A 57,025-nucleotide genomic window follows, 5' to 3' on the forward strand; every position below is an offset into this window, starting at 1 on the left:
TTTCACGTCCACTTGGACAATTGCGTATGCGGCCATTGGTGAGTCTCCAGATCAAAAATCAGTTATAATTGCCTGCATCTTAGGCGTCAGCCCGCCAACGTCTATCAAAACTTAAGCAAAACCAAAGAGCTGCGCTGATAAAAATTTTACCGTTTGATAAAAAAATAAACTGTGCCAAAGTGAACGTGTTATAGACCACGGAGCCGCCATGAATTCGCCTTTCACAAATGGAATTGCCGCGCAGCGTCTTGATGCAGATGCGTTGACGGAAAACTTCTCTGATTTGCACGCCCCACTGGATGGGCATGAGGCCGCAGTCGCAGCTGATCGTTGTTATTTCTGCCATGATGCGCCTTGCACCACGGCTTGCCCGACAGATATCGACATTCCGCTGTTCATTCGCCAAATCGCAACGGGCACGCCGGATGCCGCTGCAAAAACCATCTTCGATATGAACATTCTCGGCGGCATGTGCGCACGTGTTTGCCCAACCGAAGATCTGTGCGAACAAGCCTGCGTGCGAGAAATAGCAGAGGGCAAACCGGTTGAGATTGGCCGTTTGCAACGGTTTGCCACCGATACAGTGATGGCAAAAGGCGTGATGCCGTTTGTGCGTGCTGACGCCACGGGTAAGAAAGTGGCGGTTGTCGGAGCGGGGCCAGCAGGACTTTCCTGCGCGCACCGCCTCGCAATGTTGGGCCATGGCGTGACCGTTTACGACGCGATGCAAAAGGCAGGCGGGCTGAATGAATTTGGCATCGCCGCGTATAAATCCACAGATGACTTTGCAGCTCGTGAAGTCGATTGGCTTTGTTCCATCGGCGGCATCGAGATCAAGACCGGAATGACATTGGGTACAGACCTCAACATCGACGGCCTTGCGAAAGATTTCGACGCGGTGTTCTTGTCTGTCGGCTTAGGTGGCGTCAATGCGCTTTCCATTTATGGGGACGACAAAAACGGCGTTGACGATGCTGTGTCGTTCATTCGCGACCTGCGCCAAACAAGTGATCTGGCAGCCCTCCCCGTTGGCCGCAATGTTGTGGTGATTGGTGGCGGCATGACGGCGGTGGACGCTGCTGTACAGTCCAAGCTCCTCGGTGCGCAAAATGTGACGATTGCTTATCGTCGCGACCGCGATGCAATGTCCGCTAGCCGATATGAGCAGGATCTGGCGTCATCTTTTGGGGTTAACTTGATGTTTAATGCACAGCCCAAAGCGATCCACGGGAACGGCGCAGTTGCCGAGATTGAACTGGAATACACCAGCAGCGAGAACGGCAAGCTTTCCGGCACAGGTGAGACCGTTCGCCTGCCCGCCGACCAAGTGTTTAGCGCGATTGGGCAAACTCTTACGACTGACTGTGGACTTAAGTTAGAGGGCCGCAAGATCGCTGTGACTGATACTGGTCGCACCAGCCGCGATGGTGTTTGGGCTGGTGGCGACTGTGCCTCTGGCGGCGATGACTTGACAGTGACCGCCGTTGCCGAAGGGCGCGACGCGGCGACGGATATTCATGAAACACTGATGGGGAGCAAATAGTATGGCCGACCTGACAACAGATTTCCTTGGGATCAAATCCCCTAATCCGTTTTGGTTGGCCTCCGCGCCACCAACAGACAAAGAATACAACGTCCGCCGGGCATTCGAAGCAGGCTGGGGCGGCGTCGTTTGGAAGACACTTGGGTCCGAAGGGCCGCCTGTGGTGAACGTAAATGGCCCACGCTACGGTGTGATTTACGGTGCGGATCGCCGCGTTTTGGGTATCAACAATATCGAATTGATCACCGACCGCGACTTGTTCACGAACCTCGAAGAAATCAAACGCGTGAAAGCTGATTATCCTGATCGCGCGATTATCGTATCCTTAATGGTGCCTTGTGAAGAGGATGCGTGGAAAGCGATCCTTCCGCTCGTCGAAGACACTGGTGCGGACGGGATTGAGCTGAACTTTGGCTGCCCCCACGGAATGGCAGAGCGCGGCATGGGTAGCGCCGTTGGGCAGGTGCCGGAATACATCGAAATGGTCACGCGCTGGTGCAAGCAATACTACAGCAAGCCTGTGATCGTGAAGCTGACCCCCAACATCACAGACATTCGTAAACCCGCAGCTGCGGCGATGCGCGGTGGCGCGGACGCGGTTTCATTGATCAACACGATCAATTCGATCACGTCCGTGAACCTTGATACGATGTCACCTGAGCCTAGCATCGATGGCAAAGGCACCCACGGTGGCTACTGCGGTCCAGCGGTGAAACCCATTGCCATGTCGATGGTCAGCGAAATTGCCCGCGACCCTGTGACAAGCGAATTGCCAATTTCTGGCATCGGCGGTGTCACAACGTGGCGCGACGCGGCAGAGTATATCACGCTTGGGTGCGGCAACGTGCAGGTCTGTACCGCCGCGATGACCTACGGCTTTAAGATCGTTCAGGAAATGATTTCCGGTCTGTCCCAATGGATGGACGAAAAAGGCCACACCAGTATTCAGGATTTCAAAGGCGCAGCCGTTCCGAACACAACAGATTGGCAGTACCTGAACCTGAACTACGTGGCCAAGGCCGTTATTAACCAAGACGACTGTATTTCATGTGGGCGCTGCTATGCCGCTTGCGAGGACACATCACACCAAGCCATAGCCATGTCCGAGGATCGCACGTTTTCCGTGATCGACGAGGAATGCGTTGCCTGCAATCTGTGCGTCGACGTTTGCCCCGTCGAAAACTGCATCACGATGGTCGCGCTGGAGCCTGGAACGACCGACCCGCGCACTGGAAAAGTTGTTCAAAAAGAGTACGCGAACTGGACAACCCACCCCAACAACCCGTCAGCAACCGCTGCGGAATAGACGAGTTTCCCCCTGAGAACTGGCCGGTGTTTTGACACCGGCCTTTTTTATGATGTTGGTGCCAACATCCGACGAAGCATCATTTCAAGATGGTGCTCAGCCCCGTCAAAAGGATCAACCTCACCTAAGATTGCACGGACTTGCACATCGAAATCTGCATAGTGTTGTGTCTGCGCCCAAATCGAAAAAATCAAGTGGTAGGGATCAACTGAGTTGATCCGACCGGACGCGATCCAACCATTGATGATTTCTGCGATTTCATCGACGAGTTCACGCAACTCACCGCGTATAACGTCGCGAATACGCGGCGCACCTTGGATAATTTCATTCGCAAACAGGCGGCTTTCGCGTGGAAAGTTCTGGCTCATGGTTAGTTTGCGTTTCGCATACCCCAATAGTTCTTCAACAGGGTCTCCGTCTGGATCAATTTTGCGCAAGGGTTCCAGCCAGTTTTCGAGCAACTTAGCGAGCAGCGCAGAATAAATCGCATCTTTTGATGGGAAATAATAAAGCAGGTTTGGCTTCGATAAGCCTGCCTCATCCGCCACCTGATCCAACGTTGATCCGCGAAAGCCAAACTGTGAAAACACAACTAAGCCAGCAGCTAGAATCGCCGACTGGTTTTTCTTCTGAATACGTGTGTCTGACTTTTGGGCAGCTTTGGGCATTTGGTAACTTTTCACTCAGGCTAAAATTTGGGCATGACGCCCATGCATCCGGTATGGTGTACCTGCTTGCTGTCAATTGGTTAAGCAAAATCCTTGACTGGTGTTGGACCTCTGCTAGCCTACCTTTGACCAGTTGGTCAAAAAAATATTTTGAACGTCGGGGGATATGCCATGCCAGCGGATACGCCAGCTATGGGTGAAAATCTGAAAATCAACGGCGCCCGTCTTTGGGACAGCCTGATGGAGATGGCCAAGATTGGCCCCGGCGTTGCAGGTGGTAACAACCGCCAAACACTGACGGATGAAGACAGCGAAGGGCGCCACCTTTTCCAGAAATGGTGCGAAGACGCTGGAATGAGCATGGGTGTCGATGAGATCGGCAATATGTTTGCCCGTCGCGAAGGCACCGATCTTGACGCCCTACCCGTTTACGTGGGTTCGCATTTGGACACACAGCCAACGGGCGGAAAATACGACGGCGTTTTGGGCGTGCTGGGTGGTCTCGAAGTCATCCGCACGATGAATGACCTCGACATCAAGACCAAGCACCCGATTGTGGTGACGAACTGGACCAACGAAGAAGGCACGCGCTATGCGCCGGCAATGCTGGCGTCTGGTGTTTTTGCAGGCAAACACACGCTTGAGTGGGCCAACGACCGCGTGGATGCCGATGGCAAAAAGTTCGGAGACGAGCTGGAGCGCATTGGTTGGAAAGGTCCTGAGAAAGTCGGTGATCGCAAAATGCACGCCATGTTTGAGCTACACATCGAACAAGGCCCGATTTTGGAAGCTGAGGGCAAAGACATTGGTGTCGTAACCCACGGCCAAGGACTGCGTTGGATCGAATGCACTGTGACGGGCAAGGAAAGCCACACGGGGTCTACGCCAATGCACATGCGCAAGAACGCAGGGCGTGGCCTGGCACTGGTGACCGAACTGGTGCATGAAATTGCCATGGCGAACCAACCCAATGCAGTCGGTGCGATTGGTCACATAAACGTCTACCCGAACTCGCGCAACGTGATCCCCGGTAAGGTCGTGTTCACGGTCGATATGCGGACCCACTTGCTGGATAAACTGAATGCAATGGTGGCTGAGTTCAATGAACGCGCACCTAAGCTCTGCGAAGAAATTGGGGTTGAGTTTAGCTGTGAGATCGTCGGCCAATTTGACCCGCCCGCCTTTGATGAAGGTTGCGTTGGCGCAGTTCGCAATGCGGCTGAACGACTGGGCTATTCACATATGGATATCATTTCTGGCGCGGGCCATGATGCCTGCTGGATCAATGATTTATACCCAACTGCGATGATTATGTGCCCATGTGTGGATGGGCTATCGCATCACGAAGCGGAAGAAATTTCACCAGAATGGGCGACGGCCGGAACTGATGTGCTGATGCACGCTGTACTGGAAACGGCACAGATAGTTTCTTAGCGTTGAATTGGGGGCCAGCCCCCAAGCCCCCGAGGTTTATTGAACAAAAGAAGATGAGGGAAACCCGATGTCTAAAGTGATCAAGAACGGAACAATCGTTACCCATGATCTGACCAATAAGGCAGATGTGATGATTGAGGACGGTTCGATTGTTGAGATCGGGCCGAACCTGAAAGGTGACGAGGAGCTCGACGCGACGGGGTGCTACGTGATGCCCGGCGGGATCGACCCCCATGTGCATTTGGAAATGCCGTTCATGGGCACCTATTCGACCGATGACTTCGAGTCAGGCACCCGCGCGGGGCTGGCGGGTGGCACAACGATGGTTGTGGATTTCTGTCTACCCAACCAAGGCGAAAGCCTGATGGATGCGATCAAGCGTTGGGACAATAAATCGACCCGCGCCAATTGCGACTATTCCTTCCACATGGCCGTGACATGGTGGGGCGAGCAAGTATTCAACGACATGAAGACCGTCATCGAAGAACGCGGCATCAACACGTTCAAGCACTTCCTCGCCTACAAAGGCGCGCTGATGGTCAATGACGACGAGTTGTTTTCAAGCTTCAACCGTCTGGCCGAACTCGGCGGCATCGCCATGGTCCACGCCGAGAACGGCGATGTGGTGGCCGAGCTTAGCGCGAAACTATTGGCAGAGGGCAACACCGGCCCCGAAGCGCACGCCTATTCCCGCCCGCCACAGGTTGAGGGCGAGGCGACAAACCGCGCGATTATGATCGCGGATATGGCGGGCGTTCCATTGTATGTTGTGCATACATCTTGTGAGGAATCCCACGAAGCGATCCGCCGAGCGCGCCAGCAAGGGAAACGCGTTTGGGGTGAGCCGTTGATCCAGCACCTAACGCTGGACGAGTCTGAATACTTTAACAAAGATTGGGACCACGCCGCACGGCGCGTCATGTCACCACCTTTCAGAAATAAACAGCATCAAGACAGCCTTTGGGCGGGTCTACAATCAGGGTCGTTGTCCGTTGTAGCAACAGACCACTGTGCGTTCTCAACGGAACAAAAACGGTTTGGCGTGGGAGACTTTACGAAGATCCCCAACGGCACCGGCGGGTTGGAAGACCGGATGCCGATGTTGTGGACGCAGGGCGTGGCCACCGGCCGCCTAACAATGAACGAGTTCGTCGCGGTAACATCCACCAACATCGCCAAGATCCTGAACTGCTACCCTAAGAAGGGCGCGGTTCTGGTCGGCGCGGATGCGGACTTGGTCGTTTGGGATCCTGAAAAGGAAAAGACCATTCAGGCCAGCAACCAACAATCCGCGATTGATTACAACGTGTTCGAAGGAAAGCACGTAAAAGGCCTGCCACGCTTTACACTCACACGCGGGCATGTCGCCGTTCATGACGGTGAAATCCGTACGCAAGAAGGCCACGGAAAATTTGTGAAACGCGAGGGCAATGGTGTGACAAACAAGGCGCTGTCGTCATGGAAAGACCTCACCGCACCGCGTCCTGTGCAACGCAGTGGTATTCCGGCGTCGGGGGTTTAATGAAACGACTGTTGGCAATGATTGCGGTTAGCGCGTTACCTTTAGTCGCCAATGCGCAGGCGCTTGGTAATCAGGCAGGGTGCGAGCGTGCGGCGGGACTCGAGGAATCTACAGACAACCTATTCGTTCTTTGGCCCAACCGGATTGAACGTTGGGAAAGCAGCTGCAAGATCGAAAGCGTCGAAGGTGATATCAACGTGCGATCGATCATTACCACGCAGTGCAGCGGCGAAGGGGATACGTGGAAACAGGTCTACGGCATGACGCCCTTAGGTGAGGATGCCTTTTCAATTTGGCCAGTAGAAAGCCCCGAAATGATATTTGAATTGCGGTCCTGCGAATGAGTTCTAATCCAGTGATTACCGCCCGTAACCTCGATCTGACGTTCGAAACGAACGATGGGCCTGTTCATGCGCTTAAGGACGTGACCCTCGACATCAATAAGGGCGATTTCGTCAGTTTTATCGGACCGTCTGGCTGCGGCAAGACAACCTTTCTTCGCTGTATCGCCGGATTGGAAACGCCGACGGCGGGCGACATTTCGGTCAATGGAATGACACCAGACGAAGCGCGGCGCGCGCGTGCCTATGGTTATGTGTTTCAGGCAGCGGGCCTATATCCGTGGCGCACTATCGGCGGCAATATCCGCCTTCCGCTTGAGATCATGGGCTTTGACAAGGCTGAACAGGCGGAACGCGTTGGCCGAGTGTTGGAGCTGGTCGACCTTACAGGGTTCGATAGAAAATTCCCGTGGCAACTGTCTGGTGGCATGCAGCAACGCGCCAGCATCGCCCGCGCCTTGGCGTTTGATGCTGATATTTTGCTGATGGATGAACCGTTTGGCGCATTGGATGAAATCGTGCGCGACCACCTGAATGAACAGCTTTTGCAGCTCTGGGCGCGGACGGAAAAGACCATTGGTTTTGTCACCCACTCGATCCCAGAGGCCGTTTACCTCAGCACGAAGATCGTCGTGATGTCCCCACGACCCGGGCGGATCAGCGACGTGATCGACAGCCCCCTTCCACGAGAGCGCCCGTTGGATATTCGCGACACGCCCGAGTTTATCGAAATCGCGCATCGTGTCCGTGACGGGCTACGCGCAGGGCATTTGGATGAGTAAAGTATGAGCATCAAGGGCATCATTCCAGCGCTGACGGTTGTGGGGTTCATCCTCCTGATCTGGACGGTTGCTGTGGTGCCAATGAATGCGCATCTGACCGCGGATCAGGCGCAGCGCGACGGGCTTGCCATGTCGCCCGAAGCACCGCGGGATCGGCAGGAGTATGCGGGCCTTACCCTCGCGATGAAGAATCCTGCAATCATTCCGCTGGCCTATACGTTAGAACGCCCGCGTTTGCCGTCACCGCATCAAGTTGCGTCTGAGCTTTACACTACTATCTTCACGAAGGCCCCGACGTCGCGGCGGTCATTGGTGTATCATGCATGGGTTACACTTTCAGCGACGCTGCTGGGCTTTGTCATTGGGACGACGCTTGGAATCTTGTTGGCGGTTGGGATTGTTTACAACCGCACGATGGATAAATCGGTGATGCCTTGGGCGATCACGTCCCAGACCATCCCGATCTTGGCGCTCGCACCGATGATCATCGTGATGCTTGGCGCCATCGGTATTCAGGGGCTTTTGCCGAAGTCCATCATCTCGGCCTACCTTAGCTTTTTCCCTGTCGTGGTGGGCATGGTCAAAGGGCTGCGCAGCCCTGACGGGATGCAGCTGGACCTGCTGCGGACCTATAGCGCGAGTTCAAGCCAAGGGTTCTGGAAGCTGCGGTTGCCCGCCTCGATGCCCTATCTGTTTACCTCGTTGAAGATCGGGATTTCAGCTGCGCTTGTCGGGGCGATTGTGGGCGAGCTGCCGACAGGTGCCCGCGCTGGGTTTGGGGCGCGGATGCTTGTTGGGGATCAATACGGCCAGCCGATTGTGACTTGGGCCGCCCTGTTTGGCGCTGCGATCACCGCCGCCCTTCTTGTGGCGATCCTGAGCCTCATTGAAAAGCGCACGTTGCGGCGCATGGGCATGGGGGCGGTTTGATGGTGTATCTTATTGCACTGGCGATCTGGGCTGCGGGTTGGTTCATCAACTCAAAACTCGCTAATGGGCCGCACTCAGACACCCGCGCGATTAGCTTGCTGATCCCGATCATTTTCGGTGTCACGATAATCGCGATGTGGGAAGTTCTGGTCACAATGCTGGATGTCAGCGCGGTTATCCTGCCGCCACCGTCCATGATTGCAGCACGGTTTGTCACCTCACTCCCGATGCTTTGGGCGGATTTTGAACAAACCATTCTGAAGGGCGCTCTGACTGGTTATATTGCGGGAATGGTCGCGGCGTTTGGCGTCGCTCTCCTCGCGGACCGCAGTGATTTCCTGACAAAAGGCATCCTGCCCGTTGGCGCATTCATGGCCGCGCTGCCCATCGTTGGCACGGCTCCGATATTCGTCAAATGGCTGGGCAGCGACTGGGAATCTAAAGCCGCTGTGGTTGCGGTGATGGTGTTCTTCCCGATCCTTGTGAACATGGTTGCGGGGCTGAAAGACACCAGCGCCATGCAGCGCGATTTAATGCGGACCTATGGCGCGGGCTATTGGCCGACGTTGTTAAAGCTTCGCCTGCCCGCCGCCCTACCCTTCATTTTCAACGGACTTAAAATCGCGACAACACTTGCCCTCATCGGCGCCATTGTCGCTGAGTTTTTCGGCTCTCCGACGGTTGGTATGGGCTTTCGGATATCAACGTCCGTCGGCCAACTTGCGCTGGATATGGTCTGGGCTGAAATTGTGGTCGCCGCCCTTGCTGGGTCCGCATTCTATGGCGCCATGGCATTTTTCGAAAAACGGGTAACCTTCTGGCACCCGTCACAACGATAAGACCCTGATCAATCGGGGCATTCCTGAAACTGACTTAGGAGGTCAACATGAAGACGACATTCACAACGGCAGCTTTGGCTGCATTAATTGGTTCCACCGCGCTGGCGGACGACGATGTGACGCTGCAATTACAGTGGGTCACCCAAGCGCAATTCGCGGGCTACTACGTGGCGCTTGAAAAAGGGTTCTACGATGAAGAAGGTCTGAACGTAACGATCCTTCCTGGTGGTCCTGACATTGCGCCGCCACAGGTTCTAGCGGGTGGTGGTGCCGACATCATGTTGAACTGGATGCCATCTGCACTGGCTGCCCGTGAAAAGGGTCTGCCAGTGGTGAACATCGCGCAGCCTTTCACTTCCTCCGGCCTGATGCTGACATGCTGGAAAGACACAGGGATTGAGTCCGTCGAAGACTTCCGCGGTAAGACCATCGGCGTTTGGTTCTTCGGCAACGAATACCCGTTCCTCAGCTGGATGAGCCAAGTCGGCATCGGCACTGAAGGCGGCGAAGACGGTGTGACGGTTCTGAAACAGGGCTTTAACGTTGACCCGCTACTGAACCGCGAGGCCGACTGTATTTCGACAATGACCTACAACGAATACGGTCAGGTTCTGGATGCCGGCGTGAACCCTGATGAGCTGGTGACGTTCAAGTACGAAGACCAAGGTGTTGCGACCCTAGAGGACGGCATCTACGCGCTGGAAGAGAACCTTGATGATCCAGAGTTCGTGGACAAAATGGTTCGCTTCGTACGCGCGTCCATGGCTGGATGGCGCTACGCCGAGGAAAACGTCGATGAGGCGGCTGCGATCATCATCGAATACGATGAAACAGGTGCACAATCCGAAGCAGCGCAGGCCCGCATGATGGGCGAAATCGCCAAGCTGACCGCAGGCAGCACCGGTGCCTTGGACGTCGAAGCCTATGAGCGCACAGTTGCGACTTTGCTGGCTGGCGGGTCTGATCCTGTTATCTCAATGGCGCCGGAAGGTGCTTATACAACAGTGATTACTGACCAAGCTGTCGAGTAATTCGTTAATGTGAGACGACAAAGCCCGCCTGTAGAAATGCAGGCGGGCTTTTTGTTGCGCCAATCAACGGGTCAAACCGAAAGGTTGCTGCCATCAAGGGTGGTATCAAAGGCGGATTTTGGCAGCAGGTTGAACCCGGAACCTGTGCTGAGTGCGGATTGTACCCGGTCACATCGAAAGACCCGCGGCGCTTCCCTCAGATGGTCGATCGCGACCACATACCAAACCGGATAATTCAGCAGCAGAAAATGGGGCTCGATCACGCGCTGGGAAACCTCGCGGTCTTCGCGTTGATAGCTAATTTCAATCGTTTGTTGGTCGATGAAGGCTTGGTGCACCGCTTGCACTACGCGTTTGGGCGGGGCGTTCATACTGGTCTGCACGTAGGTTGATGCGGTGTCACCAATCAGAATGCGCGACTTCAATCGTTCGACTTTGCTGCGTTTTTCCGGCGAAAAAGACGCCACCAGTTGACGACGGACGGACCCGAGGTTCGCAAGGAACATGGGCGAGTTCATCTGCTCGGCGACCTCGATACTTATCAGCAGATCAACGGCTTCGGGGTAGCTGAGATTTAGCCGCCCAACGCCCCAATTGCGATCAAGACGCACGCCACCGCCACGGCCACGATCTGCATCAATTGGCAGCCCTTGCTCGCGCATTAGTGACAGGTCGCGGGTGATTGTACGTTCGCTTACGCCGTGTTGCCGCGCGAGGTTCTGAACGGTGCAATGCTCATTCTGCTTAAGCTGCGCAGCGAGCAACTCCAGCCTTCGCAGTCGACCGTTTGAGTCCGTACGTCCCATAAAACAAATAGGACGTAAAATGTCTTATTTGTCAATTATACCCCACAGACACACTACTGAATTCTAAAGGTACGAGAATGAAAATGAATTACTTCGTCGTTGGTACAAACAACATGAAAGCGGCCACTGCGTTTTATGACGGGCTTTTCGATGGGCTTGGGGTGAACAAGATGGTCGCGTCTGAACGCATGACTTACTGGCTTGCCGATGACTTCGCGTTCGCGGTCGCTCTTCCGTTTGATGAGAAACCTGCAACCAATGGCAACGGCACTATGGTTGGGTTTAATGTCGGGTCCCCTGATGCGGTGGACCGGGTACACCAGTTGGCGCTCGACCTCGGGGCCGCCGACGAGGGCGCACCCTGCCCAAAGGGCCCAAAATACTCCGGATATGTGCGTGACTTAGATGGAAATAAGATTTGCCTGTCGGACTAAATCACCGGGCCCTTTTACAAACAATAAGGCCGGAACAATTTGCTCCGGCCTTATTGGCTTTTTGAATAGCTAGATATCTTAAGCCTTGCCCTTCCAAGGGACCAGTCGACGTTCGGCCATACGCATCAACATATCGATACCAAAGCCGACAACGCCGATGATAATCACACCCATCAAGATAATGTCTGTGCTTTGGAACTTGGACGCAGTGGTGATCATCTTACCGATGCCTTCCTCAGCAGCGACCAATTCAGCGGCCACAACAGTACCCCAACATACACCCATCGCAACACGCGCACCGGTGAATATTTCCGGCAAGCTGTTCGGGATGATGACATGCCGCAGGATTTGCCACTTGGACGCGCCAAGCGAGTACGCGGCATGTACTTTAGTGATACGCACACCGGACACGCCCGAACGCGCAGCGATTGCCATGATCCACAATGCAGCGAGGTACAGCAGGAAAATCTTACCAACTTCGCCAATACCGAACCAAATGATCACAAGCGGGATCAATGCAAGTGGTGGCACAGGGCGCATGAATTCCACGATCGGATCGAACCAACCACGGAACCAATTGGACAGACCCATTGCGTAGCCCAATGGGATACCGATTGCTGCGCCTAGCAAGAAACCCACGATCACGCGGAACAATGAAAACCCGAGGTGTACGGTCAGATAGACGTTCTGATAGCCGTACTTCGCGATTTCAATAAAGCTACCCCACACGACTTCCGGTGCTGGTAGATATAGCGGCTGCATCTGCCAACCTTGGTCTGGGTTGATATTGATTGTGCCGCGATCCGTGATCGCTACACGCGCAAAATCGAGATCAAACGCTGGTGGCTGGGATGTAAGGTTGCCCGCATCGTCGCGATCATTGGCGTCAAATTCGACTGGGTTGTCGTTGATCGCCACGATGCGCGCACCGTTGTCTCGGCGGTTAACGTCATCATTGCGATCCCATGCTACGATTTCACTGCGGTAAACCGTGATGTTAACACTGTCATTCTTTGCAAAACCGTCGCCAGCCTCAACCTGAGCATCTTCACCTTCCACGCCTGCCGCGAGAACGTTGACGAAGATTTCAGCCTGATCCTGGTTTCCTTCAGCATCTTCAACTGTGTAAGTGAAACTTGCTTCACCGGTGTAGGGCCCTGGCAAATGCAGAAAGGATGGCAACAATTTCGACCCTGTGAAGGCGCCCCAGATGATGAAGATAAAGATAATCGAGACAATGGATGCCGCCAGCATGGAACGCACAGCGCTTTCATCACCAAACGTCACAGTCTTCAAAGACGTGTAGTCCTGTGTAGGTGTGAAGAACGATTTGATCGCGCCCCGTGCAAACATGCTGGCAAGAATTATAATGGTATAAAGTGCAATCGCCGGAATAGCGCTTGCCGCGGAAGAAAACACATTGACTGTTTCCGTCCATAATTCAGAACCGAGCGTACTGAACTGATAAGAGAAAACCTCCCAACCGGATGCGACCTCGCAGCCCGCCGAGGGGGTGAAGTTTTCGCCGATGACCTGACCCTCAGGTACAGGTGTTGCTTTGAGTTCTGTGACCGTTTCGCCTAGGCGTTCGCGAGTACAGACGAGATTGACAGTTCCAGCCATGATTATTCTCCCCCCTCTGTTCGGCCCATGATTTCCTCTTCCATGTCCCAAATCATCGTGAGGATTTCTTCACGGGTCGGGCCATAGTCGGGGTGCTCTTTGACTTCGCGCAAATCCTGCGTGACGCCCATCTCTGCAAATGGCAGGCGATATTCTTTGTGGATGCGGCCAGGGCGTGGAGCCATGACCAATACACGTTCGCCCAACAGCAGGGCTTCATCAATGGAGTGGGTGATCAGGATGATCGTCTTGCCCGTCTCTTTCCAGAGTTTCAGTACAAGGCTTTGCATCTTTTCACGGGTCAGCGCGTCAAGCGCGCCGAGCGGTTCGTCCATCAAAATAACGTCTGGGTCATTTGCAAGGCAACGGGCCAATGCCACACGCTGCTGCATGCCGCCGGACAATTCATAGACCATCTTTTCTTTGAAATCTTGCAGACCAACGATGTCGAGCAAATGATCGACGTTGCCCATATAGTCGGCCTTTTTCTTGCGGGCCATGCGCGGGCCAAAACTCACGTTGGCGCGCACCGACATCCATTCAAAGAGTGCGCCTTGTTGGAACACCATTCCCCGTTCTTTATCTGGGCCCAAAACAACATGATCGTTGATCCGCGTTTCGCCGCCAGTCGGCGCAAGGAAACCGGCCACGATGTTGAGGAGTGTTGTTTTCCCGCACCCCGATGGGCCAAGAACACTCATCAGCTCGCCTGGTTTGAGGTCAAGTGTAACGTCTTGAAGTGCTTGGACATGGCTGCCGTTGGGCAAATCAAATCGCATTGAGATATTGTCGATGACCAATCCGGACATTGGGCCCCCGCTTTCGGTATTAAGAATGATGGGTGAGTAGAACCGTGAAACGTGACAAGGGCCGCTCAACAGCGGCCCTTGTCATAAGCCAATTACATTGCGCTGTCAGACAGCGGACCTGTATTGATGTTACCTTCGTAGCTGTCCAGAGCGCCGTCGATAGCACCGGATTCAACGAACACATCTGCAACGCCTTTTAGGAAGGACGGAGCCGCTGCACCGAGCCATGCATCGCCAAGCTGTTCTTCAACAGATGGGAAGACAAAAGTCGCGAGCGTGGACGCTGTCGCTTCTTCATCCATACCAGCATCTTGCGCGATGATTGGAAGCATTTCGGCGGTATTGTCGCCGGAGTTCCACATTGCATTTGCTTCTGCAGTCACAGCGAGGAACTTGGAAACAGTTTCACCGTTTTCAGCAACCCAAGCGGTAGGAGCGGAGGTTACATCAAACACGAGAATGCCGAGTTCAGTCTTCTCGTCACCTGTCAGCAAGGTGTTACCGTGCTCAAGGGCACGACGCAGGGAACCGCCCCAGCCACACATCATGTCGACAGCGCCTTGTGCAATTGCAGCAGCGCCATCCGGCGGTGACATGTCAACGATTTCCAAAGACGTCAGGTCAACACCGAAGTGGTCCATCTGACGCAAGAAACCGTAGTGAGCTGCGGTACCGAGCGGAACAGCAACTCTGGAGCCAGCCAGATCGCCCGCGGAAGATGCGTCGATTTCAAGGTCGGAACGTACGACGCAGTTGTCGTTGTCAGCGTAAGACACAGCAACGTCGAGCATCTGAAGGTCTTGACCCGCGGATGCTGCAACTACGAACGGTGGAACACCTTGGGATACAGACATCTGAACATCGCCGGATGCCATAGCTGCGGACATGGCTGTACCAGTGTCGAAGGACACCCAGTTGATCTCCATGCCGAGCGCCTCTTCGTAAGTGCCCTGAACTTTTGCGTATTGGAATGGCATTGGCCATTCAAGGAAGTAGCCGACGGTGATTGCGTGACCGTCGGCCATAGCTGTTGAGCCGGTCAGAGCAGCTACTGCACTAAGAAAGATCGCGCCAGTTGTTTTCTTGAACATTGGGATTCCCCTGTTGGTTGGAGTGCTACCCGATTTGAATTGGGTAACTTTATTGTTGCGCCTCACCACGTGAGACTTGCTTTTCGCGTGATCAGCCTAGGAAGCGAATGGACTTCACGTCAAATGGTTTTTCGAAATTGGCCCTACGGCAACCTATTTGTTGGCCCTATCAGAGACTTCATGCGCAAGTACTGTGATTCCGAAAGGAATGGAGGTCGCAATTTCCTTAATGAATCGCAATTTCAAGGCGATGACCACGTTTTAGGCCGCCAAAAAAAAATTTTCTGCCAACCGCGATTGTGCCATCGATGAATGGTGCTTTTTTTAATTCACAGCCCCCAAAGCGCGAGAATCAACCTTAATTCGGATGAAATATCCGCGAATTGGGGCGTGACGGAACTACCCCAAGTTCGCGAATTGCGCTTTCAAGAGCGCTTCATCGTACTCATCGTCTGCAGTGCTGTCATAAACAACTCCACCACCCACATTGAGCTGCACAGTCCCGTCGGCACGGTACATCAACGTGCGGATCGCAACGCTGAATTCCATCGCGCCGTCTGGCGCAATCCAGCCGATGGACCCACAGTAAGCGCCACGCGCTTGTGTCTCGACTTCTGAGATAATCTCCATCGCGCGCACTTTGGGTGCACCCGTAATAGACCCACATGGGAACAGCGCCATGAACAGATCCTTCATGTTGGTCCCGTCAATCACCTTGGATGTGATCGTTGACGTCATCTGATGCAGGGTCGCGAAACGCTCAACCGCGAACAGTTCCGGTACCTTCACGCTGCCAATTTCGGACACACGCGACATGTCGTTGCGCAGTAAATCCACGATCATCAGGTTTTCAGCGCGGTTCTTTTCGGAGGCGTGCAAACCATCGCGCAGCGCATCGTCTTCGGCGGGTGTTTTCCCACGTGGCGACGTGCCCTTCATCGGTTTCGTTTTCAGCTCACCCGTTGAGGACAGCGAAAAGAACAACTCGGGTGATCGCGACAGCAACGCGACGCCATCCAGATCCACCAACGCACCATGCGGCACCGTTTGGCGCTGCGTTAAGCCTGCATATAGCGCGTTAGATGAGGTGGCTGAACGCGTGGTGATCGGGAAGGTCAGGTTCACCTGATAGATGTCGCCCGCACCGATGTAATCATGCACAACGCCAAAGGCTTGCGCATACTGCTGCGCGCTCCACTGCGGCGTTAGGTGATTCAGTTTGGCAGGTGTTTCGTTTTCCATAGCGGTCAACGGCTGCGGTTCGTCGAAAACACCAAAATGGATCAGCGGGACCTCACGGTCTTGCGGCAATAATTTTTCGAGTTTGTGCGACGTCAGATAGCCGAACTCATAAGACACATATCCAGCCAACCATTTGCCATCCGCCTGCGCCTTTTGCATCGCCGCAAATGCTGCGTCGACCTCGGCAGGGGTGTCCGCGCGAATGATATCACTTGGCTGCGAAAATTCCGCTCCATTCCCGTTTGGCCCTTTGTCAAAGACCACTCTTGACGGTCGATCCTGTGTCAAAAGTCAGCTGCGATCCGCATTTCGCGCAGGGGGCGCACAACATCAATCGCGTCCTGATAGATTGGGTGGGATTTGTAGGCCTGAAGTGCCGCATCATCGACAAATTCAGCGTAGACAACAACATCGATCTCGCCGGAAAGGGCATCCACTTGGCTGTTCTGAACAACCTCAAAAACGGACGAGTGAGGAATGTCTGCCAGCATGGAAAGTCCGTCAACGATACGCGCAACGTCTGTTTTGTCCTTGGCACTAAAAAGGACAACGTGGCGAATGAATGATCTGTCTGGCATGGCGAAACCTGTTCTCAAAGGGCATCAGTGGTTGGCGCACATGTGGCTTAGATGGATCGTGGTTTCAAGGTGTGACCGTGTGATTCCATATAGCAGTCAATGAAAGTCCCGACTTGGGAACAAACGCTTTGCCTGATCGCGGGGATGCATCGCACGAGGCTGCGGTTTGCACGTGCGCGGCGTGTCATCGGCTTGCGGCTGTGTTTCACCAATCGCGTCATCCATCGGGTGGCCAAGTTCGCTTAGGCAATGGGACATGTCTTCAATGTGCTGTGCGATCAAATGAACGACAATCCCTTCACGCTGCAAAAAGCCGTGCACGCGCAACAACCGCCCGCCCATCACTGTGCGTCGGTATTGCTCATAAACCTTGGGCCACACGATCACGTTGGACACGCCAGTTTCATCCTCTAGCGTTAGAAAGACGACACCGGACGCGGTTCCAGGGCGCTGGCGGGTGATGACCAGTCCACAAACCGAGATACGTTTAAGTGGCGCGTTGACCAACTCTGCATGTGGGGTGATTTCACCCATCGAAGGGCGCAACAGTTCCATCGGGTGGGCGCGCAACGACATCCGGATAGAAACGTAGTCCTCAACGACCTCTTCCCCCAAATTCATTGTCGGCAGGGTCACCACGGGTTCAACGATCCCCTCCCCTTCAATTGAGTTATCAAACAAAGGCAACGGGTTCGCGCCCTTGATCGCCTTCACATGCCAAAGCGCATCACGGCGGTTCAGGCCCGTATCACAAAACGCATCCGCCTCGGCCAGCTTTTCAAGGGTTGCGGGCGCAATGCCGGCCTGCAGCCATATTCCTTCAGGGTCAGAATACCCGTTCCCGCGCGCCGCAACGATCCAATCCGCGTCTTCCTCTCTGAACCCTTTGATCTGGCGAAACCCAAGCCGCAGCGCCAAGGCCCCGTCCATCCGGCGTTCCAGCGTGTTGTCCCACGTGCTGTGATTCACGCTGATCGGGCGCACCTCGACCTGATGTTCACGGGCATCGCGCACGATCTGCGCAGGAGCATAGAACCCCATCGGCTGGGAGTTCAGCAACGCACAGGCAAAGACCGCAGGGTGATGGCATTTCAGCCAGGCAGACACATAAGCCAACATCGCAAAGGCCGCGGCATGGCTTTCGGGGAACCCGTATTCGGCAAACCCTTCGATTTGGCTGAAACACCGCTCTGCCACGTCTACACCGTAGCCATTGGCGAGCATCCCGTTGATGAACTTATCCCTAAACGTTCCGATGGTGCCCATCCGGCGAAACGACGCCAGTGATCGGCGCAGATGATCGGCCTCTTCCGGCGTAAACCCTGCCCCCACCACAGCAATCTGCATCGCCTGCTCTTGGAACAAGGGCACCCCAAGCGTCTTTCGCGTGACCTCCGACAACGCACTGCCAAAGGGTTCCGGTTTTTCGCGCCCTTGGCGGCGATTGATATAAGGGTGCACCATGCCGCCCTGAATGGGGCCAGGGCGCACGATGGCCACTTCGATCACCAGATCATAAAACTCACGCGGCTTCATACGCGGCAGGAAATTCATCTGCGCACGGCTTTCGACCTGAAACACACCAACCGCATCCGCGACACACAGCATGTCATAGGTGGCTGTGTCGGCTTGTGGAACTTTTGCAATCGACAGCGTTTGTTTCTCATGCAGCTGCAGCAAATCAAACGATTTCCGGATACAGCTCAGCATCCCGAGCCCAAGGACATCGACCTTGAGAATACCCAGCGTGTCGATGTCATCCTTGTCCCATTCAATGACAGTTCGATCCTCCATCGCGGCGTTGGAAATCGGACACAACTCATCAAGCCGCCCCTTGGTGATGACAAAGCCACCAACATGCTGGGACAAATGGCGCGGAAATCCGATGACCTCCCCAATCAGGCGGATGGTTTGGGCAAGACGGCGATCAGTTGGATCAAGGCCAAGCTCACGGATGCGGTCAGGGTCCGCACCCCCGTTTGACAGCCCCCAAATCTGGCTCGACAGACCGGCCGTGACATCCTGACTAAGCCCCATCACCTTGCCCACCTCGCGGATCGCTGCGCGAGATCGGAAATGGATCACGGTTGCGCACAGCCCAGCGCGATGGCGGCCGTATTTCTCGTAGATATGCTGGATAACTTCTTCGCGGCGCTCATGCTCAAAATCCACGTCGATGTCAGGCGGTTCGCCACGGAACTCAGACACGAAACGTTCGACCACCATCGTGATGGTTTCAGGGCTGACGTCGGTGATGCCCAGCAAATAGCACAGAATGGAATTCGCCGCCGACCCGCGCCCTTGGCACAGGATGCCTTGGGACCGTGCAAACTGAACAATGTCATAGACGGTCAGGAAATAGGCCGGAAATTCCAGCTTATCGACCAGCGCCAATTCCTTTTTCATCTGCGCATGGGCCTTTTCCGTGGCCCCGTTCGGGTAGCGCCGCTTCATCCCCTCAGCCGCAAGACGTGTAAGGCGTTCTTGTGGGGACTCCGCCTCAGAAATCTCATCGGGGTATTCGTAGGACAGCTCGCTCAGACAGAACGTGCAACGCGCGGCAATTTCCATTGAACGGCGGATCGCGGCGGGATGGTTACGAAACAGACGGGCCATGTCGCTGTGCCCTTTAAGGCGCCGCTCCGCGTTGGGAAGAGCGCGTGTGCCAATCTGATCAATCGTGATGTGTTCACGCATGCAGGTCAGCACATCGACCAACTGGTGGCGGCTACCGCGGTGCATCAAGACATCCCCCACGGCGACCATCGGGGCCGCGACTTTGCGGGCTTGATAGGCGCAGGCGTCAAAATACGCCTGATCGCTGCCGTCATATCGCGGGGCGGCCCCTAGGAACACATAGCTTGGGTAACGTTGTTGGATGGCTTGAATATGCTGCGCCCCTGCCCTGACATTCACTTGCGGTAGGGCGATCAAGATCATGCCTTTACCGTTTTCCAGCAGGTCACGTTGCTGCAGGTGGCAGTCGCCTTTTTCGGCGCGGCGTTTGCCCAGCGTCAACAACCGACTGAGGCGGGCATAGGCCGCGCGGTCACAGGGCAAGGCGATCCACTCGACAGGGCTATCCGTAAGGACCAAACGACAGCCGACAATCAACTGCGGCACGCTCGCGCCCTCAGCCTCGCGCTTCAGCTCTTTCAACGCGCTATAGGCCCGCACGACCCCCGCCAGTGAGTTGCGGTCCGTAATGGCAACCGCCGCCAGCCCAAGTTCGGCGGCCCGCGCGAGCAATTCTTCGGGATGCGACGCCCCCGTTAAAAAGGTAAAGTTCGTGGTGACACAGAGTTCCGCATACTTCACGGGAACTGCCCCTGCACAAACCAGCCTGGGTTTTGTGGCGTGTAAAACAGCCACAACCGCCGCCCCTGTTTGGTTTCCACCTTCCAATAATCCCGCACGCCTGAACGCCAGTTTTCATCAGACAACCACCATTCCGGCGCGATCCGTTCTGGGCCAGTGGCGCGTTCCACCCGAAAGGACATGCGCCGCCAGCGCAGATGGCGAGGCGGCACAGGGCCTGTTCCGACAATCGGTTCTGGCGGGAAAAGCTGGATCGGGCGTTCGCGCAGGGCCACCCATGACCCCGATGGTTCAGAAAACGCGGCAGGCGCGATGACGTGGCTGCGTTCGGGAATATGGCTGTCCGCGGGCAAAAAGCGTTGCACGTTTTCCAGCCCGATCCGGTTGCCAATCCGCGAGATCAGGTCATCCAACTTATTATCATTTCGCGCCTGTGAATGGGTCAGTTGCTGAACGGGCAGCGGCTCCACGGAGGTTGCCACAAGGCGCAATTGATCAATCCCAAACCCCGCATCAATCGCACCGACACCACGTTCAAACAGGGGCAAAATGCGCAACGGGTCGCGCAGCGGGCGGGCAAGGCGCACCTCAACCTCTTGGTTTTCTTTGTCGACGCGGCGCAAAATCAGCGACAGCACCCGCGCGCCCATTTCTTGGACCTTTAACTTATCGCAGAGCTTTTCAAGCAAACGGCCCGTACCGGCCATAACATCTGCTTCCAGCCCAATCGGGTCGGGCAAGGTCAGCCGCACCTGATACCTTGGCGGGTCCGGCAAGGGTGAGACCTCTTCGGCTTGCTCCCCCGTCGCCTGATCCAATCGCAACAAAACCTCGGCGCCAAATCTGCGGGCAACTGTGGCGCGGGGCAGCGCCACCAGTTCAGCGATGGTACGCACGCCAAGCCGTTGCAAACCAACGCTGCTTTTTTCATCCAGACGCAATGCGGCCACGGGCAGCGGGCCAATAGCATCAAGCAGTTGATCCTGCGCCGCGATCCCTTCCCCGTAATGGGCCAGCGCCCACGCTGCCCCGCGCGTATCTGCGATACCGCTGCGCACCGACAGGCCCGCACGTTTCAGGCGCAGATGGATGTCATGCAGCAGGCTAGGCTCTCCTCCAAACAAATGTGTGGACCCTGTGACGTCCATGACCAAACCGTCCGCACCATCCAGCCCGACCCACGGGCAATACCGTTTCGCCCAACGCGCCAAGGTGTGCAAAAATTTCTGATCCCCCACAGGGTCCGCCGGATGGCTTTGCAGATCACGGCAAAAGGCCCGCGCATCCGAAAACCCCATGCCAACCTGCAACCCCTGCTGCGTTGCCTGCTGGTTCAGGCAGTAAACCCGTTCGGTGTTGCTGTGTCGTCGGGTCAGCGCAAAGGGGCCATCAACGGGACGCGCCCTGAGGAACCGGTCGCTCGCCAGCCTCGGAAACCACAATGATACGACGCGTCTCGGCATTCCAGCGCACAGTCCAAGCTGTTAATGTTCCTGATTTGTTCTTAATAATTTCCCAACGCTGAAGAGTCGAGTCCGCAGCATCAAAGATAGGCTCGCAACGCCAACGGGTTTGCGCGGCATTGCTGCCCATCCCGTCCGGTAGAATGCATAGCCCCGTCGATTTCCCCGTTTCAGCCGCCAGCTGCAAACGCCGCCCAGCGGTCAGACCGATTGGCTTGGTGAGTTCAATAACCGTCACCCCAACCGCCCCCGAACGCAGAGATTCCTCGGCCGTTGCCAGAACCTCGGTTTGGTCTTTACCCTTCGCAAGCAAAAGGCGATGCGGATCAACGTACTGGCCAAACCCGACGGGGTTTATTTGATCAGACAACCATGCCTCCCTTATCCACAAAACAGACGCTTGCTGCTGCCCTGCCAGCGCAAATGCAAAGCTAAACGCACTCGGGCCGCAGGCCTCATGCACGCGCTTGGATTGCAGTGGGAAATATGTCGACAGGTCGGAATCCATAGCACACATTATCAAACTCGCCGCCGATTTCTAGGAACTTATCCCACCCAAGGGCGCGCTTGTTTGATGGCGAGATACCCGTCGCGGTCAATTTTGAATTCCACGTCCATCGCGAAATTCTCATCCGTGGAGCGGCCATAAAGAAACTGAAAATGCGTCTGGATTTTCTTGAGTTGCAACGCGAGCTCCATCAGGTCTTTGAGTTCGATCACGGTTTCATCCGCCGCGACGAGGCTTGAGCGGCGGATGTAAACTGTTTCATAGGGCTGCGGTTTGGCCGGGTCGATGTTTTGCAGCAACAGGACCTCTTCGGCGGTTTGCGCGCCGTCGGGGTTGGTCACCATGTCCTCGACAACTTGAGCGTTGATGAAATACCCCTCAAACGTTGGGAAATAGAAATTACGAGTCAGAGCAACGCCGTTCACCCGTTCATCGTCGAAGTTCGGATGCACCAACACCCCCATCGCTGCGGTTAGATGATCGATGCGGTAAAACTCGCGTTCGTTATAGGCCCGTAGGTTCCAAAGGCTGGCCCAGACCTGTTTGAACGATTTCTCGATATGACCTTCGTCAAGACGGTGCGTGTAACTGTCGTACAGCCCTGCCCCCGTGAAGCCGACTAAGTCCTCGTTGTTGGCGCCGGATCGGCAGCGCGGCGTCGTGCCCTCAGGAAATGCACGGTGCATTGCATCAAGTTTATCGCGCATTGGCGTGGTCATTGGGGTGGCTTTGATGTCTTTGCGAAACGCCTTCAACAGGTCTTTTCGCTGCACGTCATCTTGAAACGCGGGATCGTTCATCATGGATTGCGCCGCGTCGTAAAGCCCGTTCGCAACCATAAAGTCGTGGTAAAAAGAGAACGGAACCGCGAAGCCATTGGGCACATATTTCGGGTCAATCGCGCGGCGCAGTTCCGCGAGGTTGGTTGCTTTGGCACCATACGCATCCGCCCGCGTCCATGCCACATCATCCAATGCCACGATATCGCGAGGTCCTAGATTTCTGGGTGGGGTTTGGGGGCTGTCAGGGCGGCGGGATTCGAGCGTGGCAAGCATCTCGGCCGTTGTTACGAATGTCCAACGGGGGATATCCTGACTTCGGCAAGACGTCGCCACACTACGAAAAAGGCCCCCGCAGTGATGCGAGGGCCTGTGTTGGATTGAGTATTGCCGCGACTTAGTCTTCGTGTGGAAGCACCAAGTTCAAGACCACAGCCATCAAAGCAGTTGGAGCAACAGCGGATGTTGCCAGAACCTTCAGCGTACCTGGCAAGTATTGAACTGCCGTTGGCACAAGGTTCAGACCCAGACCAAAGGCGAGCGAGACTGCGATGATAACCATGTTGCGGCGGCTCATCTGAACCTCTGACAACATGTTCAGACCTGCAGAAGCAACCATACCGAACATCACGATCACACCGCCGCCAAGAACTGGCAGTGGCATCGACGCAATAACAGCACCGATCTTTGGCATCAGGCCACAAACGATCAGGATGATACCGCCAATCGTCACAACGTGACGCGACATGATCCCAGTCATACCCACGATACCAACGTTCTGGCTGAAGGATGTGTTTGGCAGGCCACCGAACACGCCGGCTACCGCAGTACCAAGACCGTCAGCGTAAGTCGCGCCGGCGATCTCTTCGTCCGTTGCATCACGTCCAGCACCTGCTTTGGCTGTCGCGGATGCGTCGCCAACGGTTTCGATCGCGGACACGATGGACACGATGGTCACCGCAATGACCGCGCCAAGGTTGAATTCAAACCCATATGGCAACGGCTTGATTGGAGTAATCCAAGAAGCACCGGATACAGCACCGAAGTTGACCATACCCAGCGCGTAGGCCAATGCGTAACCCGCCAGAAGGCCGATCAGGATTGCAGCATTAGACAGCGCGCCTTTGGTGAAGAACTTAAGGATCAAAGACACAACGATAACTGTCAAAGCAACAGACCAGTGCATCAATGACCCAAAGCTTTCAGCTTCCATCTGGAAGGACGCCGCACCGCCAGCTGCATACTTAATCGCCACTGGAATGAGATACAGACCAATCGCCAAAATCACGAGGCCAGTGACAAGCGGCGGGAACAAGAAGCGAATGTTCTTGATTACTGCACCAAGCAAAAAGTGGATCACACCACCGATGATACATGCGGTCAAAGCAACGCTAAGACCCATAGTCGCTGCGATGCCTGCTAGAACGCCAACAAACGCAAAGGACGTTCCCTGCATGATTGGCAAGCGCGCACCGATCGGGCCGATTCCGACAGTTTGAAACAGCGTTGCGATACCCGCAAACAACATTGCCATTTGGATCAGGTAGATTTGTTCCGGCCCGCCAAACGCAAGGCCCGCAGCCCCAGCAACGATAATGGATGGCGTCACGTTTGAGGCGAACATCGCCAGCACGTGTTGAAAGCCTAGCGGTACCGCCTGCGCCAGCGGCGGCGTCACATTTGGATCTGAATAAGCAGTATCTGTCATTGTTATTGTCCCTTTATTTTTCCCTAGAGTTAGTTTTGACCCGTCTTGCGCGGGCTTTGTTTATGGTTCGATGATGACTGGATCGTCGAACCAATGTTCTTGTAAATTCTCACCCGAACCGATCCTATCGACCACTGCAAAGAGGCCGGGGGATGCAAGCGGGGTACACACTCCATGCCATATGTTGCGGTGATAATTGATCGCCTGTCCAGATTTAGTGATGAATGCCTGCAGATTGTCCGGCACACCGTTGTTATCTTGCGCCACTATGACGAGGAACGAGTGCTCGGTCATTGGGATGAAAGCTTGGCTGCCATCGGGGTGGCGCTCCATCATGTCCAGCGTGTACGGAAAGCTTCGTGGCTGCGCGTTAAACAGGCTAATTCCCGCCTGACCGTCAGTAAAATCAAGCTCTGCGCGGTCATGAAACCGTCCGCACAGACCCTGATTGATCATCTTGTCCGCCTCACCCGAACAGTCCAGCACATCGCCAAACGGGGCAAAGGCGTCTGCAGTTAGTGGGAGTGCTTTGACGTGGTTCATGCGAAATGATCCATCAAGCGGTGCTCAGCGATGCGTTCAACTTGCTTACATGCGGTAGCGAATTCGGTTTCGGTGTCATGTTCAATACGGGTATAGAACGCCGCCAAGATGCTGGCCTTGTCGTTGTCACGCACAGCGATGATGAAAGGGAAGCCATGCTTTTCAACATATTGGGTGTTGAGCGCCTGAAAGGTCTCACGTTCTTCGTCCGTCAGCGCGTCCAGCCCAGCGCCTGCCTGTTCAGACGTGCTTTCTGCGGTCAGACGACCGGCAGCGGCGAGCTTACCGGCCAAATCAGGGTGTGCGATCAAAACGCTAAGGCGCTCGTCACGGCTGGCGCTGCGAAACATCCGGCAAAGCGCTGAATGAACACCCGCGGCACTGTCATGGGTTACGCCAAGGCCCAGCCCATAGGCACGTTCTGCGATCCACGGCGAATGTTCAAAGATACCGCCAAAAGCAGACACAAAATCCGCTTCACCCATCTTGCTTGGACGCGCCCAACGTTTCGCTGGATTCTGCGCCGCCCAATGGTCCGCAATCTGTTCCCGGGTGGCAAACCAAACACCGTCATGTCCGTTGGCGTATTCGATGAAATCCTGCAACGCCTGAGCACGACCGGGCCTGCCAACAAGGCGGCAATGCAACCCCAGCGACATCATCCGCCCGCCTTCCGCGTAAAGCACATCGAACGTCGCCTTCAGGTAGTCAAAGTACTGCGTTCCGGAATTGAACCCCTGCGGCGTGGCAAACCGCATGTCGTTGCAATCTAGCGTGTAAGGCACGATCAACTGGTCCTGATCGCCGAACTCCAGCCAATACGGAACGTCGTCAGCGTAGCTGTCGGCGATATATTTGAAACCGCCGTCTTCAGCCGCCAAACGGATCGTGTTTTCACTAGACCGCCCTGTGTACCAGCCACGAGGGCGCGACCCGACAACTTCGGTGTGCAACCGGACTGCTTCCGCGATCTGGGTACGTTCTTCATCCTCGGGCATGTCTTTGTGCTCAACCCATTTCAAACCGTGCGACGCAACTTCCCAGCCAGCCTCAAGCATGGCCTTCACCTGCTCAGGGGCACGAGCGAGCGCCGTTGCAACTCCGTAAACGGTTATTGGTAAATGGTTCAGGATACGGTGAAGGCGCCAAAACCCAGCGCGCGCACCATACTCATAGATAGACTCCATGTTCGCATGACGTTGCCCGGGCCAAGCCGCCGCGCCTACGATTTCAGATAGAAATGCCTCAGACGCAGCATCCCCGTGTAGGATGTTGTTTTCCCCGCCCTCTTCATAATTAAGTACGATCTGCACGGCGATGCGCGCGCCACCCGGCCAGTTCGCAGGTGGTGGTGTTGCGCCGTAACCAGTTAGGTCGCGCGGGTATGCAGATTTGTCGGTCATTTGGGCCCCTAATTCTTAATTGGATGTTAATCTAAAAAAACCGCGGCATTATCAAGAAATTCCTAAAAGACTCTTTCGTGACCCTTGCTTGCTGTGAATGTGATGATCCACGGCAAGCGGCGCATAAAGCAAATTCTTTTTATTGCGAATAATTCGCAACTACATTGACTTCCTGCCCCTAGCGCCCATAACTCATGTTGAAATCTATTGGAGACATAGGCATGTCCTCGCGTACCCTTATTGTAACCGCTGTACTTATTCTGGGCGTGATCGCCGCCATCTTTTTCGGCCGCTCGACACTTAGCCCATCCGCGCAGTCTAATGAATTTAAGGTCGTAACAACCTTCACAGTTATCGCAGACATGGCCCGTAATGTGGCTGGGGACGCGGCAACCGTTGAGTCCATCACCCGTGCTGGCGCCGAAATTCACGGCTACCAACCAACCCCCCGTGATCTTGTTCGTGCGTCCGACGCTGACTTGATCCTTTGGAACGGCATGAACCTTGAACTCTGGTTTGAGCAATTCATCGGCAATGTCGACGAAGTCCCTTCCGCGACGATTTCCGAAGGGATCGAAACGATGTCTATCGCGGCAGGCAGTTACGAAGGCCTGCCGAACCCGCACGCATGGATGAGCCTTGATAACGCGTTGGTCTATATCGACAACATTCAGGCTGCGATGTCCGAGCACGACCCAGATAACGCCGAAACTTACGCTGCAAACGCAGCGGCCTATAAAGCAGAAATCACCGCTGCGATTGCGCCTTTGCGCGAACAGATCTACGCAATTCCGGAAAGCGAACGTTGGCTTGTGACCTGCGAAGGGGCCTTCAGCTACCTTGCACGGGATTTCGGATTGAAGGAAGCCTACCTTTGGCCGATGAACGCCGACCAAACCGGCACGCCGCAACAGGTGCGCAGCGTCATTGATACCGTGCGTGAAAACAACGTGCGGGCGGTGTTCTGTGAAAGTACCGTAAACACCGACCCTGCCGAACAGGTCGCCCGCGAAACAGGCGCGACCTATGGCGGTGTGCTGTACGTGGACTCGCTGTCGCTCGCAGATGGCCCCGTGCCGACATACCTAGATCTGCTGCGCGTCACCACTGAAACGGTTGTTGAAGGATTAGCGCAGTGAATTTACCACCCCCAGCGGCGCATCAAACATCTAAGAACCAAGCGGGTCTTTATGCCGATGGGCTGACCGTGACCTACCGCAACGGTGTGACCGCGTTGAAGGACGCGAGCTTTGCCATTCCACGCGGCACCATTGCAGCGTTGGTTGGTGTGAATGGTGCGGGAAAATCGACGCTGTTCAAAGCGATCATGGGGTTCTTGCCCGCCGCCGCTGGTGAAATCGGCGTGTTGGGCCAAACAGTTCGCCAAGCGATCAAGGCTGGCATCGTCGCCTACGTTCCGCAGGCCGAAGAGGTCGATTGGTCCTTTCCGGTTCTCGTCGAAGATGTCGTGATGATGGGGCGGTATGGCCATATGGGCCTGCTGCGCCGCCCGAAATCAGCCGACCATGAAGCCGTCGCAAACGCGCTAGCCCGTGTTGGCATGACCGACTTTGCAGACCGCCAGATCGGTGAGCTTTCCGGTGGTCAACGCAAGCGCGTGTTTCTTGCCCGTGCGTTGGCGCAGAACGGTCAAGTTATCCTTCTGGATGAACCGTTTACAGGCGTCGATGTGCAAACCGAAGAAGCCATCATCACCCTCCTGCGCGAACTTCGTGATGAGGGGCGTGTGATGTTGGTGTCCACCCACAACCTCGGCTCGGTTCCTGAGTTTTGCGACCAAACCGTACTGGTCAAGGCAACCGTGTTGAACTTTGGCCCGACCGAAGAAGTCTTTACCAAAGACAACCTCGAGGCCGCGTTCGGCGGCGTGCTGCGCCACTTCGTTCTTGGTGGTGATGATCTGCATGACGATGACGACGAACGCAAAGTCACCATCCTGACAGACGACGAACGCCCGTTTGTTATCTACGACGACAAAACAAAAACCCGCCCAGAACAGGATGGGAAATGACCACCATTCTGGAACCCTTCACTTACACGTTCATGCTCAATGCGATGTTCGTATCGGCACTTGTGGGGGCTGTTTGCGCGTTCTTGTCCTGCTACCTGATGCTGAAAGGTTGGTCGCTGATCGGTGACGCCCTGTCCCATTCGATCGTTCCCGGCGTTGCGGGTGCCTATATGCTTGGCCTGCCTTTCGCATTGGGTGCGTTTTTATCGGGGGGCCTCGCGGCATCGGCAATGTTGTTCCTGAACCAACGCACAGGCCTGAAAGAAGACGCCATCATCGGGCTGATTTTCACCAGCTTCTTTGGCTTGGGCCTGTTCATGGTCTCGGTCTCGCCAGTAGCGGTGGATGTGGAAACCATTATCCTTGGCAATATCCTTGCGATCACCCCATCGGACACGATCCAACTGGCGATCATCGGCGTCGTTTGCCTCGTGGTGCTGTTGGTGAAATGGAAAGACCTCATGGTTGCGTTTTTCGACGAGAACCATGCGCGATCAATCGGGCTAAGACCTGATCGCCTTCGGTTCATGTTCTTCGTCCTGCTTTCTGCCGCGTGCGTTGCGGCACTTCAAACCGTGGGCGCGTTCCTTGTGATTGCGATGGTCATCACACCGGGTGCGACGGCCTATTTGCTAACCGACCGCTTCCCACGTTTGCTGGTCATCTCGGTCGCCATTGGCGCGCTCTCAAGCTTTGTGGGTGCATATATCTCCTACTTCCTGAACGGTGCGACGGGCGGGGTTATCATCTGCCTGCAAACGACCCTGTTCATATTGGCGTTCTTCTTCGCCCCCAAACACGGGTTGATCGCGAACCGTCGTCGCGCAGCGGAGGCGTTACGAGCATGAGCGAACTCCTCCTCCCATTCCAATTCCCCTTCATGCACGGCGCGTTTTACATCGCCCTACTGATCGGCCCGCCGACGGCATTGCTGAGCTGTTTCCTCGTCCTCAAAGGCTGGTCACTGATGGGCGACGCAGTGTCCCATGCCGTTCTGCCCGGAGTGGTTTTGGCCTATATCGCCGGCATCCCATTGATCATCGGGGCGTTCATCGCGGGCATGGTTTGCTCGCTGCTAACGGGATACCTCGACGCGAACAGCCGCGTGCGCCAAGACACTGTGATGGGGGTCGTGTTCTCAGGCATGTTCGGGTTCGGGTTGGTTCTTTACACGAAAATCGAAACCAACGTGCATTTGGACCACATCCTGTTCGGCAACATGCTGGGGGTTACATCGGCTGATCTTTGGACGTCTGGCGTGATCGGCGTGATCGTCAGCGCCGCCTTGCTTGTCGGTTGGAAAGACCTTCTGCTGAATGCGTTTGACCCCGCCCAAGCGCGGGCGATTGGATTGCCGACCAATTTGCTCCACTACGGTTTGCTGACGATCCTGTCGCTGACGATTGTTGCCACACTCAAAGCGGTTGGCCTGATCCTAGCGATTGGTCTGCTGATTGCGCCGGGGGCGATTGCGTTCCTGATCACGCGGCAGTTCAAACACATGCTGATGATTGCCGTCATCGTCTCGACCCTATCGCTAGTAATCGGCGTTTACCTGAGTTTCTTCATCGGTTCTGACCCGGGTCCAACCGTGATCTTAACGCTCACAGCGCTGTTCATCGCAGCGTTTATCTATCGCACGATCCGCAACAAATCCCGCGAAGCGCAACGCGTTTAGGAACCCGCGTTAGTCATCATCCAACAGGATGCGAGCTGCGTTACCTTTGTCGTCGTCGTATTGGTCTGAACGCACGGTCCAAAGGAATGCGGTAAGACCGATTGCACCCAAGATCAGGGAAACGGGGATCAAGATAACAAGTACATTCATCGCACGAACCTCATCCGTTGGGAGTTAAGTAATACGGTAATGGACGACACTGACATTGCAAGGGCCGCGGCCAATGGCGTCGCAAAGCCAGCAAGAGCGATTGGGACCGCGATCATGTTGTAAACAGCGGCAATGGCGAAGTTTTGTGTGGACAGTTTGCGGGTCGCTTTTGCGACAGCCAGCACCAACGGCAGGTCCGCAAAGGTCTCACGCAGGGCAACCACGTCGGCTGCGTTACGGGACGCCTCAAGTGCGGAGGACGGTGCAATCGACGCATGTGCAGACGCAAGGGCGGCGGTGTCGTTCAAACCGTCACCAACCATCAAAACGTTGTGCCCCTCGTCGGCCAACGCATTGAGGCGTTTAAGTTTGTCTTCCGGGCGCGCTTGGAACGTCACGGGAAGGGACAGCTGTTCGGCAAGTTGCATTGCGGGCTCTTTGGCATCGCCAGTGATGATCTCGCTTGGTAGTTTCAAACTCGCCAGCGCGTCTTCGACACCTTCGCGAACGTGGTCTTGTGCTTCAATCCGAACGGCTGGCTCCGCGCCAATCTTGATACCCAAACCGGCAAAATCTGCGCCAAGCCATTCGCCGCGACCAAGCCGTACAGGCTGATCGTTGTAGACACCTTCAACGCCCTGCCCTGCAACTTCTTGGATGTCGTTCAGAGTGGCCGGATTCACGTCTGGCAGCCCAGCGTTAAGCGTCTTTGACAGTGGATGGTGTGAAGATTGCGCGAGGGCTTTGGCGATTGTTTTCTCAGCATCGTTCAACCCGCCAAGCCCAGTCAGTGCCGGAGTAGTGAGCGTGCCGGTTTTGTCAAAAACAATGTGGTCGACTTCGGATAACCGTTCAAGCGCGGTGGTGTGTTTCACGAGGAACCCGGCAGAAAACAGGCGACTGACTGCGGCCGTAGAAACGGCGGGAACAGCAAGGCCAAGCGCACAGGGGCACGTGATGATCAACACAGCAATCGCAATGTTTAATGCGTGGCGAATGTCACCCGTCGCAAACGCCCATCCGAGGAAGGCAACAAAGGACAGGAGGTGAACGGCAGGCGCATAAATCTGCGCGGCGCGGTCCGCCAAGGCGGTGTAGCTGTTGCGGCCATTCTCCGCAGTTTCAATCAGCGCGGCCATACGGCGCAAAGACGTATCTTCACCCACGGCAGTTGCGCGAATTTCGAACGGGCCGCTTAGGTTGATTTCACCAGCTTGCAATACATCACCGCTTTGCACCGACACAGCTGCGCTTTCACCGGTCAGAAGCGCACGGTCCATCAGCGCCTTTGCGGATGTCAGCACACCATCAACCGGTACACGTGCGCCGGATGGGACCAGAATATCATCCCCAATATTAAGGCTCATGGTGTTAACGGTTTGTGTACCGTTTGGTGTGATCCGCTCTGCGGTCTGCACTTCGAGCGCCGTCAATTCCTTCGCAGCGGAACGGGCAGCAGAACGAGTCTGATGATCCATGTAACGACCGATCAACAGGAAGAACGTGAGCGATAGTGCGGCATCGAAATAGGCGTGCGCACCGCCATTCAGCGTTTCAAACAGTGACATTCCAGCAGCCAATACAATCGCCAGCGAAATCGGCACATCCATATTCAAACGTTTCACGCGCAGAGCAGACCATGCGTTTTGAAAGAACGGCTGGCCGGAATAGGCGACAACTGGCAAAGCAATCATCGCTGAAATCAGATGGAACAAGTCGCGGGTAGCATCGCTGGCACCGGACCAAACGGCAACCGACAACAGCATGACGTTCATCATAGCGAAACCGGCAACCGCTAGCCGCACAAGCAATGTTCGCCCAACATCGTCACGCGCCGCATTGAGCGCCTGAAGGTCCAACGGATACGCCTCAAAGCCCAAGTCCGCCAAACCCGCTTCGATCTTGCTGGGGTCTATTGCGCCTTCGACAGTCAATCGCTTAAGGGACAAATTCACGCGCACGGAACGCACGCCAGAAATCTGACTTAGCCCACGTTCGATCTTTCCGATACACGCAGCGCAATGAATTGTCGGCAAGGAATATTGCACGCCCGGTCCTTCGGCGACCTCTTCCGCAAGTGGAACTGCATTGCAGGCTGGGCATGCAGAAATCATGACACGACCCTAACGATAATGCGTTGTTCAAACAGAGTGCCGTCTTCCGAGCGTGCTTTTAGGCGTAGATTCCAGTTGCCTTCACCACCTTCGATCACAGCGCGCAGGGCTTCACCGTCAAATGAAAACTCGGGGACTTGGTCTTGGCCTACGTGGGTTGCACGGCCAAATGTGGCCTGTTCGATGGTGGGTGAAATTGGCGTTCCGTTTTCAAGGATCACCAAAGACAAGTCGTTGCCATCGAGTTCTGCGGACACGTCCCAACCAAGCGCCTCTTGCGCGGCACGGTTTTCGTCAAACACTTGGCCAGCAACGTAAGAATTCTTGACCTCCAAGCCCGGAAATGTCCGTACCGCTTGATACGCCAGTGTCAGGTTCACGGAAATGATGATGCCAAATGCAACGCCGAAGCCTGTTAGGACATGCCAACCTTTAATCTCAGTCATTATTCGTCCCTCCCATTGAAGGTTGTAGCTTGGCTGGCGCGAATGTCTGCGTCAACGTCCTCGACCCATAGCCGCAGCGCGGTTGTGTCGGTAGATGCCGCTGGGTCCTGTGGACGTGCGGTCACATATACCCGCTGAAGAATAGTCGTGTCAGCTGGAACAACCAAGTTCCGCTGACCATCACGCCCCTCTAGCTCAATCCGCAAGATTTCTTCACTGGTGAGGCTGATATGGAATACACGGTCTTCACCCGCTTTGTTGCGCAAGCGAACATCATAGATGTTACGAACAGCGCCGTCAGATTGCAGCACGTATGTTGGATTGCGCACGGGGCTGACAGTCAGTTCGATATCAGAGCGGACAAACAGCGCATAAAGAAGTGCAATACCGATGGCGGCCCAGATCGTGGTGTAGATAATCGTCCGCGGGCGGAGAATCTTCTTCAGAATAGGCGCAGGCGGTTGACCAGCACGTTCTGCCGGCTCATCAGACAGGGCAATATAGTCAATCAAACCGCGTGGCTTGCCGATTTTATCCATGATGTCATCGCAGGCATCAATACAAAGCGCACAGGTGATACATTCCATCTGCTGTCCGTCGCGGATGTCGATGCCCATTGGGCAAACGTTCACGCAGGCCATGCAGTCGATACAATCGCCTGACTTGTTTTCGTGCTTCTTGCCGCGTTCTTCACCACGCCATTCGCGGTAGGCCACGGTGATCGTATCCGGGTCCATCATGGCGGCCTGAATGCGCGGCCATGGGCACATGTAGATGCAGACCTGCTCGCGCATGAAACCACCGAACAAGAATGTCGTGGCCGTCAACGCGGCGATGGTCATATAGGCGACAGGGTGCGCCGAGAAGGTCACAAGATCGCGCAGAAGCGTCGGCGCGTCAGTGAAATAAAACACCCAAGCCCCGCCTGTCGCGATCGCGATAAAGAGCCAAGTAATCCACTTTGTTATGCGCAGGCGCCATTTACGGACGTCCCATTTTCCACGGTAAAGGCGAAGTCGCGCGTTTCGGTCGCCTTCAATCCAACGTTCAACAAGAATGAATAGGTCGGTCCAAACCGTTTGCGGGCAGGTATAGCCGCACCAAACACGCCCAAGCGCCGAAGTGAACAGAAACAACCCCAAGCCGGCCATAATGAGAAGACCCGCAACGAAATAGAATTCATGCGGCCAGATTTCGATCCAGAAAAAATAGAAACGGCGGCTCGCCATATCAACGAGAACCGCTTGATCAGGAAGGTTTGGCCCACGATCCCAACGGATCCACGGAGTGAGGTAATAGATCCCCAACGTGACGGCCATGATCACCCATTTCAGGTTCCGGAATTTACCAGAAACCCGACGCGGGAAGATCGGTTCTTGTGGGGCGTAAAGTGGGCGGTCTGACATTTAAATGATTCCTGTTCACGACACCATCTCACTACCGACGAGCTAAACAACTAGCCTTGATCTGTATCAATGAACCTGGCTGATGCCAAAGTGTTGATAACTATTCCCGGAAATGGAAAAGCCACCCAACCTTGGTAGGTTGGGTGGCCTAATTTTCAGCTAATCTTCTGCTTACTCACCGCCACCGAGGGCATGAACATATACAGACACAGCGCGTACATCGACATCACTGAGGCGTTGACCCCACGCTGGCATTACACCGAAGCGTGCGTTGGTAACGGTTTCAGTGAGAGCATCACGGTCACCGCCATAAAGCCAGATCGCATCAGCAAGGTTTGGCGCGCCAAGGAACTGGTCACCAAGGCCTTCGTCGCCGTGACAAGCCGCACAGTTGTCCAAGAACAGTTCTGAACCGGCTTGCGCGAGATCCGCGTCAAATTCAGAGGACGACAGGCTTGTGACGTATTCCACAACAGCGCCGATCTCTTCTTCCGCAAAGATGTCACCGTATGCAGGCATTTCGGAATAACGTGCATCCAGATCTGTTTCGTTGCGAACACCGTGCGTAATTGTTGCAGAGATGCTTTCGATATCCCCACCCCAAAGCCAATCGTTGTCCAAAAGGTTCGGGTAACCAACAGCGCCCGCAGCACCAGAACCGTGGCACTGGCTACACTGAGCGCGGAAAACAGACCCACCACGCGCAACCGCATAACGATGCAAGTCACTGGACGGAGGCAATGTCGTCAGGTCCGCGGCGACCAACTCAGCAACAAGTGCTTCGTTCTTCGCCTCGTGCTGCACAATGTCCTCGGCAACTTGCGCGCGTGTTGAGAACCCCAACATGCCTGTTGTGGCGCCTGAAATCATCGGCCAAGCAGGATATGCAACCGTGTAGGCAATCGCCCAAACGATACAGGCATAGAGCGTCCACAGCCACCAGCGTGGCAATGGGTTGTTCAGCTCTTCGATACCGTCCCAGCTATGGCCAGTGGTCTCAACGCCGGTTTCTTCGTCTACTTTGCGTTCAGACATTATCAAGCCCTTTCAGTTCGCGACTATTGTTTGCGTCGGCGTTGGTCACAGGTGTTTCGGAAGAAGCCGACGGTGCGGCTTCGTTCCGGAATGGGATGAGGCTCGCGTCTTCACGCGCGCTTCGATGGCTTGGTAGAAATGCCCAGACTGCGGCCCCGAGAAAGAAGGCGAACATTGCCAGCAAGACCCAGCTATCCGCGAGTTCCCGCATGAAGGTGTAGGTTTCCATGTTCTCCCTCCCTATCGGCTTGCGTCAGGTGTGAAGGTCGAGAAGTCGACCATCGTACCCAAGACTTGCAGGTATGCGATCAGGGCGTCCATTTCAGTCAGTTCTGGCTGACCGTCAAAGTTGGAAACAGCCGCACCAGGGTAGCGCTCAACGAGACCATCCCAATCACCAAACGGGTCAACCTGAACCATAAAGTCCGCGCTGGCCTGTTCGATCATTTCGTCAGTGTAAGGAACCCCAACGAAACGGTGCGTGCTGAGCAATGCTTCGATATGCTCGCCTTCGATCTCAGTGTTCGCAAGGAAGCCGTACTTTGGCATGATGCTTTCAGGCACAACCGACTGCGGATCGATCAGGTGATCCACATGCCATGCGTCAGAGTAACGCTGACCAACGCGGGCCAAGTCAGGACCCGTACGTTTTGAACCCCACTGGTGTGGGTGGTCGTACATGCTTTCCGCTGCCAGTGAGTAGTGGCCGTAACGCTCAACTTCGTCGCGCATCGGGCGGATCATCTGGCTGTGGCACGTGTAGCACCCTTCGCGCACGTAGATGTCGCGACCTGTCAACTCAAGCGGGGTGTAGGGGCGAACGCCCTCTACTTCCTCGATTGTGTTTTCAAGCCAGAACAACGGCGCGATTTCGACAATGCCCCCGATTGTGACCACGACAAGTGAAAATACGAAAAGCAATGTCGGGCTTTTTTCGAGGACGGCGTGTTTTTCTAAGATACCCATTTGTCGGCTCCTTATTCAGCCGGAACGGCGTTAGATTTGGAGGATGGCAGGGAAACCGTTGCCGGTTTTGCCCCACGAATTGTCATCCACATGTTCCAGCACATAATCAGAGCACCAGAGAGGAACATCACGCCACCAAGACCGCGGACAATGTACATTGGCAATTTGGCCGATACCGTGTCTGCGAAGGAGTTGACGAGGAAGCCCTGGTCATCAACTTCACGCCACATCAGGCCTTCCATGATGCCAGTAACCCACATGGAGGACGCGTAAAGGACGATGCCCAGTGTCGCGAGCCAGAAGTGCCAGTTGATTGCGGACATAGAGTACATTCTTTCACGGCCCCACAGTTTTGGTGTCAGGAAGTAGATTGCACCGAATGTGATCATGCCGTTCCAGCCAAGTGCGCCAGAGTGAACGTGACCAATGGTCCAGTCGGTGTAGTGGCTCAGTGAGTTCACTGCACGGATCGACATCATCGGACCCTCGAATGTGGACATGCCGTAGAAACCAAGGGACAGAACGAACATCCGCATGATTGGATCGGTGCGCAACTTGTCCCATGCGCCTTGCAGCGTCATCAGACCGTTGATCATACCACCCCAGCTCGGCATCCAAAGCACGATGGAGAACACCATACCAAGGGTAGACGCCCAGTCAGGCAACGCGGTGTAGTGCAAGTGGTGCGGGCCAGCCCAGATGTATAGGAAGATCAGCGCCCAGAAGTGAATGATGGACAGCTTGTAAGAGTAAACCGGACGGCCGGCCTGCTTTGGCACGAAATAGTACATCATGCCCAAGAAGCCCGCAGTCAGGAAAAAACCAACGGCGTTGTGGCCGTACCACCACTGGGTCATCGCATCTTGCACACCTGAGAAGACCTGCACAGATTTGCTGCCCCAGATGGACACTGGAATAGACAGGTTGTTGACCAAGTGCAGCATCGCAACGGTGATGATGAAGCTTAGGAAAAACCAGTTCGCAACGTAGATGTGCTTTTCACGGCGCTTAACGATCGTGCCGAGGTAAACCGCTAGGTAAGTCACCCAGATGATTGTAAGCCAGATATCAACATACCACTCAGGCTCAGCGTATTCTTTGGACTGCGTAGCACCCATCAAGTAGCCGGTTGCGGCCAGAACGATGAACAACTGGTAACCCCAGAAAACGAACCACGCTGTGTTACCGCCCCAAAGACGAACACCGCTTGTGCGCTGCACGACGTATAGGGACGTTGCGATCAAGGCGTTACCACCAAACGCAAAAATCACCGCACTGGTGTGCAGTGGGCGTAGGCGGCCAAAGTTGCCGAAACCTTGTAGGAATTCGAAGTTCAGTGCCGGAAACGCAAGTTGGAAGGCGATAAATGTACCAACCAAAAAGCCTGCAATGCCCCAAAAGGCAGTCGCAATGACACCCGCTCGAACGACGCCATCAAAGTAGACGCCCGAGAGATCCTCGTCACTTGGGGGGTTATCGGTGCGACGAAGCACCCAAATAAACATACCAGCTGACACAAGCATGATCAGCAGGGCATGCACCTGATAGGCCAAATCGTGCGCCCAGTTCGTCGCGAGTGCAGCGAAGAACGTAACGAGGCCGAGAATAACGAGCTTCAAATAGTTCATAGAGAATCCCTAACAGCGAAATGGAGGCAAAATGCCCCCGGTGGTTAGGGTCTTTTAGGGCACGGGTACTTAAGTGCTCTTTGATCTAAATCAAGCAAATTTGAAAACTATTTATTGGATTAGTAAACGACGCCGCCATCAGCGTCATCGCCGGTCTCATCTTGGAGGGCAGCAATGTCCTCGACGGTGAAGTGTTTCCGGTCAGAAAAGTCGATCACACCGTCTTTCTTGAGCGCGCTGAACTGGCGGCTTACCGTTTCCAGAGTCAGGCCAAGATAGTTCGCAATCTGGTCGCGGGTCATATGAAGGTCGATAACGTCTTTGCTTCCGTCCTGCCCGTGAGACGACCGACGTGCGAGCATTTCAATAAAAGTCGCGATCTTTTCGCGCGCAGTTTTGCGACCTAACAGCAGCATCCAATCCCGTGCGGCATCGAGCTCATCCAAGGCCAATTCCATCAAACGTTGTGCAATATGGGGTGTTTCACAAACAAGACTCTCGAACCTCGGACGATCAAAGCAGCACAGAGTCACATCGACCGTCGCGGTGACGTCAAACTCGATCTGCTCTCTGCCTGGCCGCCCAATAAAGTCTGACGGCAACAAAAGGCCAACCATCTGTGTGCGCCCATCCTCCATCGTCTTTGACAATGTCGCCACGCCAGTCACCACGGAAGCCACAAATTCAAGCGGTTCACCACGCCATAAAATCACGTCACCAGCGGCGTAGGTCTTATAGGATTTCATGCTTTCAAGAATTTCCAACTCGTCATCGTCACAACGCGCACAAACCGCCCGGTGCCGGATCGGGCACTGGCTGCATTTGATCGGTGCGACCGATGGTGTGTTGAGTTTCTTTGGCTGGTTCATGATTCTTTGATCTGTATCAAGGCAAAAACGCCTTTTCACATTCTTAGTACGCGCATGGAAAACATTGATCAACTTCGTACCCATGGTCTTTTTGACGCAAAGGTGCCCCGCTACACCAGCTATCCGCCCGCAAACCACTTTGAGAACGGAGTCGGGCGTGAAAATCAGGCGAACTGGCTGCGCACTGTTTCTGGTGACAAAGGCATTTCGGTCTACATTCACATACCGTTTTGCACGCGCCTATGCTGGTTCTGCGCGTGCCGGACGCAGGGTACAAAAACACTGCAACCCGTTGATGCGTATGTTGAATTCCTACGCTCGGAAATTCGTGCGGTGCGCGCAACCCTGCCAAAAAGTGTACGCATGGCGCGCCTTCATCTTGGTGGCGGCACGCCGACCATTCTTCCCGTCAAAACGATGTCTATGCTTCTAACAGAGGTCTTTGATGCGTTTCCCAAGGACGATGATTTTGAGTTTTCGGTTGAGGTTGATCCAACCGAAGTCTCTGATCAATTGCTTGAGTCGCTCATTAATTTCGGCCTCAATCGCGTTAGCCTTGGCGTACAGGACTTCGCGCCTGTCGTGCAGAATGCTATCGGGCGCTCCCAATCGCTTGAGCAAACGCGCCACGTCATTGATTTCTTACGCGCGCGCGGTGTCACGGCCCTCAATCTGGATCTGCTCTATGGTTTGCCATTCCAAACGATGGAAAGCTTCAAGGAAACACTGGATCATGTCATCGCGATGGAACCCGACCGCTTGGCGATCTACGGCTACGCACATGTGCCGTGGATGTCTAAACGTCAGGTATTGATCAACGCGGATGATCTACCCGACAGCGAGATGCGGTTTGAACTCGCGATGCTCGCGCAGGAAACATTGATCAATCAAGGGTTTGAGGCCATCGGCATCGACCACTTTGCTGTACCCTCGGACAAGCTGGCAATCGCCCAAAATGAAGGCCGGGTGCGCAGGAACTTTCAAGGCTATACGGACGATCAATGCGAAACTCTTATCGGGTTTGGAGCCTCTGCAATTTCGCGTTTCAAGCAAGGTTTTTTGCAAAACGCGGTTGCGACTTCAGCCTATCAAGATCGGATTACCCAAGGCAGTATGGCCGCACATAAAGGCTATATGCTCACCGCGAGTGACGACGTTATTTCCCGAGTCGTTGAAGACCTGTTGTGCCGTTTTGAGTTGGACAGCAGCTCACTAAGCGCTGAGTTCCCGAAACAAGCCGAATTTATTCGCGCCATTAGTGTCATGCTTATGCGGCAGTATTCAGACGCGTTTCATATCAGCAAGAATGGCCTGAAAATGAACGATTGGGCAAAGCCACTGGTACGCATCATTGCCAATTCCGTTGATACGTTCTCAAGCAGCGAAGTCGCGCATTCGTCTGCTATCTAAATCTTAGCCCACAAACGAAAAAGGCCGCGCTTCCCGACAAGAAGCGCGGCCTATTATACACCGTTTAGCCGATGATGCTGTTCAGCGTGGCTGATGGGCGCATCACGGCCGCAGTCTTCGCGTCATCCGTCTTAAAGTACCCACCCAGATCAGCCGCTGGACCTTGCACCGCAGCCAACTCAGCAAGGATCGCGCTCTCGTTGCTTGCAAGCGCTTCTGCGACAGGCGCGAAGTGTGCGGCAAGCGCTGCATCATCCGACTGTGCTGCCAATGCTTCGGCCCAGTAGCGTGCGAACCAGTAGTGGCTATCGCGGTTGTCCGGCTCGCCTACTTTGCGGGATGGTGAACGGCCGTGGTCCAAGATGCCTTGGGTCGCTGCATCAACAGCTTGGCCCAAAACGCGGGCTTGCTCGTTGCCTTTTGCATTCGCAAGGAACTGCAGGCTTTCACCCAATGCGCAGAATTCGCCAAGGCTGTCCCAACGCAGATGGTTTTCTTCGACCAACTGCTGAACGTGCTTTGGGGCGGACCCGCCAGCGCCAGTTTCAAACAAGCCACCGCCATTCATCAGCTTAACGATGGAAAGCATCTTCGCGGACGTTGCCAATTCGAGGATCGGGAACAGGTCAGTCAGGTAGTCGCGCAGAACGTTACCCGTAACCGCGATTGAGTTCTCACCCTTCGTGATCGTTTCGAACGAAGCACGGGTTGCTTCGCGCGGCGCCATGATCTCAAACTTGTCGGCTACGCCTTTGGCTTCAAGGATCGGTTTCACATAGGCGATCAATTCAGCATCGTGGGCGCGGTTTGCGTCGAGCCAGAAAATCGCCTGACAGCCTTCCGCCTTCTGGCGATCAATCGCGAGGTTCACCCAGTCTTCGATTGGCGCTTTACGCGCAGACGCGGAACGCCAGATGTCGTTCGCCTCGACTTTGTGCTCATGCAGGACTGTGCCGTCATCAAGGATTATCTTGACGGTGCCGGCTTCTGGCATCTCAAACGTCGTTGGGTGCGAACCGTATTCTTCGGCTTTTTGCGCCATCAGACCGATGTTCTGAACTGTACCTGCAGTCGCAGGGTTCAGTTTACCGTTCTCTTTAAAAAAGTTGATCGTCTCATCATAAACCGGCGCGTAGGAGTTGTCAGGGATCACACAGTTGGAATCGCCTTCCTTACCGTCTGGCCCCCAGCCCTTACCGCCTGCGCGGATAAGTGCGGGCATGGATGCGTCGATGATAACATCAGAGGAGACGTGCAGGTTAGTGACGCCCTTATCGCTATCAACCATGTACATCGGCGGACGCGCTGCCATGCACGCCTCGATATCCGCTTTGATCTCAGCATTGCCATCAACACGTGCCAACAGATCGCCCAAGCCAGCGTTCGGGTTCACACCCAGATCGGCCATTGCTTCGCCGTGCTTTTCAAACACTGGCCCGAGGAATGCTTTAACCGCGTGGCCAAAGATGATCGGGTCAGACACTTTCATCATAGTCGCCTTCATATGGAGCGAGAACAATGTGCCGTCGGCTTTGGTTTCTTCGATCTGGTCAGCAAGAAACGTATTCAGTGCCTTTGCACTCATGAATGTCGCGTCGACCACGGTTCCAGCCGGGTATGTGACGGCGTCCTTTAGAACAGTTTCACCGGATGCAGTTTCCAGAACAATCTTGGCTGTCGCTTCTTTAGCGAGCGTCGCGGACACTTCGTTTGAGAAGAAATCACCGCCAGACATGGAAGATACTTTGGTTTTGCTGTCAGCGGTCCAATCACCCATGCGGTGCGGGTTGTTTTGAGCAAAGCTTTTCACGGCTTTGGCAGCACGACGATCAGAGTTCCCTTCGCGCAAAACGGGGTTCACAGCAGAACCCTTGATGGCATCGTAACGCGCCTGCGCATCTTTTTCGGCGTCCGTTTCCGGTGCATCTGGGTAGTCAGGGATGTTGAAACCATTCGCCTGCAGCTCAGCGATTGCGGCCTTAAGCTGTGGCACGGACGCTGAAATGTTTGGCAGCTTGATAACGTTTGCTTCCGGTGTCTTTACCAGACGTCCAAGCTCCGCCAGATCGTCAGACTGAAACTGTTCCGTGGTCAGGCTTTCAGGGAATGTCGCCAGGATACGACCTGCTAGGCTGATGTCCTTCGTTCCAACAGATACGCCAGCAGCAGCGGCGAATTTTTGGATGATCGGCAAGAATGATGCTGACGCCAATTCAGGCGCTTCGTCCACTTTTGTGTAGATGATATCGGACATGAGATTCCCCATTTGGATTGGATTTGAGGGCTTCATAACTGAATGCATCAAGAAGGTCGACAGTATACCATCGTATACGACGCTGGAGTGACAATTCGCCCCGGCAAAAAGCACAAGTGCTGCAAACGGCAGTAAACCCCGAGGCTAGGCAATTGAGGAAGAGATAGAGAAAAAGTGGTGCCCAGGGGCGGAATCGAACCACCGACACGAGGATTTTCAATCCACTGCTCTACCCCTGAGCTACCCGGGCACGGAAAGGGGCGAACCCCTTGGGTGAGGGCGTTTTAGGCGGGGCGCAACGGACTGTCCAGACCCTTCTTTCAAATCCGCGAAAACACTTGCAGATGTCAGGAAGGGCGTGGCAATTCAGGATCTTGTTTGGCTTTCTCAAGCGCATCTTCCAACTCATCGATCTCATCAGGATCATTGCTGGGAATCGCGTAACCACCGCCAAGCCATTTCGCCAAATCAACATCTGCGCAGCGCTTTGAACAAAATGGCCGATACGCAGCATTCGTTTCTTTATCACAAATCGGACAAGCCATCAGACAAGGCCGAGTGGCGTTGGTAGACGCTCACGTTTGCGCTGCAGTTCAAAGTGTCCAAGCGGGGTCCAACCAACAAGCGCGGTGTCGATACTGTCCGCGCGAAACGCGCTACGTAAAGTAGACTCAATTTGTTTTCGGTGCGCTTTGGACATCGGTGCCATGTCGATGACAACCTGCCCACCAAGCCCGCGCAGGCGGAGCGCGCGCGGCAACGCTTTGCAAGCTGCTATATTCGCCTTGAGAGAGGATGCAGGCGAGGTGTCGCCACCCGTATTCACATCTACCGCAACAAGAGCGCGCGTCGGTTCAACATACATAAACGCCGATGCATCAAGGCTGACACGGGGACTGGAAAGCGCTGCCATTTGATCCAGCACACCCTGATCCTCAAAGCCACCTGCGTCAGTAACGACCGTCGCAGGTTCGACCCATTCACGCCAAGCAAGCGCATGCGGGCCATCACCGTCGGTCAGTGCCTCCGCGACGCCGTCTTTGTCAGCCATAATGGCAGACGCCATGCCGTCCATTGCCGTGATATCTTCGATTATGTCTTCATCCGCCCCGCCTTCACAGGACGACCGCAGGATCAACCCGAACCCTTCGCTCACGCCTTCTTCGTGGGCGCAGGCCAAGACCCGTTCGCGCACGTCATCGTCTTTGATCGACCGGCTGACGTTGATGCCCGGTTTTCCGGGGGTCACGATGGCGTAGCGGGATTTAAAAAGAACGCGGTCCGTCACGGGAATCGCTTTGCCGTCGTCGGCATAGCCCGTGACCTGCACTAGAATTGCCTGCCCCGGCGCAAGGCCTTTGCCTTGGCGCAAGAAAGCCGTCTCACCCTCGGGCAACTTCAGCATCATGCCGCCCTGCCCTTTAAGCGGACGATCACAAATCGCACGATAGATCGCACCGGGCCGCGGAGCATCATCGTTATCAATCATCAAATCTTGGAGCTTGCCATCAACCAACAGCGCAGCCGTTTCACGGTCGCCAATGTGGTCCAGAACGATCATGCGTCCTTTCATTTCCAAATCTCCAATCCTGATGATTGCAATAGGTTCGCGGTCTCTGCCAACGGCAACCCAACCACAGCCGAATAAGACCCTGCGACCCACGGAATGAACGCGCTGGCTGGCCCTTGGATCGCATATCCACCCGCCTTGCCGCGCCAATCATCGGTTGCGATGTAGCCCCCGATTTCAGCGTCACTTAACCGCTTCATCTTCACGTCTGTGACGACATCCTTTACGCGTACGCCGTTCGGTGTTTTCACGGATATCGCTGTGATAACCTTGTGGCGGCGACCAGACATGAGGCGCAAAAACGCCTCTGCCTCAGCCGCATCCGCTGGCTTACCTAAAATACGTCGACCAACCGCAACCGTTGTATCAGCGCAAAGCACGACTTCATCCGCTGCACACGCGGACGCTTCCGCCTTTTGACGCGCCATGCGCCGTACATAGTCGCGCGGCTTTTCGGCACCAATCGGGTCTTCATTGATATCTGGCGCACGTACGTCATCTGGCGTCAGCCCAAGCTGCGCCAACAGCTCCAACCGTCGCGGGGAACCGGAGCCTAGAACCAACCTCATGGTCGATTATTTAAAGCGATAATTGATCCGACCCTTGGTCAAATCATACGGGGTCATCTCGACCTGTACCTTGTCGCCTGCCAGAACACGGATGCGGTTTTTCCGCATCTTACCTGCCGTATGCGCGATGATCGTATGGCCGTTTTCCAGCTCGACCAGGAATGTCGCGTTCGGCAAGAGTTCTTTTACGACACCTGGAAATTCGAGCAGTTCTTCCTTGGCCATGTTCTCTCCATCTAAAACGTCTGCAAAAATCTGCAGACAGCGGGTAAATGCGCCCTAAGCGGCGCAGTTTCAAGGGATAATCTATTAAACTCGCCCAGTGGTGGCCGTTTTGACGCGCTGAAACTAGCTCGTGGCCTTCCCCAGCCCGAAGCGTTCAATCAACTTTGTGCGAATTTGATCCCGTGCCTGACGGTAGTACAAAAGGCGATCTTCGCGAGTTTCACCAAGTCCTGTCGGGTCCATGATCGGCCAATACTCAACTTCCAAATGGGAATGGCGCGTCAATTCCAATGCACGACGCTGGCTTGCAGGTGACAGCGCTACAATCAGGTCAAACGACGAAAGATCATCACCCCATTGCTCCATCTCATCAAACGAGCGGCTTTTGTGGCGCGACAGTTCGATGCCCATTTCTTCACAAACAGCGACGGCGAAACCGTCAATATCCAAGTCAGATTTCACCCCGGCGGATTGCAGGTAAATCTCTGTTCCGTATAACTTTTTGGACAGTCCTTCTGCCATCGGCGAGCGCACAGAATTGTGGTCACAACAAAACAGAATGGACTGTGGAAGCTCGCTCAAATCACCCTCCGAAATGCAAAACGCAGATGAGAGTAAACAGGCGCCGCGCCGTGTCGTAATCGACCTCGGCCTTGCCTTCCAGACGCTCCTGCAGCACTCGCGCGCCTTCGTCATGGATGCCACGCCGCGCCATATCAATGGTCTCGATCTGGCTTGGCGCTGCGGTCTTCACAGCGTCAAAATAGCTTTCGCAAATCTGGAAGTAGTCCTTCACGACTTGGCGAAACGGCCCGAGGGACAGATGAAACTCGCCTGCAGCCTCGCCCTTTTCAGTGACTATCTCGAAAACCAACCGTTTTTGCCGAATGGACAAGCCAAGGCGATACGGCCCCGAAGGTGGGGACTTCCCGTCACGCTCTGGCAGCACAAACGAGTTATCCTCCAGCAGATCGAACATAGCGACCTTGCGTTCTTGTTCAATCTCGGGCGTTGGCGGCGGCAGCGCACTGTCGTCCAGATCGATATGAATAATCTTCGCCAAAACCTTAGTCCCTATTTAACTTGTCGAGTCGCGCACGAACGCTCAGCCCATGTGCCTGTAAACTTTCCGAAATGGCAAGCCGTTCCGCAGCGGGCCCAATCGCATTCAGCGCCTCTGGCGTCATCCGCGCAAGCGTAGTTCGCTTCAGGAAATCCATCACAGACAGCCCGCTTGAGAACCGCGCAGACCGCGCGGTTGGCAAAACATGGTTCGGCCCACCAACGTAGTCCCCAATCGCCTCGGGCGTCCACGCACCGATGAAAATCGCCCCCGCGTGAGTAACTTTACCAGCCATCTCGTCGGCATCTGCAACACATAGCTCCAAATGTTCTGGCGCAATTCTGTCAGATAAAACAATCGCTTCATCCATATTTTCAACAGTAATGACGGCCCCAAAATCGCGCCAGCTCGGGCCAGCAACCGCACGGCGCTCCAAGGTCTGCAGTCGCTTTTCCACAGCATCCGCAACAGCCTGCCCAAACGCCGCATCATCCGTAATCAGGATCGACTGCGCAGACTCGTCGTGTTCAGCCTGAGACAACAGATCCAGTGCAACCCAGTCAGGGTCATTGTCCTTATCAGCAATCACCAAGATTTCAGACGGCCCCGCGATCATATCAATCCCGACCTTGCCAAATACACGTCGCTTAGCGGCCGCTACAAATGCGTTCCCCGGTCCAGTGATCTTATCAACAGGTGCAATCGTTTCCGTGCCATACGCCAGCGCAGCAACAGCTTGCGCACCACCAATACGGTAAACTTCGTTCACCCCTGAAATGCGCGCCGCCAGCAACACAAGGGGGTTCACATCCCCATCCGGCGTCGGCACGACCATCGCCAAGCGCCCCACACCCGCGACTTTCGCAGGAATCGCGTTCATCAACACAGAACTCGGGTAGGTCGCAATTCCACCCGGAACATACAATCCAGCCGCCGAAACCGCGCTCCAGCGCCACCCAAGTGACGCACCCGCATCATCTTCCCAAAACGCATCCTCAGGCATCTGGCGCGCGTGGTATGCGCGAATACGTTCCGCCGCCATCTCCAGTGCTTCGCGATCTTCTGCGCTGACCTGAGCGCAATAGCCATCAATCTCAGCCGCTGAAAACCGCAACCCAGCGGCATCCAACTCAAGGCGGTCAAACTTCGCCGTTAGCTCCAGTACGGCCGCATCACCGCGTGCACGCACATCGGCAATGATATCCGCAACAACCGCATCCACATCCGGGCTGTCTTCGCGCTTAGCCCCAAGCAATGCCTGAAACGCGCTCTCAAAGCCTTCATCCTTAGTGCTCAAAAACTGCGGCATATCTCGGTCGTCCTATTTGCAAACACCTGTCGCTTCGCGGCTTTCATGTTTGCTTTTGTTTTATAAATATCCCGGGGGAGTCGCTTTAGCGACGGGGGCTGGCCCCCTCCCCGCTCGCGGCACGCGCCTACTCCGGATGTTCTGGTTTCGCTTTCGACGGTGCTACATAGGGCCTCGTCACATCTTTCAACACCACCTCAAGGGCTTCGACTTCGACACGGATCGCACCGTCGCCCGCGAGGGTCAGCAACACATAGCCGCCACCGTCCTCACCCGCTTCAAAAGTTACGGCCAGCACTGACAGCACCATGTCACTGTCACGAACGTCTACGCCTTGCGTTTGAACGCGCACAACGTCCTCAATCACTAAAACCGACTGCACACGCTCGTAGGCGCGGCTGCGGGTTTCCGCGTTTGCCACATCTTCCCAGCGAAACCGGTTCAACAACAACGCAAAACGGCGCGCGTTTCTGTCCCACTTCATCTCGGGCCCCGGGAAAACCGCGTCCTGAATGAAGCCCGACAATACGCCGAGGTCCTCAGCGTCGAGCGCCTTTAGGCGTAGCGGTTTTTCCGCGCCATCTTCGAAGGTTGCGTCGCTCACCGTCCTGCGACCCGTTCAATGTCTGCGCCGACTTTGCCCAGCTTGCCCGCAACGTCTTCATACCCGCGATCAAGGTGATAAACGCGGTTCACCTGCGTTTCGCCCTCGGCGCGAAGCCCCGCCAAAATCAAAGACACAGACGCCCGCAAATCGGTCGCCATAACGGGCGCACCTTTCATCTTTTCAACACCTGTCACAGTGGCCGTACCGCCGTGTACTTCGATATGCGCCCCCATGCGTTCCAATTCTGGCGCGTGCATGAAACGGTTTTCAAAAATCTTCTCTTCCAGCACAGATGTGCCTTCCGCAAAGCAAAGCATCGCCATCATCTGTGCCTGCAAATCGGTCGGAAAGCCTGGGAACGGTTCAGTCGTCACGTCCACGGCTTTTGGGCGATCACCTTTCAGCTTCACTTTCAGGCCAGTCTTGGTTTCTTCAACTGACACACCAGCGGCGTCCAGTTTTTCGCAAAACGCGCCTACCAGTGACATTTTCCCACCAAGGCACTCAACCTCACCGCCTGCGATCACAGGGGCAAGCATGTAGGTGCCAAGCTCAATCCGATCCGTCACAACGGGGTGCGTGGCACCGTGCAGACGATCAACGCCTTGGATTGTGATGCTAGGCGTTCCATCACCTTCAATCTGTGCGCCCATTTTTCGGAGGCAGTCCGCCAAATCGACGATCTCAGGCTCGCGTGCGGCGTTGTTAATAACGGTTGTGCCCTTCGCCAATGTCGCCGCCATCATAATGTTCTCGGTCGCCCCAACGGAGGCAAACGGGAAATCAATCACGGCGCCCTTCAGCTTGCCACCATCCGCTTTCGCGTGCAGATAGCCGTCTTTCAAATCAATCTCTGCGCCCATTTTGGCCAGACCATCGGTGTGAATATCCATTGGACGCGCGCCAATCGCACAGCCACCTGGCAGCGACACAATCGCATGGCCTTCACGCGCCAGAAGCGGGCCCAGCACAAGGTTAGAGGCACGCATCTTACGCACGATATCGTAATCCGCCGTCGTGTTGATCGCACCGTGGCACGACATGGTCTGCACCTTACCATCTTGCAGCGATGAAATCTCGGCACCCAGCGATTCCAGCAACAGCGTCATCGTTTTGATGTCGCTCAGGCGTGGCGTGTTGGTCAGCGTCAGCGGCTCGTCACTGAGCAAGGTGGCAGGCATCAGCGTCAACGCCGCGTTCTTTGCGCCCGCAATTTCAATTTGCCCTGACAGCGACTTGCCGCCGCGTACTACGATGGAATCCATGCCTGTTACTCTTTCTCACTTGGGGCTTTTTCGCCCGCTTCTTTTGACGCTTTCGCGCGTGCTTGCACCTTACGACGCCCAAGGTTTGCCTTCAACGCGGCCTTTAGCCGGTCTTCGCGTGTTTGTGGTCCTTTGGATGTCGGTTTACTGCTCATGACAACCTGTTACCTGAACGCGTAAAAACCGTCCAGTCAGGGCTTGCGGAAACAGCAATTTACGTCTACTTCGCCCTCCATCGGTTGCTGCTGTAGCTCAGTGGTAGAGCGCGTCATTGGTAATGACGAGGTCGGGAGTTCAATTCTCCCTAGCAGCACCATTAACTTTTATACCCCCTGAAATCATATCTAACGCCTTGAATGGCAACGCTATTTCTGGTGTTCTAGGTCCGTCAATGCGATGATACGAAAATCCGCCTGAAAACCCCAATCTCAGCACGATTCTGCGCAAGTTCGCATCGCCGCTTTCCCATATTTTCCAAGGGTTTGAGAGCACTGTAAGGGCGAGTTCTAGGAATGCTTCGTAGCTGTTCGATTTTTTCGGCGTTTTTGTGAGGTTTTCGACCATAAGCACCTTTGATCTTTCCAATTTTGCGATCCTTTTTTCGTAAGCGCCAATGATTGAATCGTCATTCGAGCGCATGATGCGAGTAAGCAAAGCTTCGATTTGAGTATTAGTTTCAGTGATTTGCCGTTTCGTGGAACGTGCAACGTCTTTGGTGTGTTCTATACGACCCTCCCACGCTCTTTTGAACATCTTCTTTACCAAGACCATGTATGTCGGGCTGGGTTGCAGTGACTTTACGACTTCCTCAAACGATCCTTCAATTTTGGCACGTGAGATGGACTTCCCGTAACTTTCACAGTCCTTCGTGTGGCACAGGTAATAAGGATAATATTTGGTCTTCCCCTTTGACCAAGAAGAGCGCAGCTTGGCTCCGCAATCGCCACACGTAGCAAAACCGCGCAAGGCGAAGTCCTCGCCGATATCTGCGCGTGCAGGGGCGTAGCCTGTGTCGTTAAGGCGTGCCTGCACCTTTTCAAATGTCGCCATAGATACAAGCGGTTCATGTTGCCCCTTCAGCCAATTCAGTTCATAAACCTCGCTACAGACGTAACCCGCATAGAGAGGGTTGGTCAGTAAATCCGTGACACGTTTGTCCCGAACCTTACCGTCTTTTATGTGTGGATAATCAGATTTGGATTCCAGAAATCGCTTCACTTCGGCCTGTGTTTGAAACCGCCTAATTGCAAATCCTTCGATGGCCTCGCGCACCGTGCTGGCGTGTGGCTCGTCTGGGTGCAGCAATTTACCATGGCCTTTTACGGTCTTGTATCGAAAGCCAACAGGTGCGTTGTGGACCCAGTATCCCAACTGCATCCGCGCTTTCATCTTTTGCGCCACTTGCCGACCGTTTTGCTTGCGCTCTAATGCACCTTGAGCAGCCATGATCGTTTCAATAAATTCACCTTCGGGTGTTTCATCGAACTTGAAATTCAAACATTCAATCGTCGCACCGCGCACACGGAACGCCTCACGCAGATCAAGGTGAAACCGTGTGTCCCGTGCAAAGCGTTTGAGATCATCGAAGATCACGACAAACTGCGTATCTGGTTGAGCGTCCAGGAATGACAGCAGCGCCACCATTCCGGGTCGCTTCATGAAATCACCGCCGCCTGTGATCGTATCTGGAAACACCGCAGCGACTTCATGTCCCTGCGATGCAGCAAATTCACGACAACGGGTTTCTTGGCTCTGAAGACCATGACCATCCGCTTCTTGCGCCCGTGATGACACGCGGCAATAGATCAGCGCCTGCCTCGGAGTATCTGTATTTGGTTTTGTGTATCTACTCTGACGCATGCGGATTCCTTTCACTCGACCCATCGCGATGTGGGGCTAATGCCTGTTCGAATTCTGATGTTGTATTATCTAAGTTTAGCACATCTCGTATCGGCACTTCAGCCAAAGAGATGTCTTTTCCACAAGCCTGCTGGAGAGGGTGAACGCCGAAACCAAGATCAACAAAGTTGACGACAATCGACCATAACGCCTCAATCAACTCGCGCTTGTCTTCATCTGAGATATCCTCATCTTCGAAGAAGAGCAGATAGGCATCCCAATCAATCGTCAGGCTTGGTGGGGCCGTTTCTGGATTAAACTCTGGGGGAATGTCGGTCATGGCCTGTCTCTTTCTGCCTCTTGGCGTTTCTCTGGTTGGGGGGCTCCTTTGTTGCCTCTCACCGCGAGAGAACGTAAGTGGAACATCATAGGATAATATTCCCAAGACCCAAAGCGAGAATTTTCTGGCTTTGAGGTTTGGATATCCTAAAATATCACTGCAATGGCCGTAGGTTGCGGGTAAAATCGGGTAGTTTTGAGCCAAGGATTTTGATGTGGATAACAATTGGAAGACAGCGACCAAGGTCGACCGTGCCGCCCTTTATCACGTCGCTCGTGCAATCGCGGATACCACCAACCTGAGCGTGGAAAACATTATGGAGCAGGCCTTCGGTCACAAGCTGATGGTGGGCACCGATTATCTGTCCAATTTTCGTAGCGGCACCATCGGACGCCCCAAGGCCAAGCTGATCCATGCTTGGATCGCAAAAAACCACCTTGAGACGGCACATGCAGTTGATCCCAGATTATTTCCAAAACCGCATACAAACGCATGGGATGACTATATCGAGGAGCACGGCATACGCGGACAACTACAGATCAAACGCTTTACCAAGGGCGAATTGAACCTCATCAAAAAGATCAAGGATCGTGATGCGCTAGACGCTACACTTAAACTTGGGGAGGAGTTTTGCTTTTTTCTTCGGTCCGACGTCCGCGCACATGCTATCGGGTTTGAGCAGTACAAAGGGAAATGGCACGTGATGCCGTTAGGTCCGAATGGCTCTCATATCTTCCAACTACGAAGTGATGAACCTTATTTCCCAATTGATACGAATGGTGAAATTGAACGGCTTTCTGAAGAAAGCGATTTGGACGTGCATCGCTTTGCCGTCGTTGTCTCGCAAGATGCAAATGACTTGCCTTGCACACCCGACATCAGGGATATCGGCCAAACTGCAAATCTGCACTATATCGACGTTTTATTCTCTGCCTGAAATTTATAGACCAATGGCAAAATTTGCTCATTGGCGTCTTTCAGCTCGGCCCATTCCTTCGCGCCAACTGTTTTCAACTGATCCCATTTACCAAGTTTGGCATGGGCAATATCTGCAAAGAAAATTTCAGGATTACCTAGATCATCTATGAAACTTGTGGCCTCGGCTGATCTTGCCATCTCAACCGCATCAAAATAGGCAGGCAAAATCACCTCTTTTACAAACTCCTGAATGCGCTCAGTATCTGGCAGATTATTAGCATTTAGCGAAGCGCCAATCGACCACATCTCGCCCACATGCCCAAGTAGCTGAAATATTCGCGTCGCCGCCTTGGGATGGGTCTCACTTGGATTGGGGTTGTCTGCGTCAGCCTTCTCAATCAGCACCATTACAGAGGCTATACTGGCAATCGTGACACGCAACTCGACCCAATCGACCTCGTCCATGTTGCCGAGCATTTTTTCCAAAGCCTCATGATCTGCTTGCAATTCCAAACACCGCTCCACCTTATCCCAAAGATCACGCGGCAGGTCAGGTTCTCGAACCTGAGACTTGCCTGACTTCGAAACCAGATTGAACGTCGGAACACCTTCGAGGATAGAGAAATGGCCTAGCTCGATATGGGCGCGCTCGTGAAGGGCAATCCATCGCTTTGAACGTGTCTTATCTAAGGTAAGTTTGAAAATTTGTTTAAACACCTAGATAAATAGCTGACTATATCGACTGTGTGTAATCTAAAATCGTGTGTGTAACAGTTGCCATTGGAAGGCCAATTGCTGTTCTTTCATGCTCAGAAACCTTACATTTTCGTCCACTTGGTAATGTGATTTGGACTAGCCCTTTTGTAGCTCCAATAGCGGTGATTTTTTCCGTCAACAATGGTTCCCAACTTGAGTGATTTTTGAATGAATATCCCATCATACCAACCACTTTATCTTTTGAATACGGCGGTTCCCTCTCTAAGAAGCAACCAATGCCCTCATCACCAAGGTAACGACTATTCATATCTGCGGGTGTTCTAAGAGGCTTTGCCTCGATCACATAAGCAGCTGAATAACCTGCTTCAAATTTTCGGCGTATTTCAAAATCAGCCTTAGGTTTTCTGATGCCATGGCTTTCATCGCCCAACGTAGCAACCTCATACGCCACCTGAAGTCTATCTCTACTACTCTCCATAGGGGCGTCTGCTTGAAGCCTCTTCATCCGATCACCGAGTCCTGAAGTTATTTCGGGTTCGGTTGGGCTTTGGGTATGACAGCCGTTTAGAAATGAATTCCATTCGTTCGGCTTGCAAAGCAATGCATACCCATCGTCAATAAGATCAAAGGATTCAGAGATGAAATCACACCAGAGATCAGCTTCTTGTGGTGTTAGGCCCTGACCAATCAACCATTGCTCGAGCGATATTTCTTTAGTCATGCGGCTTCCGCGCTATTCAAGCCAGACATTGCTGCGGCCAAAATCAGATCGGCGTCAGAAAAAGCACGCTCAAGAGTCCAATGCATGCGTTCTTCAGGTTTGATCAAAATTGTTGTCATGCCCTTTCGAGAATGCCAGAGATAACGACTTTGCGTCATGCCACTTGCACCTTGTCTTTCATATGCTGCAATTGCTTCTTTCAAAAAATGATCGTTTAGCCCCACTTCATTCTGGCAAACATTCTTGCGAACATATCGGATCTCTGTTGCCACTAGATTTCCGTCTAGTGAGGTCGAGGAAACGCTGTAATTTCCTTTCCCCCTATCTACTTGCGACATCATCGCTTCTCGATAATCGACGAGCTGTTGAGAAGTTACTGATGAAATTGCTTCAGTTGGAGTCGCTCCGTCAGAAAACCCCTTACGCAGTGACGAAAATTCACTAATCACAGATTTGTAGAAAGAATCGAGCCGTAATGCATCACCCACGATCTGCTCGCGCTCAGAAGGTTCAGCATCAACAAATTTGATAAGTTGATCATCATCGAGGCCGCCAAAAGGCCACGGAAGGCTTGTAACAGCAGACAATTCAACACTGACTCTATCGATTGTCATTCTGCGACCATTGACAAAACATAAGTATTTGAAAATTTTGGTCGACATATAAGCTGCCACCGCCTTCAGGAAAACTACCTGTTGGCTGGACAATTCCTCATCGTAGGCTTGGTTAAAACTTCCGATAACAAAAGATTTAGTGGCAATAGGCCGCTCCACATAGATTGCTGTCTCACAGGTTCTAGGCATCAAGACCACATGACCCGTTAAAAAGACCTTTTCACCATGTGATGCCTTATCCCATTGCTCCAAAGGCAAGGGGACAGCACTATTTTCTACCTTGAACAGTTCTCGGTCTAACCCAAGCTGCCTGCGCCAGTAGGTTTCTGACCTTGGGTCTGCTGACAGAAGGAACTGTGATTCCAGGTTATTGTTATCTTTGATTGTAAAGTTTAAACCCACTAAATCTCTTAAAGAGCTGAGGCTTTTGAACCGCCCTGTTTCGATATACTCGTCCATATTTTTCATAATGTGACGATCTATTTGAGTACAGGTAAAGAGGCGAGGCCAAGCCCTGTCGTCAGTTTCAATTTGGTTGTGCCAGTGAACTTGTGTCCAGTCATGAATGACGATCCAAAGCCGCCCACGTTTGCTCTGAGGCTGCAAAGAAATGAGTGGGCGAAAGGTCCAGAATTGATGATCTTCTTCAGGTGTATTTTTTCTCAAAATGATGGCTGCTGTGGATAGTCGAGCGCTTTTTGATGCAGATCGATCCTCCGAACCAGCGGTCCTTACACCTGAACGGCGGAACAGTTTGTACCTAAGGTGCGCAAGATCAGCGATACCAATTATTTCGCAAGAGGAACGCAAGAAGTGAGTGAATTTCTTTGACCATACATTCACCAAACTCTTTTGCGGCAATAATAGGCCGATGAGGCCATCATCCTCAAGATGATCTTGATATGCCTTCCACATGAATAGTTCTGCTACTTGTTTATTGCCTATCGGGGCCTTGGTGCGTTTATTATATGCTGTCGCATCACTGCTTTTGAGCTGTGCTAGTGATACCCAAGGTGGGTTGCCAACGATAACGTCGCACTTGACGCCACTGACCTCAGCAGAGAAAAAGTCCGCAGCTTTGATATTCGCCAAGCCCTGTGGATCGGCGGTAAGCATTGACGGGAACAGCCTCTTTTTCCCATCAATCACGGGCCAACTTGTATAGTCATTAGCTTCGGCGGGATCGACGTAGTCCAACATCGTAAGATATAGGCTAAAAGCCGCAACGTGACAGGCCGTTTCGTTCAATTCCACCGCGAAAATGCTATTCATCATGAGGTCGTGAAGATCGTCTAGCGGTAATTGTGTGACCCCTTGCGGCAGACAAGCCTCTACGACTCTGCGATATGCTCCGACAAGAAACACACCAGAACCCGCCGCAGGGTCCAATATCCTTGTCCCGCGGTTAAATGGTTTTTGGTCTTCTAGTCTATCTAAAGTGTAGTCTGCCACATAAGGAGGGGTATAAAACGCTCCAAACTGTTTTCCTGCGTTTTCGGACTCATTGCGAAGAAACATCTCGTAGATTGCGGATAACGTTTCAGTTCTGATTGTGGCAAAATCGTAATCGAAGAAGCTTAATTGTCCTGCTGCGGTCTCTCCTGACCTAAGAACTCGGCGGAGCTGATTGACATGATCTTCGTTGAATGAATCGATGTGATCTTGAGACAGCGGGAAAATACTACCATTAAAGACTTCATCTAGTCGCCCGAATAACTCTTTCGTATCTTTTAGAGACCAATGACTATCTCCATCAATACTGATTCCCGCGAGCCCCCATGCGCTTAAACGTTCTTCAGTGATGAACTTTCGGTCCACCAAAAAGTAGAAGTAGAGTAGTCTAGCAATCAATGCGTTTACCGCTGTCGGTGGGATTGACTCACCGTCAGTCGTGTGTTGCGTAAATATGATTGACAGCTCTGCAAGCGATTGTAGTAAACGCTCATCTACGAATTCATCTGCAAGACGTGCTTCGTCGCGCCATGCTAATGAGCTTCGAAGCGTTTTGGCGCTGATTGGATTCAGAGTGTTTGTGAGATCACTGCTTGGCTCTGGATTAAGCAATTCGGATACTTCGAACTCTTTGACTTGGGCTTCCCAGTCCGCACCACTATAGCCAAATCCTTGACAGAACCAAATAGTGTTTGGTGAGCAGATTATAAGATAGGGTGCAAGGCCTTGGCTCCATACACTGCGGTGTACATGCTTTGCTTGCTCCTTACTCTCCACGTGCGCCAAATAGACCATGGGAGTGAACCGCTTATGACCAGACGACGCCAGTGCGCCATTCCCACCAGTCCACAACCCAAATGCAGCTTTTACAAACATGCCGCTTGTTGCAACTCTCAAAGCATGTTTGTGGTTCGGTAGGTTGGCAAAATCTGCTCCAGATACGAAGCCAGAATCACCTTTATAGCCGAGAAATTCGGCGACCAACTCAATCGGGTTATTCATGATGAACCACGCATGATGGCTGTTGGTGGGAACGGCAGGTTTTTTTGATGTACTTCGTCAGAATTTTGAAACGTTGCTTTCAGTATTTGATCGACGAAATGCTCGCAGCGTATGACAATTGCAGA

57 protein-coding genes and 2 tRNA genes (2 of these 59 cut by a window edge) are annotated in these 57,025 nt (G+C 54.1%); 17 read left to right on the top strand and 42 right to left on the bottom strand.

The window, feature by feature from the left end:
* Positions 1–36, bottom strand: partial view of a DUF1330 domain-containing protein gene (locus OCA8868_RS09340; protein ID WP_093996325.1) — the 5' portion only. 249 nt of this gene lie to the left of the window's left edge; only the first 36 of its 285 coding nucleotides appear in the window; its start codon is at positions 34–36; the stop codon falls past the left edge of the window.
* 172 nt (positions 37–208) lie between these two features.
* Here OCA8868_RS09340 and OCA8868_RS09345 point away from each other — a divergent pair, with 172 nt between their 5' ends.
* On the top strand, positions 209–1,543 hold the full coding sequence (locus tag OCA8868_RS09345; RefSeq protein WP_093996326.1) for an NAD(P)-dependent oxidoreductase: 1,335 nt from the start codon (positions 209–211) through the stop codon (positions 1,541–1,543).
* Position 1,544: 1 nt separating this feature from the next.
* Positions 1,545–2,849 carry an NAD-dependent dihydropyrimidine dehydrogenase subunit PreA gene (preA, locus tag OCA8868_RS09350; protein ID WP_093996327.1) on the top strand — a complete coding sequence of 435 codons (1,305 nt, stop codon included), beginning with the start codon at positions 1,545–1,547 and terminating at the stop codon, positions 2,847–2,849.
* Between the two features lie 47 nt (positions 2,850–2,896).
* Here preA and OCA8868_RS09355 read toward each other — a convergent pair whose 3' ends face one another.
* Complete coding sequence (locus OCA8868_RS09355; protein WP_093996328.1) at positions 2,897–3,517, bottom strand: TetR family transcriptional regulator C-terminal domain-containing protein; 621 nt, start codon at positions 3,515–3,517, stop codon at positions 2,897–2,899.
* 171 nt (positions 3,518–3,688) lie between these two features.
* Here OCA8868_RS09355 and OCA8868_RS09360 point away from each other — a divergent pair, with 171 nt between their 5' ends.
* The 7 genes from OCA8868_RS09360 to OCA8868_RS09390 all read left to right on the top strand — a co-directional run bounded on the left by OCA8868_RS09360 (position 3,689) and on the right by OCA8868_RS09390 (position 10,396).
* Positions 3,689–4,951: a Zn-dependent hydrolase gene (locus OCA8868_RS09360; RefSeq protein ID WP_179214828.1), complete on the top strand. Its 1,263-nt coding sequence runs from the start codon at positions 3,689–3,691 to the stop codon at positions 4,949–4,951.
* 67 nt (positions 4,952–5,018) lie between these two features.
* Positions 5,019–6,473, top strand: coding sequence for a dihydropyrimidinase (gene hydA / locus OCA8868_RS09365; RefSeq protein WP_093996329.1), 1,455 nt, complete (start codon positions 5,019–5,021; stop codon positions 6,471–6,473).
* Entirely contained in the window at positions 6,473–6,817 is a 345-nt protein-coding gene (locus OCA8868_RS09370; RefSeq protein WP_093996330.1) for a hypothetical protein, read from the top strand. The genes hydA and OCA8868_RS09370 overlap by 1 nt, the downstream gene beginning before the upstream one ends.
* On the top strand, positions 6,814–7,596 hold the full coding sequence (locus OCA8868_RS09375; protein WP_093996331.1) for an ABC transporter ATP-binding protein: 783 nt from the start codon (positions 6,814–6,816) through the stop codon (positions 7,594–7,596). Before OCA8868_RS09370 ends, OCA8868_RS09375 begins: the two co-directional genes overlap by 4 nt.
* Before the next feature lie 3 nt (positions 7,597–7,599).
* Entirely contained in the window at positions 7,600–8,526 is a 927-nt protein-coding gene (locus OCA8868_RS09380) for an ABC transporter permease (RefSeq protein WP_179214829.1), read from the top strand.
* The gene (locus tag OCA8868_RS09385) at positions 8,526–9,365 is read left to right on the top strand and encodes an ABC transporter permease (RefSeq protein WP_093996332.1); all 840 of its coding nucleotides are present in this window, start codon (positions 8,526–8,528) and stop codon (positions 9,363–9,365) included. The genes OCA8868_RS09380 and OCA8868_RS09385 overlap by 1 nt, the downstream gene beginning before the upstream one ends.
* A gap of 47 nt (positions 9,366–9,412) precedes the next feature.
* The gene (locus OCA8868_RS09390) at positions 9,413–10,396 is read left to right on the top strand and encodes an ABC transporter substrate-binding protein (RefSeq protein WP_093996333.1); all 984 of its coding nucleotides are present in this window, start codon (positions 9,413–9,415) and stop codon (positions 10,394–10,396) included.
* 71 nt (positions 10,397–10,467) lie between these two features.
* Here the strand turns inward: OCA8868_RS09390 and OCA8868_RS09395 are convergent, their stop codons facing one another.
* Positions 10,468–11,202, bottom strand: coding sequence for a helix-turn-helix transcriptional regulator (locus OCA8868_RS09395; RefSeq protein ID WP_179214830.1), 735 nt, complete (start codon positions 11,200–11,202; stop codon positions 10,468–10,470).
* A 77-nt stretch (positions 11,203–11,279) separates the two neighbouring features.
* Here OCA8868_RS09395 and OCA8868_RS09400 point away from each other — a divergent pair, with 77 nt between their 5' ends.
* Positions 11,280–11,636 carry a VOC family protein gene (locus tag OCA8868_RS09400; RefSeq protein ID WP_093996334.1) on the top strand — a complete coding sequence of 119 codons (357 nt, stop codon included), beginning with the start codon at positions 11,280–11,282 and terminating at the stop codon, positions 11,634–11,636.
* 78 nt (positions 11,637–11,714) lie between these two features.
* On the opposite strand, the gene OCA8868_RS09405 is transcribed toward OCA8868_RS09400, so the two are convergent.
* The 12 genes from OCA8868_RS09405 to puuE all read right to left on the bottom strand — a co-directional run bounded on the left by OCA8868_RS09405 (position 11,715) and on the right by puuE (position 26,701).
* Positions 11,715–12,989: an ABC transporter permease gene (locus OCA8868_RS09405; protein ID WP_245848202.1), complete on the bottom strand. Its 1,275-nt coding sequence runs from the start codon at positions 12,987–12,989 to the stop codon at positions 11,715–11,717.
* A 272-nt stretch (positions 12,990–13,261) separates the two neighbouring features.
* Positions 13,262–14,068: an ABC transporter ATP-binding protein gene (locus OCA8868_RS09410; protein WP_093996336.1), complete on the bottom strand. Its 807-nt coding sequence runs from the start codon at positions 14,066–14,068 to the stop codon at positions 13,262–13,264.
* 92 nt (positions 14,069–14,160) lie between these two features.
* Positions 14,161–15,159: a taurine ABC transporter substrate-binding protein gene (locus OCA8868_RS09415; protein ID WP_093996337.1), complete on the bottom strand. Its 999-nt coding sequence runs from the start codon at positions 15,157–15,159 to the stop codon at positions 14,161–14,163.
* 399 nt (positions 15,160–15,558) lie between these two features.
* Positions 15,559–16,665, bottom strand: a complete 1,107-nt coding sequence (locus tag OCA8868_RS09420; protein WP_245848156.1) for an aminodeoxychorismate synthase component I — start codon at positions 16,663–16,665, stop codon at positions 15,559–15,561.
* Between the two features lie 20 nt (positions 16,666–16,685).
* Positions 16,686–16,979, bottom strand: coding sequence for a Dabb family protein (locus OCA8868_RS09425; RefSeq protein WP_093996339.1), 294 nt, complete (start codon positions 16,977–16,979; stop codon positions 16,686–16,688).
* A gap of 96 nt (positions 16,980–17,075) precedes the next feature.
* Complete coding sequence (locus OCA8868_RS09430) at positions 17,076–20,297, bottom strand: error-prone DNA polymerase (RefSeq protein ID WP_093996340.1); 3,222 nt, start codon at positions 20,295–20,297, stop codon at positions 17,076–17,078.
* A complete protein-coding gene (locus OCA8868_RS09435; protein ID WP_093996341.1) occupies positions 20,294–21,760 on the bottom strand; it encodes a Y-family DNA polymerase in 1,467 nt (488 codons plus the stop codon). The genes OCA8868_RS09430 and OCA8868_RS09435 overlap by 4 nt, the downstream gene beginning before the upstream one ends.
* Entirely contained in the window at positions 21,687–22,268 is a 582-nt protein-coding gene (locus tag OCA8868_RS09440) for an ImuA family protein (RefSeq protein WP_093996342.1), read from the bottom strand. Before OCA8868_RS09440 ends, OCA8868_RS09435 begins: the two co-directional genes overlap by 74 nt.
* 38 nt (positions 22,269–22,306) lie before the next feature.
* Complete coding sequence (locus OCA8868_RS09445) at positions 22,307–23,248, bottom strand: PEP/pyruvate-binding domain-containing protein (protein ID WP_179214831.1); 942 nt, start codon at positions 23,246–23,248, stop codon at positions 22,307–22,309.
* 196 nt (positions 23,249–23,444) lie between these two features.
* Entirely contained in the window at positions 23,445–24,755 is a 1,311-nt protein-coding gene (locus OCA8868_RS09450; RefSeq protein WP_093996344.1) for a uracil-xanthine permease family protein, read from the bottom strand.
* A 60-nt stretch (positions 24,756–24,815) separates the two neighbouring features.
* Entirely contained in the window at positions 24,816–25,298 is a 483-nt protein-coding gene (locus tag OCA8868_RS09455) for an ureidoglycolate lyase (RefSeq protein ID WP_093996345.1), read from the bottom strand.
* A complete protein-coding gene (puuE, locus tag OCA8868_RS09460) occupies positions 25,295–26,701 on the bottom strand; it encodes an allantoinase PuuE (protein WP_093996346.1) in 1,407 nt (468 codons plus the stop codon). The genes OCA8868_RS09455 and puuE overlap by 4 nt, the downstream gene beginning before the upstream one ends.
* A 221-nt stretch (positions 26,702–26,922) precedes the next feature.
* Between puuE and OCA8868_RS09465 the strand changes: the two genes are divergently transcribed.
* Genes OCA8868_RS09465 through OCA8868_RS09480 form a run of 4 tightly spaced genes read left to right on the top strand, consistent with a single transcriptional unit; the run spans position 26,923 to position 30,411 of the window.
* Positions 26,923–27,840 (top strand): metal ABC transporter substrate-binding protein, encoded by a 918-nt coding sequence (locus OCA8868_RS09465; RefSeq protein ID WP_093996347.1) that lies wholly within the window; start codon positions 26,923–26,925, stop codon positions 27,838–27,840.
* Entirely contained in the window at positions 27,837–28,733 is an 897-nt protein-coding gene (locus OCA8868_RS09470; protein ID WP_093996348.1) for a manganese/iron ABC transporter ATP-binding protein, read from the top strand. The genes OCA8868_RS09465 and OCA8868_RS09470 overlap by 4 nt, the downstream gene beginning before the upstream one ends.
* A complete protein-coding gene (locus OCA8868_RS09475; RefSeq protein WP_093996349.1) occupies positions 28,730–29,581 on the top strand; it encodes a metal ABC transporter permease in 852 nt (283 codons plus the stop codon). The genes OCA8868_RS09470 and OCA8868_RS09475 overlap by 4 nt, the downstream gene beginning before the upstream one ends.
* Positions 29,578–30,411 (top strand): metal ABC transporter permease, encoded by an 834-nt coding sequence (locus OCA8868_RS09480; protein WP_093996350.1) that lies wholly within the window; start codon positions 29,578–29,580, stop codon positions 30,409–30,411. The genes OCA8868_RS09475 and OCA8868_RS09480 overlap by 4 nt, the downstream gene beginning before the upstream one ends.
* A gap of 9 nt (positions 30,412–30,420) precedes the next feature.
* On the opposite strand, the gene ccoS is transcribed toward OCA8868_RS09480, so the two are convergent.
* From ccoS to fnrL, 9 genes are all read right to left on the bottom strand, one after another.
* Positions 30,421–30,561, bottom strand: a complete 141-nt coding sequence (gene ccoS / locus OCA8868_RS09485) for a cbb3-type cytochrome oxidase assembly protein CcoS (protein ID WP_049833402.1) — start codon at positions 30,559–30,561, stop codon at positions 30,421–30,423.
* On the bottom strand, positions 30,558–32,675 hold the full coding sequence (locus OCA8868_RS09490; protein ID WP_093996351.1) for a heavy metal translocating P-type ATPase: 2,118 nt from the start codon (positions 32,673–32,675) through the stop codon (positions 30,558–30,560). Before OCA8868_RS09490 ends, ccoS begins: the two co-directional genes overlap by 4 nt.
* The gene (locus OCA8868_RS09495) at positions 32,672–33,121 is read right to left on the bottom strand and encodes a FixH family protein (protein WP_179214832.1); all 450 of its coding nucleotides are present in this window, start codon (positions 33,119–33,121) and stop codon (positions 32,672–32,674) included. The genes OCA8868_RS09490 and OCA8868_RS09495 overlap by 4 nt, the downstream gene beginning before the upstream one ends.
* The gene (gene ccoG / locus OCA8868_RS09500) at positions 33,121–34,527 is read right to left on the bottom strand and encodes a cytochrome c oxidase accessory protein CcoG (RefSeq protein WP_093996353.1); all 1,407 of its coding nucleotides are present in this window, start codon (positions 34,525–34,527) and stop codon (positions 33,121–33,123) included. Before ccoG ends, OCA8868_RS09495 begins: the two co-directional genes overlap by 1 nt.
* Positions 34,528–34,698: 171 nt before the next feature.
* Entirely contained in the window at positions 34,699–35,562 is an 864-nt protein-coding gene (gene ccoP, locus OCA8868_RS09505) for a cytochrome-c oxidase, cbb3-type subunit III (RefSeq protein WP_093996354.1), read from the bottom strand.
* Positions 35,555–35,791, bottom strand: a complete 237-nt coding sequence (locus OCA8868_RS09510) for a cbb3-type cytochrome c oxidase subunit 3 (RefSeq protein ID WP_093996355.1) — start codon at positions 35,789–35,791, stop codon at positions 35,555–35,557. The genes ccoP and OCA8868_RS09510 overlap by 8 nt, the downstream gene beginning before the upstream one ends.
* An 11-nt stretch (positions 35,792–35,802) precedes the next feature.
* Entirely contained in the window at positions 35,803–36,528 is a 726-nt protein-coding gene (gene ccoO, locus OCA8868_RS09515) for a cytochrome-c oxidase, cbb3-type subunit II (RefSeq protein WP_093996356.1), read from the bottom strand.
* Positions 36,529–36,539: 11 nt separating this feature from the next.
* Entirely contained in the window at positions 36,540–38,156 is a 1,617-nt protein-coding gene (ccoN, locus tag OCA8868_RS09520; protein WP_093996357.1) for a cytochrome-c oxidase, cbb3-type subunit I, read from the bottom strand.
* Between the two features lie 119 nt (positions 38,157–38,275).
* A complete protein-coding gene (fnrL, locus tag OCA8868_RS09525; RefSeq protein WP_093996358.1) occupies positions 38,276–39,025 on the bottom strand; it encodes a transcriptional regulator FnrL in 750 nt (249 codons plus the stop codon).
* A 54-nt stretch (positions 39,026–39,079) separates the two neighbouring features.
* On the opposite strand from fnrL, the gene hemN reads away from it, so the two are divergent.
* Complete coding sequence (hemN, locus tag OCA8868_RS09530) at positions 39,080–40,435, top strand: oxygen-independent coproporphyrinogen III oxidase (RefSeq protein ID WP_093996359.1); 1,356 nt, start codon at positions 39,080–39,082, stop codon at positions 40,433–40,435.
* A gap of 64 nt (positions 40,436–40,499) precedes the next feature.
* On the opposite strand, the gene OCA8868_RS09535 is transcribed toward hemN, so the two are convergent.
* The 12 genes from OCA8868_RS09535 to OCA8868_RS16670 all read right to left on the bottom strand — a co-directional run bounded on the left by OCA8868_RS09535 (position 40,500) and on the right by OCA8868_RS16670 (position 49,452).
* Entirely contained in the window at positions 40,500–42,689 is a 2,190-nt protein-coding gene (locus OCA8868_RS09535) for an NADP-dependent isocitrate dehydrogenase (RefSeq protein WP_093996360.1), read from the bottom strand.
* A 175-nt stretch (positions 42,690–42,864) separates the two neighbouring features.
* Positions 42,865–42,939 (bottom strand) — tRNA-Phe (locus OCA8868_RS09540).
* A gap of 97 nt (positions 42,940–43,036) precedes the next feature.
* Positions 43,037–43,234, bottom strand: a complete 198-nt coding sequence (locus OCA8868_RS09545; protein ID WP_093996361.1) for a DNA gyrase inhibitor YacG — start codon at positions 43,232–43,234, stop codon at positions 43,037–43,039.
* On the bottom strand, positions 43,234–44,262 hold the full coding sequence (locus tag OCA8868_RS09550; protein ID WP_093996362.1) for a ribonuclease E/G: 1,029 nt from the start codon (positions 44,260–44,262) through the stop codon (positions 43,234–43,236). The genes OCA8868_RS09545 and OCA8868_RS09550 overlap by 1 nt, the downstream gene beginning before the upstream one ends.
* Positions 44,259–44,828, bottom strand: a complete 570-nt coding sequence (locus OCA8868_RS09555; RefSeq protein WP_093996363.1) for a Maf family protein — start codon at positions 44,826–44,828, stop codon at positions 44,259–44,261. Before OCA8868_RS09555 ends, OCA8868_RS09550 begins: the two co-directional genes overlap by 4 nt.
* Before the next feature lie 6 nt (positions 44,829–44,834).
* Positions 44,835–45,053 carry a translation initiation factor IF-1 gene (infA, locus tag OCA8868_RS09560; protein WP_008186030.1) on the bottom strand — a complete coding sequence of 73 codons (219 nt, stop codon included), beginning with the start codon at positions 45,051–45,053 and terminating at the stop codon, positions 44,835–44,837.
* A gap of 123 nt (positions 45,054–45,176) precedes the next feature.
* Positions 45,177–45,635 carry an arsenate-mycothiol transferase ArsC gene (locus OCA8868_RS09565; protein WP_245848157.1) on the bottom strand — a complete coding sequence of 153 codons (459 nt, stop codon included), beginning with the start codon at positions 45,633–45,635 and terminating at the stop codon, positions 45,177–45,179.
* Between the two features lies 1 nt (position 45,636).
* Positions 45,637–46,116 (bottom strand): UPF0262 family protein, encoded by a 480-nt coding sequence (locus OCA8868_RS09570; RefSeq protein ID WP_093996365.1) that lies wholly within the window; start codon positions 46,114–46,116, stop codon positions 45,637–45,639.
* Positions 46,117–46,120: 4 nt separating this feature from the next.
* Positions 46,121–47,425 carry a histidinol dehydrogenase gene (gene hisD, locus OCA8868_RS09575; protein ID WP_093996366.1) on the bottom strand — a complete coding sequence of 435 codons (1,305 nt, stop codon included), beginning with the start codon at positions 47,423–47,425 and terminating at the stop codon, positions 46,121–46,123.
* A gap of 127 nt (positions 47,426–47,552) precedes the next feature.
* Complete coding sequence (locus OCA8868_RS09580) at positions 47,553–48,029, bottom strand: DUF2948 family protein (protein WP_093996367.1); 477 nt, start codon at positions 48,027–48,029, stop codon at positions 47,553–47,555.
* On the bottom strand, positions 48,026–49,297 hold the full coding sequence (gene murA / locus OCA8868_RS09585) for a UDP-N-acetylglucosamine 1-carboxyvinyltransferase (protein ID WP_093996368.1): 1,272 nt from the start codon (positions 49,295–49,297) through the stop codon (positions 48,026–48,028). The genes OCA8868_RS09580 and murA overlap by 4 nt, the downstream gene beginning before the upstream one ends.
* Before the next feature lie 5 nt (positions 49,298–49,302).
* Positions 49,303–49,452: a hypothetical protein gene (locus tag OCA8868_RS16670; RefSeq protein ID WP_179214833.1), complete on the bottom strand. Its 150-nt coding sequence runs from the start codon at positions 49,450–49,452 to the stop codon at positions 49,303–49,305.
* A gap of 86 nt (positions 49,453–49,538) precedes the next feature.
* Between OCA8868_RS16670 and OCA8868_RS09590 the strand changes: the two genes are divergently transcribed.
* A tRNA-Thr gene (locus tag OCA8868_RS09590) sits at positions 49,539–49,613 on the top strand.
* Here the strand turns inward: OCA8868_RS09590 and OCA8868_RS09595 are convergent.
* Together OCA8868_RS09595 and OCA8868_RS09600 are read right to left on the bottom strand one after the other, a co-directional pair.
* A complete protein-coding gene (locus tag OCA8868_RS09595; RefSeq protein ID WP_093996369.1) occupies positions 49,592–51,157 on the bottom strand; it encodes a recombinase family protein in 1,566 nt (521 codons plus the stop codon). The two genes, OCA8868_RS09590 and OCA8868_RS09595, sit on opposite strands and share 22 nt — an antisense overlap.
* Positions 51,144–51,476: a hypothetical protein gene (locus tag OCA8868_RS09600; RefSeq protein ID WP_093996370.1), complete on the bottom strand. Its 333-nt coding sequence runs from the start codon at positions 51,474–51,476 to the stop codon at positions 51,144–51,146. The genes OCA8868_RS09595 and OCA8868_RS09600 overlap by 14 nt, the downstream gene beginning before the upstream one ends.
* Positions 51,477–51,690: 214 nt before the next feature.
* On the opposite strand from OCA8868_RS09600, the gene OCA8868_RS09605 reads away from it, so the two are divergent.
* A complete protein-coding gene (locus tag OCA8868_RS09605) occupies positions 51,691–52,413 on the top strand; it encodes a hypothetical protein (protein ID WP_093996371.1) in 723 nt (240 codons plus the stop codon).
* Here OCA8868_RS09605 and OCA8868_RS09610 read toward each other — a convergent pair.
* The 4 genes in view from OCA8868_RS09610 to OCA8868_RS09625 are tightly spaced (at most 16 nt apart) and all read right to left on the bottom strand, a layout consistent with a single transcriptional unit that may run on beyond the window.
* Positions 52,386–53,111 (bottom strand): phage exclusion protein Lit family protein, encoded by a 726-nt coding sequence (locus tag OCA8868_RS09610; protein WP_093996372.1) that lies wholly within the window; start codon positions 53,109–53,111, stop codon positions 52,386–52,388. The two genes, OCA8868_RS09605 and OCA8868_RS09610, sit on opposite strands and share 28 nt — an antisense overlap.
* 16 nt (positions 53,112–53,127) lie before the next feature.
* Positions 53,128–53,832 (bottom strand): hypothetical protein, encoded by a 705-nt coding sequence (locus OCA8868_RS09615; protein ID WP_093996373.1) that lies wholly within the window; start codon positions 53,830–53,832, stop codon positions 53,128–53,130.
* Positions 53,829–56,900 carry an HsdM family class I SAM-dependent methyltransferase gene (locus tag OCA8868_RS09620; protein ID WP_093996374.1) on the bottom strand — a complete coding sequence of 1,024 codons (3,072 nt, stop codon included), beginning with the start codon at positions 56,898–56,900 and terminating at the stop codon, positions 53,829–53,831. The genes OCA8868_RS09615 and OCA8868_RS09620 overlap by 4 nt, the downstream gene beginning before the upstream one ends.
* Positions 56,897–57,025 carry the end of a hypothetical protein gene (locus tag OCA8868_RS09625; RefSeq protein WP_093996375.1) on the bottom strand. The gene runs 411 nt beyond the window's last position, so only the last 129 of its 540 coding nucleotides appear in the window; its start codon lies off the right edge, out of view; the stop codon is at positions 56,897–56,899. Before OCA8868_RS09625 ends, OCA8868_RS09620 begins: the two co-directional genes overlap by 4 nt.

Source organism: Octadecabacter ascidiaceicola (genome assembly GCF_900185015.1).
In the GTDB taxonomy this organism is placed as follows: Bacteria; Pseudomonadota; Alphaproteobacteria; order Rhodobacterales; family Rhodobacteraceae; genus Octadecabacter; species Octadecabacter ascidiaceicola.

Excerpts from the sequence above, each read along its gene's own strand:
- OCA8868_RS09345 (WP_093996326.1), top strand. The coding sequence starts at position 209 with ATGAATTCGCCTTTCACAAATGGAATTGCCGCGCAGCGTCTTGATGCA.
- preA (WP_093996327.1), top strand. The coding sequence starts at position 1,545 with ATGGCCGACCTGACAACAGATTTCCTTGGGATCAAATCCCCTAATCCG.
- OCA8868_RS09355 (WP_093996328.1), bottom strand. The coding sequence starts at position 3,517 with ATGCCCAAAGCTGCCCAAAAGTCAGACACACGTATTCAGAAGAAAAAC.
- OCA8868_RS09360 (WP_179214828.1), top strand. The coding sequence starts at position 3,689 with ATGCCAGCGGATACGCCAGCTATGGGTGAAAATCTGAAAATCAACGGC.
- hydA (WP_093996329.1), top strand. The coding sequence starts at position 5,019 with ATGTCTAAAGTGATCAAGAACGGAACAATCGTTACCCATGATCTGACC.
- OCA8868_RS09370 (WP_093996330.1), top strand. The coding sequence starts at position 6,473 with ATGAAACGACTGTTGGCAATGATTGCGGTTAGCGCGTTACCTTTAGTC.
- OCA8868_RS09375 (WP_093996331.1), top strand. The coding sequence starts at position 6,814 with ATGAGTTCTAATCCAGTGATTACCGCCCGTAACCTCGATCTGACGTTC.
- OCA8868_RS09380 (WP_179214829.1), top strand. The coding sequence starts at position 7,600 with ATGAGCATCAAGGGCATCATTCCAGCGCTGACGGTTGTGGGGTTCATC.
- OCA8868_RS09385 (WP_093996332.1), top strand. The coding sequence starts at position 8,526 with ATGGTGTATCTTATTGCACTGGCGATCTGGGCTGCGGGTTGGTTCATC.
- OCA8868_RS09390 (WP_093996333.1), top strand. The coding sequence starts at position 9,413 with ATGAAGACGACATTCACAACGGCAGCTTTGGCTGCATTAATTGGTTCC.
- OCA8868_RS09395 (WP_179214830.1), bottom strand. The coding sequence starts at position 11,202 with ATGGGACGTACGGACTCAAACGGTCGACTGCGAAGGCTGGAGTTGCTC.
- OCA8868_RS09400 (WP_093996334.1), top strand. The coding sequence starts at position 11,280 with ATGAAAATGAATTACTTCGTCGTTGGTACAAACAACATGAAAGCGGCC.
- OCA8868_RS09405 (WP_245848202.1), bottom strand. The coding sequence starts at position 12,989 with ATGTTTGCACGGGGCGCGATCAAATCGTTCTTCACACCTACACAGGAC.
- OCA8868_RS09410 (WP_093996336.1), bottom strand. The coding sequence starts at position 14,068 with ATGTCCGGATTGGTCATCGACAATATCTCAATGCGATTTGATTTGCCC.
- OCA8868_RS09415 (WP_093996337.1), bottom strand. The coding sequence starts at position 15,159 with ATGTTCAAGAAAACAACTGGCGCGATCTTTCTTAGTGCAGTAGCTGCT.
- OCA8868_RS09425 (WP_093996339.1), bottom strand. The coding sequence starts at position 16,979 with ATGCCAGACAGATCATTCATTCGCCACGTTGTCCTTTTTAGTGCCAAG.
- OCA8868_RS09435 (WP_093996341.1), bottom strand. The coding sequence starts at position 21,760 with ATGCCGAGACGCGTCGTATCATTGTGGTTTCCGAGGCTGGCGAGCGAC.
- OCA8868_RS09440 (WP_093996342.1), bottom strand. The coding sequence starts at position 22,268 with ATGGATTCCGACCTGTCGACATATTTCCCACTGCAATCCAAGCGCGTG.
- OCA8868_RS09450 (WP_093996344.1), bottom strand. The coding sequence starts at position 24,755 with ATGACAGATACTGCTTATTCAGATCCAAATGTGACGCCGCCGCTGGCG.
- OCA8868_RS09455 (WP_093996345.1), bottom strand. The coding sequence starts at position 25,298 with ATGAACCACGTCAAAGCACTCCCACTAACTGCAGACGCCTTTGCCCCG.
- puuE (WP_093996346.1), bottom strand. The coding sequence starts at position 26,701 with ATGACCGACAAATCTGCATACCCGCGCGACCTAACTGGTTACGGCGCA.
- OCA8868_RS09465 (WP_093996347.1), top strand. The coding sequence starts at position 26,923 with ATGTCCTCGCGTACCCTTATTGTAACCGCTGTACTTATTCTGGGCGTG.
- OCA8868_RS09475 (WP_093996349.1), top strand. The coding sequence starts at position 28,730 with ATGACCACCATTCTGGAACCCTTCACTTACACGTTCATGCTCAATGCG.
- OCA8868_RS09480 (WP_093996350.1), top strand. The coding sequence starts at position 29,578 with ATGAGCGAACTCCTCCTCCCATTCCAATTCCCCTTCATGCACGGCGCG.
- ccoS (WP_049833402.1), bottom strand. The coding sequence starts at position 30,561 with ATGAATGTACTTGTTATCTTGATCCCCGTTTCCCTGATCTTGGGTGCA.
- OCA8868_RS09490 (WP_093996351.1), bottom strand. The coding sequence starts at position 32,675 with ATGATTTCTGCATGCCCAGCCTGCAATGCAGTTCCACTTGCGGAAGAG.
- OCA8868_RS09495 (WP_179214832.1), bottom strand. The coding sequence starts at position 33,121 with ATGACTGAGATTAAAGGTTGGCATGTCCTAACAGGCTTCGGCGTTGCA.
- ccoG (WP_093996353.1), bottom strand. The coding sequence starts at position 34,527 with ATGTCAGACCGCCCACTTTACGCCCCACAAGAACCGATCTTCCCGCGT.
- ccoP (WP_093996354.1), bottom strand. The coding sequence starts at position 35,562 with ATGTCTGAACGCAAAGTAGACGAAGAAACCGGCGTTGAGACCACTGGC.
- OCA8868_RS09510 (WP_093996355.1), bottom strand. The coding sequence starts at position 35,791 with ATGGAAACCTACACCTTCATGCGGGAACTCGCGGATAGCTGGGTCTTG.
- ccoO (WP_093996356.1), bottom strand. The coding sequence starts at position 36,528 with ATGGGTATCTTAGAAAAACACGCCGTCCTCGAAAAAAGCCCGACATTG.
- ccoN (WP_093996357.1), bottom strand. The coding sequence starts at position 38,156 with ATGAACTATTTGAAGCTCGTTATTCTCGGCCTCGTTACGTTCTTCGCT.
- fnrL (WP_093996358.1), bottom strand. The coding sequence starts at position 39,025 with ATGAACCAGCCAAAGAAACTCAACACACCATCGGTCGCACCGATCAAA.
- hemN (WP_093996359.1), top strand. The coding sequence starts at position 39,080 with ATGGAAAACATTGATCAACTTCGTACCCATGGTCTTTTTGACGCAAAG.
- OCA8868_RS09535 (WP_093996360.1), bottom strand. The coding sequence starts at position 42,689 with ATGTCCGATATCATCTACACAAAAGTGGACGAAGCGCCTGAATTGGCG.
- OCA8868_RS09545 (WP_093996361.1), bottom strand. The coding sequence starts at position 43,234 with ATGGCTTGTCCGATTTGTGATAAAGAAACGAATGCTGCGTATCGGCCA.
- OCA8868_RS09550 (WP_093996362.1), bottom strand. The coding sequence starts at position 44,262 with ATGAAAGGACGCATGATCGTTCTGGACCACATTGGCGACCGTGAAACG.
- OCA8868_RS09555 (WP_093996363.1), bottom strand. The coding sequence starts at position 44,828 with ATGAGGTTGGTTCTAGGCTCCGGTTCCCCGCGACGGTTGGAGCTGTTG.
- infA (WP_008186030.1), bottom strand. The coding sequence starts at position 45,053 with ATGGCCAAGGAAGAACTGCTCGAATTTCCAGGTGTCGTAAAAGAACTC.
- hisD (WP_093996366.1), bottom strand. The coding sequence starts at position 47,425 with ATGCCGCAGTTTTTGAGCACTAAGGATGAAGGCTTTGAGAGCGCGTTT.
- murA (WP_093996368.1), bottom strand. The coding sequence starts at position 49,297 with ATGGATTCCATCGTAGTACGCGGCGGCAAGTCGCTGTCAGGGCAAATT.
- OCA8868_RS16670 (WP_179214833.1), bottom strand. The coding sequence starts at position 49,452 with ATGAGCAGTAAACCGACATCCAAAGGACCACAAACACGCGAAGACCGG.
- OCA8868_RS09595 (WP_093996369.1), bottom strand. The coding sequence starts at position 51,157 with ATGCGTCAGAGTAGATACACAAAACCAAATACAGATACTCCGAGGCAG.
- OCA8868_RS09600 (WP_093996370.1), bottom strand. The coding sequence starts at position 51,476 with ATGACCGACATTCCCCCAGAGTTTAATCCAGAAACGGCCCCACCAAGC.
- OCA8868_RS09615 (WP_093996373.1), bottom strand. The coding sequence starts at position 53,832 with ATGACTAAAGAAATATCGCTCGAGCAATGGTTGATTGGTCAGGGCCTA.
- OCA8868_RS09620 (WP_093996374.1), bottom strand. The coding sequence starts at position 56,900 with ATGAATAACCCGATTGAGTTGGTCGCCGAATTTCTCGGCTATAAAGGT.